This is a genomic window from Brachybacterium timonense, assembly GCF_900258505.1.
GTDB lineage: Bacteria > Actinomycetota > Actinomycetes > Actinomycetales > Dermabacteraceae > Brachybacterium > Brachybacterium timonense.
The window spans coordinates 173015-230685 of record NZ_LT984895.1; the positions used below are offsets into that span (position 1 = coordinate 173015).

The window sequence follows — 57671 nt, forward strand, 5'->3', positions numbered from 1 at the left end:
TCCGGCACGGTGCCGTCCGGGGTGTCGATGTCCCGCAGGTTGATGGCGATGATGCCGCCGGTGCGGTTGGAGTCGAAGGCCGTCATCGCGGTCTTCTTCACCAGACCGGAGGCGGTGGCGATCACCAGGTATTCGGCGTCCTCATACGTGGACAGCGTCAGCACGGAAGCGATGTGCTCATCGGGCTGAAAGGCGAGCAGGTTCGCCACATGCTGGCCCTTCGCGTCTCGCGGCGCCTCGGGCAGCTCGTAGCCCTTGATGCGGTAGACCCGGCCCTGGTTGGTGAAGAACAGCAGCCACTGGTGCGTGGTGGTGGTGAAGAAGTGCTCCACCACGTCGTCCGCCCGCAGGGAGGCGCCGCGCACGCCCTTGCCGCCGCGTTTCTGCGCCCGGTACTGGTCGGTGCGGGTGCGCTTGGCGTACCCGCCGCGGGTGATGGTGACCACCACATCCTCTTCGGGAATGAGGTCCTCCATCGACATGTCGGAGTCGAAGGGCAGGATCTGGGTACGGCGCTCGTCGCCGTACTTATCCACCAGTTCAGCGAGCTCCTCGGAGACGATCTGCCGCTGCCGCTCGGGCGAGGCGAGGATCGCGGTGTACTCCTCGATGAGGGCCTGCAGCCGGTCGTGCTCCTCAATGATCTTCTGCCGCTCCAGAGCGGCCAGGCGCCGCAGCTGCATCGCCAGGATGGCGTTGGCTTGGATCTCGTCGATCTCCAGCAACTCCATCAGGCCGTCGCGGGCGCGGTCAGCGTCCGGGGAGCGACGGATCAGCGCAATCACCTCGTCCAGGGCATCGAGTGCCTTGAGGTAGCCGCGGTAGATGTGGATCTGCTCTTCAGCCTTACGTAGGCGGAAGCGGGTACGGCGCACGATCACGTCGATCTGGTGCTTCGTCCACTCACGCACGAAGGAGTCGATCGACAGGGTGCGCGGCACACCGCCGGCGAGCGCCAGCATGTTCGCGGAGAAGTTCTCCTGCAGCTGGGTGTGCTTGTAGAGGTTGTTCAGCACCACCTTCGCGACGGCGTCACGCTTGAGGGTGAGAACGAGGCGCTGGCCGGTCTTGCCCGAGGTCTCGTCGGTGATGTCCGCGATGCCCTGAATCTTGCCGAGCTTGACCAGTTCCGCGATCTTTCGAGCCAGGGTGTCGGGGTTGACCTGGTAGGGCAGTTCGGTGACCACGAGCGCCATGCGCCCGCCTACCTCTTCGGTGGAGACGACAGCGCGCTGGGTGATGGAGCCGCGGCCGGTGCGGTACGCCTCCTCGATGCCCTTGGTGCCCACGATCGTGGCACCCGTGGGGAAGTCGGGGCCTTTGATGCGTGTCAGGCAGGCCTCGAGCAGCTCCTCCTTGGTGGCCTCTGGGTTGGTCAACAGCCACTGCACCGCATCAGCCACTTCGCGCAGGTTATGCGGCGGGATATTGGTAGCCATGCCGACGGCGATGCCTGCCGACCCATTCACAAGCAGGTTCGGGAAGCGTGCAGGCAGGATCGTCGGCTCGTCGACGGTGCCGTCATAGTTGTCCTGCATGTCGACGGTTTCCTGGTCGATGTCGCGCACGAGCTCCATCGCCAGGGGTGCCATCTTGCACTCGGTGTAGCGCGGGGCGGCAGCACCGTCGTCGCCCGCGGAACCGAAGTTGCCCTGCCCCAGGATCAGCGGGTACCGCATCGCCCAGGGCTGCACCAGACGCACCATGGCGTCGTAGATCGCGCTGTCGCCGTGCGGGTGGTAGTTGCCCATCACGTCGCCGACGACCTTCGCGCACTTAGAGAAGGACCGTTCGGGGCGGTAGCCGCCGTCGTACATCGCGTAGACGATGCGGCGGTGCACGGGCTTGAGGCCGTCGCGCACATCCGGGAGGGCGCGTCCCACGATCACGCTCATGGCGTAGTCGAGGTAGGACTTCTGCATCTCCTGGTTGAGATCCACCTGGGTGATGCGATCCCCGTCGTCACCGTCGAGCGGATCCACCAGGGTGATAGTGCGGTCGGCCGCTTCGGAGGCGGAGACTTCGGTGGTTCCGGAGGCGCCCGGGCTCACCGGGGCGCCCGGCCGGATCTGCTCGCCGGCGCCCTCCCCCGTGGTGCTGGCCTCGCCCACACCGTCCGCGCCCGTGGGGTTCGCGTCGTCAGGGTCGGTGGGGCCGACGGGGGTAGTGGGATCGTGCGGATCGCTGTTCATGGGGGCCTTTCGTCGGGGGCCTGATGGTGGCGGCCGTGCGGGGCGCGCTCGGGGCGCTGCACCCGACGGCGGGGATCAGATATCGAGGAAGCGGACGTCCTTGGCGTTCTCCTGAATGAAGCGGCGTCGCGCGTCGACGTCGTCGCCCATGAGCACGGAGAAGATCGCGTCGGCGTCGGCGGCCTCATCCACAGTGACCTGCTTGAGGGTCCGGGTGGCGCTGTCCATGGTGGTGGACTGCAGTTCCTTCCAGTCCATCTCACCCAAGCCCTTGTAGCGCTGGATGCCGTTGTCCTTGGGGATCCGCTTGCCGGCGGCCCGACCAGCGTCGAGACGCTCATTGCGTTCCTCGTCGCTGAACACGTACTCATGCGGTGCGTTGGACCACTTCAGGCGGTACAGCGGGGGCATGGCGATGAACACGTGGCCCAGTTCGATGAGGGGGCGCATGTAACGGAACAGCAGCGTGAGCAGCAGTGTGCAGATGTGCTGACCGTCCACATCGGCGTCCGCCATGAGGATGATCTTGTGGTAGCGCAGCTTCGTGGCGTCGAAATCCTCGCCGATGCCGGTGCCGAAGGCGGTGATCAGGGAACGGATCTCCTGGTTATCCAGGGCGCGATCAAGCCGAGCCTTCTCGACGTTCAGGATCTTGCCGCGAATCGGCAGGATCGCCTGCGTACGGGGATCACGACCGGAGACGGCGGAGCCACCAGCGGAGTCACCCTCCACGATGAAGATCTCTGACTCGGCGGGATTGCGGCTCGAGCAGTCACGCAGCTTGCCGGGCATGCCGCCCGCCTCGAGCGGGGACTTGCGGCGCGTGGCGTCGCGGGCCTTGCGGGCAGCTTCACGGGCAGCGGCCGCCGACTGCGCCTTGGTGACGATGCCCTTCGCCTCAGCCGGGTGGGACTCGAACCAGTCACCAAGCTGGTCAGTCATCACCTTGGAGACGAAGGTGCGGGCGATGGTGTTACCAAGCTTGGTCTTGGTCTGGCCCTCGAACTGGGGTTCGCCGAGCTTCACGGACACAACGGCGGTCAGGCCTTCACGGATGTCCTCACCGGTGAGGTTCGGGTCCTTGTCCTTGAGCAGGCCCTGCGCCTTCGCGTAGCGGTTCACCACACCGGTGAGCGCGGAGCGGAAACCTTCTTCGTGGGTGCCGCCCTCGTGGGTGTTCACCGTGTTGGCGTAGGTGTGCACGGACTCGGAGTAGGCGCCGGTCCACTGCATGGCGATCTCCACGGAGATCTCCTGGGTGGTGTCCTCCGATTCGAAGTCGATGATCTCCGGGTGCACGACCTCGGCACGTTTGGCGCCGTTGATGAACTCGACGTAGTCCTTCAGACCGCGCTCATAACGGTAGGTCCAGGTCTTGGCTCCGGACTTGTTCTCGGTGCCCTCGCCCTCGGCGGTCTCCTTGGCCTTCTCGGCTTCGAGTTCGACATCGACGAGGTCCGGGTCCTCCTCGGTCTCCTGGGGGCGCTCATCGGTGAAGGTCAGGCGCAGTCCCTTGTTGAGGAACGCCATCTGCTGGAAACGCTTGCGCAACACCTCGGAGTCGAAGGTGACGGTGTCGAACATCTCCGCGTCCGGCCAGAAGCGAATGGTGGTACCGGTTTCGGTGGTCTCCTCACCCTTGTCGAGGGGGGCTTCCGGCACGCCGCGCACGTATGCCTGGCGCCAGACGTGGCCCTGGCGTCGGATCTCGACCTCCATGCGGGAGGACAGCGCGTTCACCACGGAGGAGCCCACACCGTGCAGGCCACCGGAAACGGAGTACCCGCCGCCACCGAACTTGCCGCCAGCATGCAGCACGGTGAGAACGAGCTCCACGGCCGGTTTCTTCTCCGTGGGGTGCATGTCCACGGGGATGCCGCGGGCATGGTCGACCACCTGCACGCCGCCGTCGGGCAGCAGCGTGATCTCGATCGAGTCCCCGTGCCCGGCCAGGGCTTCATCCACCGAGTTATCAACGATCTCCCACACAAGGTGGTGCAGGCCGCGCTCACCGGTAGAGCCGATGTACATGCCTGGCCGTTTGCGCACGGCCTCAAGGCCCTCGAGGACGGTGATGTCCGAGGCGTCGTAGTGGGCCGGCAGCTTCTCGGCGATGTCGTCGGCAGGAGCGTCCGACTGCTCAGGCTGTTCGGTGGGGGGAATGTCGCTCACGGGGTGCGCTCCTCGATCCTGTCGGTCAACCTTCCCAAGTTTACCGCGTCGAAGGCCGAGAACAGGGCAAGGGCCCGCCAGCGGGCCGTAAACGGGGCTGTGACGCTATCGACCCCCGTTCCGGGTGGACCCCCACGGACCAGGGTCCGATGCGCCACAGGCGCCTCGAGCGATCCTCACCCGTGCGGCGGTCACGGCATGGCGTACGGCTCCTCCCGCGCCGTATGCAGCCAGACGATCAGATCCATCGACTCGACACCACCATCTTCGCGCCGATGCACCTGGACCCCGGCCGTGTCGACATGCATGGTGTCGGACCGATGTGGAACTCACGATTCAGAGCACGTCACTAAAAAACTTGCTCGAAAATATAGAACAAATCATCTCGTGGGTGATAGCACAAAAGAATGTAATCCTGCCCCCGCCGCACGGGTTCTTGACATGAGAGCTCGTCGAATATGTCCTCTGCGAGCGGCGCTCCGGATGCGCGAGCAATGTCTGCGGGATCGGGCGAACCGCTAGCCGGGACACCTTCGGTGTACTGAACCGGATCCCATGTGCCACCGCGAGATGTCTGAGGTATCGAGACGACGTACAGATCGTCGCGTCCACCCTGGAGGTCAACTTCCGAACTCCAATAGTCTTCGACTTCCGCGTCGGCCGGAATGTCCATTTCCCATACAGACCGTACGCGATCGAGGTCTGGCTCTGGATCACTATCAACGTCGCATCCCGCAAGGACGAGAGAAGCGGGAATCAGGCAGAAGCCGACAGCAGTGATAACAATGCGTTTCGACAACATATTCTCTGCTTTCCGCATGTCCACTGTCGGACCATTTCGGGGCTCATGCATCGACCCAGTATTCACCCGTAGGTATCACGCACCCCGCGCCAAGTGACCGTGCGGCGCCCCTTCTTCCAGGAGCACTGGGCGGCTGCCGGTCCGGTGACGGTCAGCTCGCTGATCACATGCGCGCCCACATGCTCTTCGATGCGGGAGATGAGCTGCGGGGTGAGCATCCGCAGCTGCGCGGCCCACGCGGACGACGAGGCGCTCACCACGAGAACGCCCGCATCCAGTGAGATAGGGCGGCAGTGCTCAGCAACCGACGGGCCGACGATCTCATCCCATTCCTCCAGTACGCGTCCGGCATTCATGCCCTCGGTCCAGCCCAGATCCCCGAGCACCCGGCGCATCACACCGGCGATGGACTGCGGATCGCGAGGGTCGGGTCGTGCACCGGAGAACCCGGGGGCGGACAGGGACCGGTCACGCAGGTCATGAGCCCGCTGCTGAGTCTTCGCGGAGATCGGGAAGAGCCCGCGGTCCCGTGCCGCGGCACGGGAGCGGTTCACGGTGCGGCGGGCCAGTTCGAACGGGTCATCAGCGCGCGGTAGCTCGGGAGGATCAGGCGGATCCTGGGACGCGTCGTCGTCCGCCTGTACGGCGTCGACATGTATGGCGCCGTCGGTCGAATCCGAGGCCGGGCCCATCTGAGTTCTGGCATGTCCGGGGCCTGTCTGTGACGCGGCTGCGGTATCCGCACACTGGTCCTGCTCGGCTGACTGTGCCTCCGCATCGGTGCGGCTCCAGGTGGACAGCTGGTACGGGTTCGCCACAGCTCGCCGAGGTGCGCTCACCATGAGCTGCTCTCCGAAATGCCGTCCTTCCGGGGCACTGCCTCACCGAGGGTGACATCCACCAGACGGATCTCGCCATGCAGGGACGCGGGGATGTCGGAGTCGTTCGCCGTGGTGATGAGCACCTGGGTGGCCGGGGCAATGATTCGGCCGAGTCGTTCGCGGCGATGCACGTCGAGCTCGCTGAAGACATCATCGAGGATGAGGATCGGTTCGCCGTCGCCCAGATCTCCCTCCTCCAGGCGCAACAGGTCGTACGAGCCAAGACGCAAAGCAAGCGCGAGCGACCAGGATTCGCCGTGGCTCGCATATCCCTTGGCGGGGAAGTCGTGCAGGCGGATCTCCATGTCATCGCGGTGCGGACCCACGAGGGTGACACCGCGGTCGATCTCGTCGTCGTGGCGCTGCTCAAGCAACGTGAGCAGAGCATCGTGAAGCTCGTGGACGCTGGGCAGCGATCCCTCGGGGGCGTTCAGGTGATCGAGCACAGCGGAGCGGTACACGATGTCCGCTGGTGAGGATACGGCGCCACGGTCGGCCGGTGGCAGATCCAGAGCGTCGTCGGCCCCCTCATCGGTAGCGACCCGCAGATAGGAGTAGCCCACATGGGGACGCAACCGGTTGACCAGGTGAATCCGGGCACGCAGAAGCTCCGCCCCGAAGCGAGCAAGCTGCTGATCCCACACCACCAGGGTGGATCGGGCCGAATCCTCGGGGTCGAGTCCACCCACAGACCGGCCGTGACCGCCGCGACGCATGGAGCGCATCTGCTTGAGCAGGTTCGAGCGCTGCTTGAGGACGCGGTCGTAGTCGGCCTTCACCGATGCGAAGCGGGGCGCGATCAGGAACAGCAGTTCGTCCAGGAAGCGGCGTCGACCTTCCGGATCAGCCTTGACCAGGCCCAGGTCCTCGGGCGCAAAGAGCACGGCGCGGACGTGGCCGAGCAGATCGCGCAGACGCGGCAGGTTCTGGCCCTGCACCCGGGCGCGGTTGGAGCGGCCCGGGGTGATCTCGAGATCGACCTGCAGGGGGCGCCCGGCTCGCTGGAACCCAGCACGGATCACGGCGGTCGAACTGCCTCGGTGCACGAGCGCGGCATCATGCGGAACGCGATGGCTCGAGAGCGTGGCGAGGTACCAGAGCGCTTCGACGATGTTGGTTTTGCCCTGACCGTTGCGGCCCACGAACACGGTGATGCCCGGCTCGAGGGCAAGGCTGAGCTGCTGGTATGAGCGGTAGTCGACCAGATCGAGGGTGGTCAGCTGCACGGAGGGGTCACCCCCGCCGTTCAGATCCGCATCGGCATGATCAGGTATTTGTACGAGCCGTCCGGGGTGCCCTCCAGGGAATCCTGGCCGCTCATCACCGACGGCTTGATCGAGTCGGTGAAGGTCAGGCGAGCGAACTCGGTGCCCAGTGCACCCAGGCCGTCGAGCAGGAAGCCGGAGTTGAAGCCGACCACCAGGTCCTCACCCTCCAGCTGTGCTTCGAGCACCTCGCTGGCCTGAGCGTCGTCGCCGGCGCCGGCCTCGAGAGCGACCTGCCCCTCGGTGAAGGACAGGCGCACCGGGGTGTTGCGTTCGGCCACGAGGGAGACGCGCTTGACGGCTTCGATCAGGGGGGCCGTGGCGATCACGGCGGTGATCGGGGAGGAGTCCGGGAAGAGTCGACGCACAGGCGGGTAGTCACCGTCGACCAGGGTCGAGGTGGTCCGTCGGCCCCCGGACTCGAAGCCGACGAGCTTGGCGGCGGAGTCGTCGGCCAATGCGATGTCCACGCTGCCGCCGGTGGCCAGCGAGCGGGCGACCTCGTGCAGGGTGCGGGCACGCACGAGAGCGGTGAGCTCGGCGCCGGGGCTCGCAGGGTTCCAGCTCAGCTCGCGCATCGCCAGTCGGTAGCGGTCGGTCGCCATGAGCGTGACCTTCTCGCCCTCGATCTCGACCTTCACCCCGGTGAGCAGCGGGAGGGTGTCATCCTTCGAGGCTGCGACCGTGACTTGGGAAATCGCTTCGGAGAAGACGTCGGCCGGAACAGAGCCAGCAACCGGTGGCATCGATGGCAGCTGCGGGTATTCCTCAACAGGCAGGGTGGCCAGGGCGAAGCGGGCACTGCCGCAGCGCAGCTGCAGCTTGGTGCCTTCGAGCGCAACGGAGACGTCTTTGTTCGGCAGGGCACGGACGATGTCGGAGAGCATGCGGCCCTGGACCAGCACCTCACCGCCTTCATCGACCTCAGCATCGAGGGTGATCTGCGCGCTGACCTCGTAATCGAAGGTCGACAGCTGCAGCTCTCCGCTGGTGTCCGCCACGATGCGCACACCCTGGAGGATTGGCATCGCGGGGCGCACTGGAAGTGTGCGAGTGGCCCAGGTGACGGCGTCACCCAGGGCGCCGCGATCAAGGTGGAACTTCACCGGAGCCTCTCCTTCACGTGCTCATGCATCGGAACGGATCACAGCGTATCGGCTTTCCAGCATCCGGGCGATACGTCGAGGGGCCCGCTCATCCCCTCCGTGATCCGTTTGTGCTCTGGGCATGGTCTGCCGCTGCGCCGACGCACGCTCAGACCCCGGCCGCCCTCCACAACCCATGAGCTAGAAGAACAGACTTCCTCTTCTTCACAGCGGTGGACACAGTGGAGAACTGTCATCGTCCCTGGTCGCATCGCATGACCACCACGTGCACGCCTCGTGTATGACACGGCGTGCACTGTCCACGGACTGTGGGTGAGACCGTGTGCCACTGACGATTCGTGTCATTCGGCCATGCACATCGACTCCAGGGCCGATGCCATTGCGTCCCCATTCTCCACAGAGTTATCCACAATGGGGATGATCAGGCCCGTGAGCTGGAGTTCTTGATGCGCGCTGTGAGCTCTGTGACTTGATTGAAGATCGCGCGACGCTCCTTCATGAGCTCACTGATCTTCTTGTTGGCGTGCATCACGGTGGTGTGGTCGCGACCCCCGAACTCCTCCCCGATACGGATCAGGGGCATGTCCGTCAGCTCGCGGCACAGGTACATGGCGATCTGTCGGGCGGAGACAAGACGCCGTGAGCGTCCGGTGCCGGTGATTTCGTCGACGTTGAGTCCGAAGTACGTCGCAGTCTGGGCGATGATCGTGCTCGCGGTGATCTGGGCACCGTCATCATGGGCCAGCAGATCCTTCAGCACCGTCTGAGCGAGTGAGACATCCATCGGCTGCCGCGACAGCGAGTGCAGCGCCTGCACACGGATCAGCGCGCCTTCGAGCTCTCGGATGTTCGTGGAGATGTGGCTGGCGATGTACTCCAGCACCTCGCGCGGCACCTCGCCGGTGTTCTCCTGCGCCACCTTCTTGCGCAGAATCGCGATGCGGGTCTCGAGATCCGGCGGCTGCACGTCTGTCATGAGCCCCATCTCGAAGCGAGATCGCATGCGGTCCTCGAACCCGCCCAGTTCCTTGGGTGGCAGATCGGAGGTGATGACGATCTGCTTGTCGGAGTTGTACAGCGTGTTGAACGTATGGAAGAACGCTTCCATCGTCTCTGGGGCGCGCTGCAGGAACTGGATGTCGTCGATCAACAGGATGTCGATGTCCCGGTAGCGGCGCTGGAACTCTTGGGCCTTGCCGAACTGACCGGACTGCACCGAGTTGATGAAGTCGTTTGTGAACTCCTCCGAGTTCACGTAGCGCACGACGATGTCGGGGTAGAGCGTCTGCGCGTAGTGCCCGACGGCATGCAGCAGATGAGTCTTGCCCAGTCCGGAGCCGCCGTAGATGAACAGCGGGTTGTATGCCTTGGCGGGGGTTTCCGCTACGGCCGACGCAGCGGCCTGAGCGAAGCGGTTGGAGGAACCGATCACGAACGTGTCGAAGGTGTACTTCGCATTCAGACGGGAATCTGTGCCGAGCGTGGACTCCCCGTCCTCACTCGAAGGGGCGGGGCGAGGAGCGGGCGTGGGTGACGGCGCTGAGAAGCCGCGCAGGGAGTCCTCCGTCTCGGGAACGGGCAGCTGCGGAGAGGGTTCCTCATCGGCCGACGGTCCGACGCCGAGCGGGCGGAACTGCTCTGGCAGGTCACGGGTGCGCGGGCTCGGTGCTGCGGAGTCCGCGTTTCGTGGGAGGGATCCTCGCGCTGCGGTGGTCCCCGTCGAACCATCCGGAGTGTGGACAGACGGGCCATGGTCATCCACAAGATCATCCACATTGTGTGCACGGCCGATCCCCGATGCCGAGGTCACAGGTGCAGAAGGCGATTCGTCCTCGAGCAGTGACTCATCCACCGTGACCGCCAAGCGCATCTCCGTCCCGGTGGCTTCGCTCAGAGCCTGCGTCAGCTGAGCGGCAATCCGGTGCTCAAACAGGTCTTTCGTCGAGGTTGACGGGGCTGCGAGCAGTGCGGTGTCCGCGACGACGGCCATCAGTCGAGAGAGCATGAGCAGCGCCATCACACGCTGCGAGACGGTGTCGTCGCGCCGCAGGATCTGCAGGGTGCGGGACCAGATGACGTCGGGCTCGACGGCTTCTTCCATGGATCTTCGTGCTCTCGGCCGGGGACGGGAGGAGTTGTCCACGTAGTTTTCCACATTATGTCCGGGGATGCGGGGCCTCGCGGGGCACGGCTACACGGTGTGACTCCAACACACAGCCAGACCACACAGCCAGACCACACAGCCAGGCCCTGTACGCCGAGCACGTCAGCGTGCGTCGGGTGAGAATCCGACCACACCAGCCACTGAGCCGCTCACGATCCGTTGACCGCACGCAGGGGCACTCCTAGGATCGACCAGTCAGCCAGTGCGCCCTCTCCCGGGCTCTCACTGTCGGAACTGCATGGCCGGTCGCGGCATGCAGATCCGGCCGGGCCGTCGCTGTCGCGGCGCAGCAAGGGGATCGGGAGGGACGCCGATCGGAACGGCGTGCGCCGTGCGCCGCCCCGCAGCAGCGGGAGCGCCCGATCTCACCGGCGACGAGAAGCCACCGTGAGGGGCACACCCGTGCCCACGACCGAGGAGAACCGATGACCAAGCGCACGTTCCAGCCGAACAACCGCCGCCGCGCCAAGAAGCACGGCTTCCGCGCCCGCATGCGTACCCGTGCCGGCCGCGCCATCATCAACGCTCGCCGTTCCAAGGGCCGCGCCGAACTGTCGGCCTGAGGCTCGAGCCTCGCGGTGCTGCGGCCGTGACCTGGTCGCGCCACCGGCTCCGGTCGAGTGACGACTTTCGCGTCGTCACCCGCCGCGGAACCCGAGCCGCCCGATCCCACGTGGTGGTGCATCTGGCTGTCCTCCCGGACGGCCCGGCCGCACCGCGCGTGGGATTCGTCGTGTCCAAACGAATCGGCAATGCCGTCGTGCGCAACCTCGTGACCCGCCGGCTACGGGAGATCATCCGCCCCCAGCTGGCAGAACTGCCCGAGGGCACGAGCATTGTCATCAGGGCTCTGCCCGGCATCGCTGACGCACCCTTCGCGACGTTGCGCGCGCAGGTGTATGACGCCGTGGACGCCGCTGTGCGGAAGTACGCAGCGCGGCACACACGAGGGCTCGGCGCATGAGACGACGACGGACACCCGGTGGGAGCCGGGCGCCGCGCACAGGGCACATGATCTCCCGGATGCCGCGACGCTTGCTGCAGCTGCCCGTGCGGGCCTACCAAGTGGGCATCTCGCCCTACACGCCGCCGGCGTGCCGCTTCTACCCAGTGTGTTCGCAGTACGGGATCGATGCCATCCGAGTGCACGGCGCAGTGAAGGGCCTGCTGCTGACCAGTTGGCGGATCCTTCGCTGCAACCCGTTCACCCGTGGAGGCCCGGACCCGGTTCCGGCCCCCGGCATGTGGTCCAATCCTCGCCGGCTCAGGAAGCCGGCCCCGTAGGGCCTACCCTTGACCCCAGACCCGACCGTGAGCCGCCGAACGGCATGAACGACATGCCCTGCCCGGCGGCAGGAAGACCAGGCCGATGCAGATTCTCTACCCCATCGAGTGGGCTGTCGCGTGGATCATGGTGCAGTTCCATGCGCTGCTGTCGCTATTCATGGACCCAGACTCCGGCTGGACCTGGGTGTTGTCGATCGTCGGCCTCACCGCCGTGATCCGAACGCTGATCATTCCGCTGTTCGTGCGACAGATCAAAGCGTCCCGCGCCATGCAGGTGGTCTCCCCGCAAATCCAGGCGATCCAGAAGAAGTACAAGGGCAAGACCGACCCAGCCTCCCGCCAGGCAATGGCAGAAGAAACCATGGCGGTCTACAAGGAAGCCGGCTCCAGCCCGTTCTCCTCGTGCCTGCCTGTTCTGCTGCAGATGCCGATCTTCTTCGCGCTGTTCCGCGTGCTGTTCTACAAGCTGCCCGAAGCCGCGCAGGGCACTGGGTTCGGCCCGCTCACCTCGGAACTGGCCAACTCCGCCTACACCGGCACCTTCTTCGGTTCCGTGACCATCGCGGACAGCTTCCTGAAGTCCAGTGACGGCAGCATCACCCCGAAGATCATCGCCGGCATCATTATCGCCGCCATGTGCTTCGTCACCTTCATCACCCAGAAGGAACTGACGATGCGGAACATGCCGAAGGCCGCCCTTGAGGGGCCCATGGCATCGACGCAGAAAATGATGCTGTACATGCTCCCGTTCATCTACGTGATCACGGGACCGGGCATGCCGATCGGTGTGCTCGTCTACTGGCTCACCACCAACGTGTGGACCTTCGTGCAGCAGTACATCGTCATCCGCGCCACCCCCACACCGGGTTCGGCAGCGGAGAAGCAGCGTCATGAGCGCATCAACGCCAAGCGCGCCAAGAAGGGCCTGGAACCGCTGGACTTCACCCCGAAGAAGTCCGCTGTCGAGATCGAGCAGGAGGCCGCCTCCGCGCCGATCCGCGTCCAGCCCGTCGGCAAGAAGCGCTCCAGCGGCAAGAAGCTCACCGACGAAGAGAAGCTCCAGCGCGCCCGCGAGGCGCGTGCCCGCGCCCGTGAGGAGCGTCGCGCGAAGCTCGAAGCCGAAGGCAAGCTCCCCGACTCCAGCGGCTCCACCGGTTCCGCGCTGCGTCCCAAGGGCGGAGCGAAGTCCAAGGGCTCCAAGCGCCGCCGTTGATCCCCGCTGGCGCATCGATGCGTCCGGCCCCTGTCAGCATCCCAGGAGAACTCATGACCAACACGACTGAGCACACCCCCGATCCGGCCGCCGTCGACGGTGATACCGACACCGTGGTCGAGGACGATCACCTCCACCGCCTCGAGGAGGAGGGCGACATCGCCGCCGACTACCTCGAGGAGCTGCTGGATATTGCCGATCTGGACGGTGACATCGACATCGATGTGGACGGCGATCGCGCCAGTGTCGAGATCCGCGGTGCGGACCAGCTCTCCCGCCTGAACGAGCCCAAGGGTGAACTGCTGGACGCCCTGCAGGAGCTTGCCCGCCTCGCCGTGCAGACCCGTACGGGCAACCGGTCCCGTCTCATGCTCGACATCGGTGGCTTCCGTGCCAAGCACAAGGATGACCTCGAGGCACTCGGGCAGAAGGCCGTCGACGAGGCACGCGAAACCGGCGCTCCGGTGGCGCTGCGCCCCATGAACCCCTTCGAACGCAAGGTGGTTCACGACGTCGCCAAGCGTGCTGGCCTTGTTTCGGAGTCCGACGGCGATGGCCGAGGCCGTCACGTCGTGATCTACCCGGCGTCCTGAGCCCGTCGTGACCACGCTGCCTGAAGAGCTCGCGCCGCTGGCCACCCGGCTGTTCGGCGATCGCCTCCCGCTCGCCGAGCGCTTCACGGGTCTGCTTGCTGAGCATGGCCAGGAGCGCGGTCTCATCGGTCCGCGCGAGGTGGACCGTCTGTGGGAGCGCCACGTGCTCAACTGCGCCCTGATGGTCGACTCGATCGACCCGTCGGTGTGCACCCTGGCGGACGTCGGCTCTGGTGCGGGCTTGCCGGGCGTGATCATCGCGATTGCTCGGCCGCAGCTTCACGTGACGCTCGTGGAGACGATGCAGCGGCGCTGCGCCTGGCTTGATGAAGTCAATGCTGAGCTGGGTCTGGACTATGAGGTGGTGCGGGCGCGCGCCGAGGAGCTTCACGGGGAGCGCACCTTTGACGCTGTCACTGCTCGCGCTGTCGCAGCACTCGACAAGCTCGCGAAGTGGACTCTTCCACTGGTGGCCGACGGCGGTGAGCTGCTGGCCATGAAGGGAAGCTCCGCCGCACAGGAGATCGAGAAAGCGCAGCCGGTGCTGCGCCGCCTCGGCGGGGTTGATCCGAGGATCGAGCAGCACGGGCACGGCGAGGTGGAGGTTCCCACTACAGTGGTCAGGGTGCGCAAGCAGACGCCGGCGAGGAAGGGAGAGCGACGTGGCCGCTGAGCGCGACGACTCCGGATCAACCGACTCCTACGCCGACACCCCGCTCATGCGAGAGCTGACCCGGGATCATGCCCGTCGGCGGAAGCTCGAGGGGCTCACCTTCGAGGCACCTGAGCAGACCCGCATCATCACGGTCGCGAACCAGAAGGGCGGCGTTGGGAAGACCTCCACCACCGTCAACCTGGGTGCCGCGCTCGCCATGGGCGGGCTGCGTGTTCTAGTGGTGGATGTGGATCCGCAGGGCAATGCCTCCACAGCGCTCGGCCTCGAGCATCATGCAGAGGTCCCCAGCATGTACGAGGTGCTGGTCGAATCCCAGCCTATGAGCGAGGTCATTCAGCCCGCCTCTGAGTTGGAGAACCTGCTGTGCGCCCCGGCCACAATCAATCTGTCGGGCGCAGAGATTGAACTGGTGTCGATGGTCGCGCGCGAAGGGCGCCTCCGTGGAGCGATCCGGGACCTGCTCACCGAACGTGACCAGAAGGGCTTGGAACGGCTGGACTACGTGCTGATCGACTGCCCGCCGTCGCTCGGCCTGCTCACCGTGAACGCCCTGGTGGCCGCCCGTGAAGTCCTCATTCCGATCCAGGCCGAGTACTACGCTCTCGAGGGCCTGACCCTGCTGCTGAACAACATCGATCTGATTCGCCAGCATCTGAACCCTGACCTGGTGGTCTCCTCGATTCTGCTGACGATGTACGACGCCCGCACACGGCTCGCTGCCCAGGTAGCACAGGATGTGCGTGACCACTTCCCGCAGCAGACGCTGGACGTGACCATTCCCCGCTCGGTGCGGATCTCCGAAGCCCCCAGCTACGGCCAGACCGTGCTCACCTACGACCCCGGCTCCTCCGGTGCACTCGCATACCGGGCGGCCGCCCACGAACTGACCGTCCGACAGGTTCCCTGACCGGACGGATGACCACCGAAACGGTGCGTGCGCCGTCGCCCGCACCGACCCTCTCTCGCCTACGGGCGTGCACGACCGTTCTTCGGAAGGATGCTGGAGATGACGCAGAAGCGCGGACTCGGACGCGGCCTGGGGGCCCTCATTCCCGGCGCGGGCGCCCCCGCGGGAAGCGAGCAGGAGCTGCGCACCCGCACCCATCCGCGCACTGAGCCGGAACCGGGTGAGAAGGGATCCAGCGCCCGGCCGGTGGATATGTTCTTCTCGGGCGATCCGGTGGAGCACGACGAATCGGACGCCAGTGGCCGGCAGCGCCGATCGCGCCCGGATCTGGCCGGTGACATGGCCCGCGCCGCGGCAGCCCGGCGTGGCCGGGGGCGAGCCAGCACCTCCACTGCGTCGTCGTCGGCGACCAGCGACGACGCGAAGGCCAGCGCTGACGCAGAACCGTCCACGCCCACGAAGGCGTCATCGACAGCGTCATCGGCGAAGAAGTCCTCGTCCACGAGCTCCACCGCCTCGAAGCGCTCCTCCTCGAAGGGAACACGTTCGTCGAAGGACGCGTCCGCTTCCACCCGCGCGACGTCGACGAAGCGAGCCTCATCCAAGGCTACGGAGCCGAAGGAAACCACCTCGTCGAAGGACACGTCCGCTTCCCGGAGGTCGTCATCGTCGAAGCGGGGATCGTCTCAGGGTGCTTCCGCGTCGCGCGGGACCTCGGCATCGTCGGGCGCCGCGTCGCCGAGAGACTCATCTGCGTCGGCATCGTCGGAGGCAACCCCGACGGATTCACCGGTGGTGGATGTGGAACGTGTGGAGCCGACGCCCGTCACTGCCTCGAGGACGCCCGCGGTCGCGGAAGAATCAGCCGCGGCACGCGAGGACGTCTCGACCTTGGACGCCCCGACAGATGACGCCTCGCAGCTGCACGAGCAGGAGAGCAGTGGTCTCGTGCAGGTGCCGGGGGCGGAGTTCGCGGAGATCCCGATCCAGGAGATTCGAGAGAACCCGCGCAACCCCCGCACCATGTTCGATGATGACGAACTCGATGAGCTCGCCTTCTCCCTGCGGGAAGTCGGTGTGCTCCAGCCCGTGGTGGTTCGACCGATCACCGCGACCGCCAACGGGGAATCTTTCGAACTCGTCATGGGTGAGCGTCGCTGGCGAGCAGCGCAGCGTGCTGGTCTGCGCAGCATTCCGGCGATCATTCGTGAAACCAGCGACGATGACCTTCTCCGTGATGCCCTCCTGGAGAACCTGCACCGTTCGCAGCTGAACCCCCTTGAAGAAGCCGCCGCCTACCAGCAGCTGCTGGATGACTTCGGGTGCACGCAGGATGAGCTGGCCGACAGGATCGGCCGCTCACGGCCGCAGATCACCAACACCCTGCGTCTGATGCGCTTGCCCGCGCTCGTACAGAGGCGCCTGGCCAGCGGCGCGTTGACGGCTGGTCACGCACGTGCGCTCCTTGCGCTCGACGACGTGACGCTTATGGAGGAGCTCGCCCAGCGCATTGTGGCGGAAGGGCTTTCTGTTCGGGCGGTGGAGCGACTCGTCTCCCGCGGCACCCAGCCCGCGACATCCCGTACACCGCGGCGAAGCACCTATGACCCGCACGTCGTTGACATCACGAGCCGACTATCCAAGAGCCTCGAGGCTCCGGTCCGCATCGATGTGGGCAAGCGCAAGGGACGCATCACGCTCGAATTCACGTCGATTGAGGACCTGGAGCGTTTGGTCGAGCGCATCGGTCTAGATCTGGATGACCTGACCGGCGTGTCCGACCCAGCGGACTGACGAGGGCCGACGGGACGGATGCCAGTTGAGCACGGACATGAGGGCCCGTGATCCACGCTGGCGTGGACCATTAACGCTGACAGAGCCACTGAGCGATGGCTGTCCTCCTGTTCGACCTTCTCCCGGTCAATGGCCATCTGATGAACGCTGATGCGGGCCACCGAGCGACGGCTGGCTTCTGGCGACACCGTTGCCACAGTGGATTTGACTGCGATCGCCGCGGTCGAGTGTGTGGCAAGCGCAGTGGACCGAATCGACCTTCCCCGGTGCTGACGCCGGGCCCGGACGTGTCCCGATGCATGCCATCGTCGGGGTGCTCTCCGTGGTGGTTGTCGACCTCGGCCGGCTTCCTCTCCGTCCGCAGACCCGATGTCGCGATCATGGCAATCGTGTGCGCTACCGGCTTGTCGCCTGCACGTGTCGCGATGGATAGGGAGCAGCGGTATGGACGTCCCGGGTACCTAGATCGACGGTCCGAGAACCCCGGCGCGAACGACGGTGATGTCTCGGGCGCTTCCGCTGGGCATAAACGTGGGCGTGGTTCCGCGCCATCCTCACTGAGACCACATACTAGACAATAGGCTAGAAAAAGTGACGGATAGCACCACTTTGCGAGATGGGGAGTTCCCGGTGAGGAGCTCAACGTGGGCCAGTCGGTAGTGCGGCGCTGACCAGTACCGCAGTGCCACGAGGATGCGACGGCCTGGCCGGAGACGTGCCCCGATATCTGAGAGCCGGCGTTGACACCATTATGAGCAGCACCATCGCGGGCTGAGATGGGCATAAAGCGAGTTGTCGTGCCGTGGTGTTCCTGTTACACGTGAAACATCCGTGCGCTACCGCTACGCACGGTTAGAGCCATCCGCGACAACGCCCGCGCGATCGGCAGCCCGCGTCACGCACTCGCACGACGTTTCACATGAAACACGGGGAACGCCGCCCCGACACGTTCGATTCTTCCAGTCTGAATCATCGCGGTGCTCGGCCCTCGTCTCTCCGTGGCGGCTTATGTCGAGACGGGTTGCACGTGAAACGCGGGTTCAGGATGGGCGGGGAGGAGCTCCTACCGGGGTGAGATCGGGTATATCCCCGTACCCCGCCAACCGGTTGGCTGGATGTGTGCAGAGAGGTGTCGGCACAGGCCGGGATTTCTACCGTGCTGTTGCCTCGGTCAAAAAGTGAGTATGTGCGTGCGTCATGGAAACCCAGTCCCCTCAATCGGAGCCAGGTGTTGCACCCGGAGACGCCAGCGGGATCAGCTGAAGGGGACGGCATGCCGCACAGCTACCTTGCCCTAACGCTACTGTGATGGCCCGATTGCGGGTCAGGCTGCGCCTACACGCTTTCGATCGAGTGATGTTGCGAATCACGGCTTCGGTCGTTTCACGTGGAACGGCTTGGCGATAAGGGGAGGGCTCAGGCTGTGGTCACGCCCGGAAGCTTTGCGCTTGTTCTCGATCCGAGTAACGGATACGGAGACTCCGAGCCCCACAGGTAGACGCTCGCTCGCGGACAGCATACCCGCGAGGGCACTGCCATCGGCGGATGATAGCGAAGCGACGTGCGGCAGGCCTTATCACGCGGGTCGGTACTCGAGTAGTACGACGACGTGGCGAGAAGGTGAGTGAGTATGAACCTCCCACATTGCTCGGCTGCGGTGTTTCACGTGCAACGCGGGGTGCGTGGTCGCGCTGCGCTGGGCAGGATCGAAAAGGACTGAATGCGTACACGAAGCAGCGTCGCTGTGCGATCCAAGGACATCGACGTACTCATCTCCCCAAGCAATCAGCCCAATAGCTACGAACCCCCGGCGGTGAGCTTGCGGTCAGTGCGTATGAAACAAGCATCCGACCCGAGGTACGCGCACCTCCCGGGATGTGGTTGTATAGCGGACGCGTTGCACGTGAAACCTTGAGCCCGTTCGTCACGACCATCGCGTCCTATGCACACGCGGCGAAGGCAGCGGAGGCTCACGGTGGTGGGAAGCCATAGCGCAGTGCACACGACACATTCCCGCTCCAAGGACACGGCGTCGCTTTTCGCCAGAGTGGGGAGAGTGGTACTCGCTCTCCCGGGCGTATATGCCATGTGCCAGTCGTACCCAACGCTGCGTCACCACGGAGCGCCGCCTCGCGTGTCACATGAGGTTTCCCGTGAAACAGAGAAGCAGAAGCACAGGCCCCCGACCCCGGGTACTGACGTGGTCCCGGGGCTCTGTCGCTCCCTGTGCAGTAAAGGGTGCGGCGACACCATCGTGGTGCATGGTAACGACGTACATCCTCCCCTTGTCTGATTGGTCCGGCTCGCCGGATCCTCGATGCCGGCTGTACAGCAGCAAAGAATCGTCGACGGCAGTTTCGTCGATGAGCGCCCAAGGCGGCAGGTGAGTTCTGCCCCTCGTTACACGTGCAACACCTACGGCAGTTGTTCGCTATTGGGCGGGTACCTCAACGAAGACCCAGTGCGGGGGTAAGCTCTGCCCGCGTTACACGTGAAACACCTACGGTTGTTGTCCGCTCTTTCTGCCGATGTCGACCTGCCTGCAGCGAAGGTGTTGCACGTGAAACCCCGCCGCACTCCTTTGGCAGAGTGGAGTCGTCAGGTGTTGTGGGCGCCTACTCGGAATCGACCGGAGAATCGTCGGCAGTTGCCGCTCCTGCCATGCCCGCTAGACACCGGGAGCGACAGGGATTCAGTAGAGGCCGGGGCATGAATGTGGGGTGAACAGAGGCTTGCGATCGTGGACATCGTGACGGCGAAGGTCTGATCGCGGACCAGTTGTTCCGGTGCATCAGGCTGAGCTCTCCCATCCCGGCGGCCTGGGAGGTGACCGTCATGATCGGCATACCCAGTCGAGGAGACGGAGCACAGTCCCCCAGTGGAGCTCGTACCAGCTAGCGAATTCGCCAGGGACTTCGTCCGTGTTCTCTGCGAAGAGGAGCGAGACGCACAGGCAATCACGTACCGCATGGGTCATGATTCACGGGAAACGTCGAACGCCGGATCGGGTACACGTGACCGATGGGAAGAATCTGATGTGAGTCCGGGGGTGCGTGATCGTCGGCAGCACGTGCGGGTAGACCGTCGGCATCAGGGTTCACGGGAAACGTGCTCCAGTGGAGTGCACAGTGTGGGTAAGTCTGTGGACACGTGCAACCGTGAGGTTGCCTGACTGCAGGGAACGTGGGGATTGTCGCTCTGGGAACCATGGGTGCGGTACTGACCGCGTGACCAGCAGATATGACTATCGCTGCAGGTCAGAGCCATTTGTACGATGCGCGTGGCGCCATGTAGCTTGCGCGCCCTGTCCACAGTCGATTGTGGATAACGTTGTGGATGGAGTGCGCTTTATGCGTGCACAACATTGTGGATACACGGTGCACAGTTTCATGTTCGCACGTCACTGCGGAGCGTCTCACCGATTTGACACAGTGGATGCCTCGCCGGGATCGAGGTGAGGCTGCCAGAGATCATGTTCGAGCTCGTACTTCGGCCGCGCCCCCACCCGTCGGTCTGTGATGGTCCATTCCAAGCTTGCTGGAAGTTCACCACAGATGCCGCGCAGCACCTCGGCTGCATGATGAAACGTGGGAGTCGTAGGCGTCGTGGTGGCATCCCCATGGGCACCCGCATGCGGGGACTCATCGCCAGTTGAGGTCACAGCGCCTGCCCTCCCCGCATACGTGACTGCCTTGACGACGAGCCATGTCGGTACCTCGGTCACGCCAAGAGCAGCGAGAGCATCCGCGCCGAGGTCGTCGAGAAGCGCGCTACGGACCAACGGCGCATCGGCACTGTGCCGGCGCTGCAGTTCGGCGAGCACCGTACGAGATGGCCGCGCCGGGGCGCTCCACGGCGGTGCCGCGAGTAGTAGCCACACAGGAGCAGAGCCAGAGCCGTCGGCGTGAAACTCTGACGGGTTGTGGGAGGGGCCAACCGGTGTGGGTGACTGCCCGGCGAGGGCCGATGATTCGTCCGCAACCGGAGCCGGAGTTCCAGGCGCAGTCTCAACCGGGTGATCCGAGGGAACACCCCGCTGGTCAGGCGACACGACAAATCTCGCTCATGGTGCTGTGCTGCCGCGATGCCGTCGGGCTCTGCCGTGTGGCGGGGCCGATCAGCGTTTCGGGCTGCCGGGGACCCACCACCTCATGCACGGTCCGCAGCACTGGCATCGGCGTCGGACGCTGCATCCTGGGCCGATTCTTCGGTGGTGATACCCGCGCGCTGATCCGCGAGCCAGCGTTCCGCATCGAGCGCCGCCTGGCACCCGCTCCCGGCAGCAGTGATGGCCTGACGGTACGTGTGGTCCACCACGTCACCGGCGGCGAAGATGCCAGGCACAGATGTGTACGTGGAGCGCCCCCGCGTCAGGATGTAGCCCTGATCATCACAATCGAGAGCTCCGCGGAAAAGCTCGGAACGCGGCACATGCCCGATCGCCTCGAACACGGCGGACGTCGGCAACTCTCGCTGTTCGCCCGTGACCGTGTCGCGCAGCGTCACGGACTCCACCTTCTCCTCGCCGTTGATGCTCACGACCTCGGCGTTCCACGCGAAGTCGAGCTTCGGATCCGCTTCTGCCCGTCGGGCCATGATCCTCGAGGCTCGCAGCTGGTCGCGGCGATGCACCAGGGTCACGCCGGTGGCGTAACGCGTCAGGAAGGTGGCTTCCTCCACGGCGGAATCCCCGCCGCCCACCACCACGATCGGCTCATCCTTGAAGAAGAACCCGTCGCAGGTAGCGCACCAGGACACGCCCTTGCCGGACAGACGCTCCTCTCCCTCCACGCCGAGCTTCCGATACGCCGAGCCGGTGGCGATGATGAGCGCTCGCGCCCGATGCACAGTGCCGTCCTCAAGCGTGACAGTCTTCAGCTCGCCCTCGAGGTCCACTGTCACGGCGTCCTCAAACAGCACCTCGGCGCCGAAACGTTCTGCCTGCTCCTGCATGGTGGTCATCAGGTCAGGGCCCTGGATCCCGGCCGCGAATCCGGGGAAGTTCTCCACCTCGGTGGTGGTCATGAGAGCGCCGCCCGCATCCAGTGCACCAGCGATCACCAGTGGTGCCATCTCGGCGCGGGCCGCGTAGATCGCGGCGGTGTATCCGGCGGGGCCCGAACCAATGATCACGATGTCGTGGATCGGGGCGTCCACGGCGGACGCTGCTTCGGGTGCGGGCTGGTCAGCGGCCGACGGTGCTGAGCCGAGGATGTTCAGGGCCTGAATCGGCTGAGACATGGGATTCCTTCCATGAGGCGAAGCGGTGAGTGGGGTGGGGCAGAGAAGAGCTTGCGTGGAGCAAAGCTGAGGTTGGCTGAGGCAGCGACGAGGCAGCGTGGTGCAGAGCCGAGGTTGGGCGGGTCGGGAAGAGGTAGCGCGGCACTGGCCAGAGGGTGCACTGTCCAGACCAGCGCCCTGCCCGGTCGAGGGAACGGCAGCAGGAGAAGGCGCACGGGCCATGAGGCATGATCACACAGATCACACGCCGCCGATCATCACCGATCCGGACCACAGGCGTGTCCGCGCGGCGGGCGCGGCGCCGTCGGCGCCGCACTGGTCCGTCACCACTGTGGCGGACACTGCACCCCCGGAGGCACGCAGGTTCTCGCGGCTGATCGGCCCGTGTACGAGCAGCCAGCCCGGCGTCTGGTCGGGACCCCACGCCACCTCCTCCATGATGAGCACCGGATCTGTGATGCCCTGCTCGTCCACGCAGGTCACCGCGTTGAAGTTGGCCATCGGCGCCACAGCTCCACTGTCCACGAGCCGCTGCACTTCAGGTCCAAGCGTTGTCTCCGTGACAACAGATTGACCCGAGGAGTTCTTCCCGATGCTCGCGCCGTCGCCAATAGTGGTGGATCTGAGATTCTGTCGTGTCTGCGTAGAGGCTTGCAAAGAGTAGGACAGAAGAATGCCCAGCAGAACTGCCATGAGCACGGCAAGCCCCGCGACCGGCCATGGAACGCCCACGAGGTCGGCAGCGCGGGAAAGGCGCGGCACACGATGCCACCAGGCAGCCGTTTCCTGGGCTCCTGATCGCTGTGAACCTGACCGTTCCACGGAGCGGCGCTCTGCTCTCACGCGGTGCTCACTCGACCCGGATCTCCGCGATACGGGCGCGGAACCGACCGCTCTCGCGGGAGTCCGGCGGCAACTCCGTGACGACGATCTCTAATCCGCTTGCCTCGACGGGAGCATCGGGCGCCAGTCGAACCTCGCCGTCACCTGCGAACTGGCCGGTGGCGATCGGTTCCCCCGGGTTGCCGTCAGCGTCCAGCGGACGAAGCTCCATCGCCCCGCCGGTGTTCCGCGCGGTCGTGACTGTGACAGCGGTCAGAGTGGACGGTTCGGCGAAGGTCACCCGCACGGAGACCGTCTCTTTGAGCCCGCCGAAGTTCGCGTTCTTGTAGTGCTTGGTGGACCAGAATGTGCCGGGGTCACCATCGGTTATCCGCGGAGCTTGGTCCGCGTTATCGGGTCCTTTCGAGGAACCGCTGTCGATGACCTCGACGTTCTCGATCGCCGGCGCTGGGGCCGACGGCTTCTCCTCTGGCTCGTCTTTCGCCGGTGGTTCCTCTTCGCCGCCATCCGAGGCTGCAGGAGGTGGCGTCTGCGAGGCGGGCGCTGTCGTGCCTAGGGGGTTCATGATCCGCTCGCGCAGCCCCGAGGTGATCGAGGACAGCGCGAACACCAGCGCGATGATCACCAGCAATGCGGCACCGAGAAGGATCCAGTGCGATTGGCGATCGCGGGCCTCCGGCTGCTGCGGCCCCATGGTGAAGGAACTGTCGGAATCACCGGAGTCGGTGGCGATCGACACAACATCCCGTAGGAGCGCGCCGCGAGTCCAGGTTGCCTCACCGCTGCGGGGAACCGGTTCGGAGCGGCCCGGAACCACGATCGGGCCGCTGGGGCCGGTGACCGGCTCGTTGCGGCCGCGCACGATCACGGGACCAGAGCCCGCGTTCTCTTGACTGCCACTGGCCCCCGCAGACCCTTGGTGCGTCGATGCTTCGTTATCGGGTCGTTGCCCGTGGGACTCGGGTGCAGGTTCGCCGCCGGGGACTGCCTCATTGGACGGGGCAGCTGCAGCCGCGCTGGCGCCGGCCACCCCGGCACCAGCGACATCAGCAGCAGGAGATGCTCCACCGGTACCAGCGACGCCATCGTTGCCGGAGGCGGACGCAGAGCCACCCGCTGAGTCAGCATCGGCCGCAGCTGGCGCGGGCGCGGTGGTGTGCGGCGGGGAGATGTCGAGGTGACCGGGGAACGCCGCGGTCGAACGTTTCTGTGTCAGGTGCAGGTCGGAGACCAGTGCTTGGGCATCCTGACCGTTCTGCTCCTGCACAGCCGCGCGCTGTGACTCATCGTGGCTGGCGACCTGTGCAGGCGCACTCTCCTGCTCGCGAGCTGGATCCCGGTCATCGGCAGCGTCGACGGCGGTTCCGTCCTCAGCTGTCGGGCCACCTGTCGGGTCACTCGGAGTGACCGGCATCGCCGCCGTGGCCTCAAGGTCGTCGGCATCATGCATGCGTTCATGGGCGCCGGGTGCTGGTGCGGTATGGGCGCCGCCGTTCATGGCGGCCGCACTCCCCGCAACGCCCAACGCGGCCGCCGCAGCCATCGGAGTGGCCGTGTCCGGGGCCAGGGGCGCGGTGGCTTCCGGGTCGCTGGACGGAGTCGTCTTCGACCCCGGTTCTGCTTCTGACCCCGGCTCTGCGTCCGATCCGGCGCGTGGCTCCGTCTGTGGCGTAGGCGCCGACTCCGGCGTGCGTTCCGCATCGGATCGCGACTCCGGATCGCGGTTCGGCCGATGGTGGGTCGATGCCTCATACGGGTCGTATGCCTCGAGCGTGACAGGGATGGACTGCCAGGGCTCAAGTTCAGTGATGAGCTCGCGAGTGGTCTCGGGGATGTTGTCGGTGCGCTCATTGAGCACGAGGTCGCACAGTTCGTCGAGATCCTGCGGTACCGGTCGCGGCGCTACCGTGGATGCGGCGGGCACATCCCCGCTGGCGTCAGGGCGAGGAGGCTTGCCGGTGAGAGATCGGTACAGCAACGCGGCGAGCGCGGCTGTGTCCTGGAACGACGCGACAGAGCCGGAGCGGTCCAGATCCGGATGGGAGGCTGCCTCCACTCCGACTCCGAGCACGTGCACCGCACCGCTGGTGATATCGACGAACACCCGGTTGGAGTCGAGGAACTGGTGGCGCACCCCCCGTCGTCGTGCAGCCTCCAGGCCCTGTGCCGCCTCCCCGATGATGGAGCGAGCTGTCTCCGGCCGCAGCGAACCGTCGGACAGCAATGCGGCCAGTGGCGGGGCCGGAGGCATCGGATACTCGACGACGGTCGTCGGCTCGTCACCGTGATCGGCGTGTTCAGTGGCGCCAGTGTCATCACTGAACACGGCCACGTCACGCACGGGCAGTAGTCGCGCGTCCTCCACGAGGTATGCGCGACGGGCGGCATCCGCCGTTTCCAGGGCGGCCGCACTGTGCACGATGAACAGCACCACCTTCTCACCTGTGGTCACCGAGCGCGCCCGATGCCAGGCGGCACCCTCCGCCACAGCGGACAGGGGGATGCGGCCCTCCAGGGTCCATCGCTCCTGGATCGCCGCGTCATGCGGGGTCGTGTTCACCGAGTCTCCTCCGTTGACCGTCGCGTCACCGGGTTCCTGAGGACGCGAGGATTCCACCATGCTACGAGGCGCTCCGCAGAGTGTCGGAGCGCGCAGGGCGTGTGCGGCCCAGCCGACGGCGGATGGTACGCATCATGTCCTGGAGCTCGTCGACTCGTGCTAGCCAGCCGACAGCGATGAACACAACGGTCATGACAGTGGCCACCAGCACGCCCAATACCACTGCCACCATGCGGTGATGCCAGAAGGCATCCCCGATCAGTCGTACAAGCCCAGCGCCCACAGCCCAGCTCAGAATGCCCGCACCGATGAGTTTCATGAGGACGACGACAGTGGTGCGAGAGCTCGTACGGTTCGCCCCGAGCGATGTGGCGCGTCGATTCAGGATCCACAGCCCTGTCACCCAGGCCAGCAGGTTCCCCATCGAGGAGATTGTGGCGGCGGTGGCAGCAGCCCAGCGAGGATCAACCACCGCGAGGATGATCGGCATGGCCACCACACCCACAGCTGTGTTCGGAATCTGCAGGATGAATGGCGTGCGCGCATCCTCGTACGCGTAGAAAACCCTTTTGACCAGGTACAGCGCGGCGAATGGTAGGAGTCCCAGCATGTAGCCGACCAGGACCCAGCTGTTCGCCTCCGCGGCTGTGCGTCCGGTACCGCCGCCGATCACCCACATGATCGGGCCAGCCAGCGCGATGAACACTGCCGTGCACAGCACCATCGGGACGGCGAGCAGGCGATTCGTCTGGGCGTATCCAGCCAGTGCCTTGCTGTGTTCGCCGTCGGCGGCATTGCGGGAGATCGACGGGAACACCGCAGTGACCAACGACACCGCGATGATGCCCTGCGGCAGCATGAACGCGAGATAGGCCCACTCGATCGAAAGCAGGGCCGGATAGTGCGCCGCCTCCTGCGGTTGATCGCGCAGCTGTTCGGCCATCTGTACAGCTCCACCCGTGGCCCATCGGGTGGCCCACACGCCCACCTGACCGAGCGCGAGAACGCCCAGGGTCCACAACCCCATCCGGCTGAGCTTGCCGAGTCCCAGACCGCGTAGACCCCAGGCAGGGCGCAGACGGAGACCAAGCATCCGCACGAAGATGAGCAGGAACAGCACCTGTGCCGCGGAGCCACCCACGTTGATGGCCGCCATCGCCATCACCATCACCGGTGTCCACTGCGAGGGGTCGCCCACCGTGCCCCACAGGCCCAGGAAGATCCCGGCACCCACGATCGCAACCAGATTGTTCAGCACGGGCGCCCACTGGTACGGGCCGAAGGAGTTGTGGGCGTTCAGCAGCTGTCCGCACATCACGTAGAGCGCGGAGAAGAAGATCTGCGGCATCATCCACAGGCCCAGCTGCACGGCCAGCGCGAACGTCTCTGCTGGCAGCACCCCGCTGGTGAGAATGATCAGCAGCGGCACCGCCACCATGCACAGCGCGGTGATCGCGAGCGACGCCGTGGCCACGAGCGTCATCAGCTTCGAAATGTAGTCCCGGCCGCGATCTGGGCGCTTGATCGCCCGCACGATGGCTGGCACCAGGATCGCATTCAGTGTGCCGCCGCCCACAAGGATCCACACGGTGTTTGGCAGCGTGTTCGCGGCGCTGAACGCATTGGCAGCGCTCGACGCGGAGCCCGCCAGGATGGCGCCGAACAGGAACGTGCGGACGAACCCGAGCATCCGGGAGATGATCGATCCGGCCGCCATCAGGGCGCTGGCGCGCAGCAGCCCGGACCTGCCCGCGGGTGCGGAACGAGGCAGGCCGGCACGGCGGTGCCGTGGAACGTGCTGCACGCGCAGCTGGGACGTCACTCGGTCTCCTCGTCAGGACGGGCTCGCGCAGAGCGCGTAGCAGGGGCGGTGTCGGAGTGGTCGCCTGACGGCTCATCTCCGCTCGGGGGTGGCGCTGGAGGGGCCGACGGTGCCGCGGATCCCGCATCTGGGTACGAGGCGGGCAGAGATCTGCCGGTGCGGGCGAGCTCAACAGGGTCCTCGGGCGTGAGCACACCGGGGGCACGAGCGCGTGACCCGGTGCGCCGCGCCCGCAGCACGCCGACGATCACAAGCACCGTCATCAGTACCACGAGCACCATGGTGGTCCAGTTCTCCCACGCCGGGTTCACCGTCAAGGGGGCGGATACCGGGCCGTTGAGGTGACGACCGCTTGGTGTGGTGACCTCCACCTCGAGTGTGACCATCCCATTGGCGACAGCCTCGACGGGAACGGTCACCTCAGCCTGACCGCGTGCTGGGATCGTCACCTGCTTCGGCTCGGAGATACGCACGAGCGGCCTGTCAGTACGGAGCCGAGGACGCACCGTGATCGCGGTGTCCAGTCCGTTGTTGAGCGTGATCGGCACTCCGGAGGAGTCCGAGACCAGGTTGTAGCCCGATGCCGGTTCCACCGTGACCATCGAGAGCATCCGGTCCAGCTCCTGCTGCGCCTCACGCAGCATTGTGGCGGCCCGATCCGGATCGTCGGTGTACCGCTGCGAGAGAGCGGCCAGCGTGTGGACGCTCGGCGCATCCAGCTCCGCGTCGTCCTCCATTCCCTCCGCTAATGCTGTGGTGCGCGATTGGGCGGATGCGGCATCGCGGAGGAGAGAGTGCTGCGGGTGCGGCTGCGGAACGGGGCGACGGAGGCGCTCCGCCTCCCCGTCGGCCGACGGTTGGGTGGGCGTCACATCCTCGGCGGTGACCTCGCCCACGGCGTACAGGCCGCGGGACGTGTCAGAGGTGGTCTGCGCGAACGGACCGTCGGCGGCATCCAGGAGATCAGCTGTTCGGGCGGATCGGATCCAGGGCGCCTGGTCGAAGGCGTCCATGGTCGTCGACATGGCATCCGCATTCAGGTTCGGGCCCAGGCTCGGTGCGATGAGGAGGTGCCGTGGTGCCTCGACGTCCTGTCCGGCGATGGTCGCGGTGTCGGCCAGCAGAAGCTGCCGGACCTGTTCAGGATCGGAATCCGTAGACAGCGCCGCGAACGCGGTCGACAAACCCGGGTCAGGTGCGAGCAGTGCGGTTGCGCCGCCGGGCCTGCTCAGCCGACCCACGGAACTGCGGGTCGCGAAGGTGTCGGTCGTGGAGCCTACGGATGCCGGCGGGAGGATGACAGCATCGGGTGCTGCGCCCTGAGCGGCCTGCACCGCCTGCGCCGACGCCGCGGGGCCGGGAATGCTCAGAGCGCTCGCGCGAGGTGTGATCCCGGATGCCTTCCACGCACGGTCGCCCGCATCGGCGACGGCCGTGCGGAGCTCTGCGAACTGTGGATCCGCCAGAGCGACCGTATCTGCATCCAGGTACGGGCGCGCCAGGACAGTCCGGTCCCCGACGCCCCCGCGCAGCGCGTCCGCGAACTCCTGCATGGCGGGTGCCGGCGCGTAGTCCGGCACAGTGTCCGACGACGGTGAGGCACTGGGGGTGGGCGGTGGATTCTCGTCGGAGTGTGTGCTGATCGCAGGCGGGTCCACAAGGGAGGGGTCCAGCCACCAGTCCAGGCGCGGATCCAGGGCAGCGGTGCGCAGGTTACCCAGGTAGCCGGATGCCGTAGACGCTGCCGCTTCCTGTCCATCAAGGCTGGTCACGCCCGGTTCCGGGTCAGCCACCGGCAGAAGCACGGATTGGCTGATCACCTGATCTGCACCCCGTGGACGCCACACCACGAAGGTGCGCAGAGCCTCGACCGGTCCATCCGCAGTGGTGAGGGTGAGCGAGAGGCGTCGGGCGCCCCAGTAGTACGGCTCAGTCGAATACCCGAGGGAACGCGCCGATGCGCGCACGCTCAGCCGCGCGCTCTTCCCGGGAGCGATGACACCCTGCGGCGCGCTCGTGGCGATCGGGGCTCCCTGCGTGTCCGGGTCGGTGTCACCCTGCCACGAGCGCAGGGCGTCACGCTCGGTGACACGAGAGGTGCGGGTGCGCAGCTCGAGAGCGGGCTCGCGCATCGGTGTCGACGAGGTGTTCGTCACCTCCACCACGGCTTCAAGCGTGCCATTCTCATCCAGCGAGGTCGGCGTGAGCGAGACGAGATCCAGACTCGAATCATCCGCAGCGGCAGGTGCGGCGGGCGAGACCAGGGCATCGGCCGCGGGCAGCGCAGGCGCTAGCGGTACGGGCGCCAGCAGCAGCACGGTGAGCAGAGCCGTCAGCGCCGCAACCGGTAGGCGCATGGGCGACGAGGGCGACGGCATGGTGCCACTGTATGTGGCGACTACCGTAGAGGGGCTGAGGACCCGGCGGGTGCGATGCGCCCGACACCGCCGCCGGTTCCCATTCACCATCCGACTCCGCGTTCGACGCGGACTAATCGACAGGACTACGCGTGACCGACTCCGCCGCTGACTCGCTGGCGCTCCCTCTGGCCGTAGCCCGTACGCGCGCGGCCTCCATGTTCGCTGCACTGCCCGAGGAGATCCACGAACTGGGCAGACGTTTCGAACAGGCCGGGCATGAGCTCGCCCTCGTCGGCGGCCCTGTGCGCGATGCCGTGCTGGGACGATCCAGCGCGGACCTGGACTTCACCACCTCCGCGCGCCCCGAGCAGACCGAACAGATCCTGCGTGGCTGGACGCACGACGGCGCGATCTGGGACATGGGCCGCGAGTTCGGCACCCTGGGCGGGGTGCGCAACGGCGTGAAGGTGGAGATCACCACCTACCGCACCGACTCCTACGACCCCGACAGTCGCCGCCCCCAAGTCGCTTTCGGCGACACGCTCGACGGTGACCTGTCCCGCCGCGACTTCACCGTCAACGCGATGGCGGTGCGACTGCCCTCACTGGAGCTCGTGGACCCCTTCGATGGGCTTGGCGATCTGTCGCGCCACCTCCTGCGCACCCCCGTGGCCCCTGAGCAGTCCTTCGACGATGACCCGCTGCGCATGATGCGGGCCGTCCGATTCGTCTCCCAGCTCGGATTCGACATCGAACCTGCGACAGCCGCCGCCATTGGCGAGCTCGCCCCGCGGATCGCCATCGTGTCAGCGGAGCGAGTGCGGGAAGAGCTATCCCGGCTGCTCCTCGGCGCGCAGCCGCGTCGCGCTCTGGAACAGATGACCGACCTGGGCCTTGCCGAGCAGGTGCTGCCTGAACTGCCCGCCATGCGTCTGACCATCGATGAGCACCACCGGCACAAAGACGTGTACGAGCACTCCCTCACCGTGCTCGAGCAGGCCATCGACCTGGAGAGCCCGGCCGGATCCGGCGGCCCCTGTGAGCGGCCCGACCTGGTGCTTCGCCTGGCCGCGCTGATGCATGACGTGGGCAAGCCCGCCACCCGCCGCTACGAGGACGGTGGCGTGGTCACCTTCCGTTTCCACGAGACCGTGGGAGCGCGAATGACGGCGAAGCGTCTGAAAGCCCTGACCTTCGATAAGGACACCACCAAGAAGGTCGCGCGGCTGGTCGAACTGCATCTACGGTTCCACGGTTATGCCGACGACCCCTGGACCGACTCCGCCGTGCGCCGCTACGTCACCGACGCCGGTGATCTGCTGCAGCATCTGCACCGTCTTACCCGCGCCGACGTGACCACTGGCAACCGGCGTAAGGCCCGTCGGCTCGCGGAGGCCTACGACGAGCTCGAGGAGCGCATTGATGCGCTCGCCGCCCAGGAGGAGATTGACCGGATCCGACCCGACCTGGACGGCAACCGGATCATGGAACTGCTGCAGATCCCGCCGGGCCGTGCCGTGGGCGAGGCCTACCGTTTCCTGCTGGACCTGCGCATGGAGCACGGACCGCTTGGTGAGGAGCGGGCCGAGGCAGAGCTGCGTCGCTGGTGGCAGGAACGCGAGGGCTGACAAGCCGACGCACGGGCGCGCGTGCGGGGGCCACAGCGGGCGAGATCACCGTGCAGGAGTCGTGAACACTGTGTGAGGGTCGCCGCCGCGTCTTCCGCGACGCCTGGAGCCATGCGCATACTGGTGAGCTGGGCATCGTAGGATCGCCCGTCGTCAACGGCCGGCAGCCCCCAGGATGGGAGCGACCGGCCCGACGTCTTCATCCGTCAGGAGCAGCAGCAGTGAGTGATTCCACAGGCTCGTCGCGCCCGAACCGATCCTCAGGAGCGGGTGCGCGTCGCGCTGCCGGTGCACGTCGTGCCGCGGGTGTGCGGAGATCGGCCGATTCGGGCCGTCGGCGCGCCTCCGAGACGAAGCACCGCAGCCGAACCACGAAGAAGGCCGGCGCTGGTGCGACGACGGGCGCGGCAGCAGGCCGCACGGGAGCCGCGCGCGGCGCGGCTGCGAAGGGCCGCACTCCCGCGAAGGGCCGCAAGCCTGCGCCGACGAACTTCTTGAACTATCCCCGCGCAGGCGCCCGCAACCCGTGGCGCTGGTGGCCCTCCTGGCGGATGATCATCGCCGCCGCCGCACTGATGGTGATCGCCGGGGTTGGCGCTGCCGTGTGGTTGTACAACACCACCGAGGTGCCGGAGGAGGCCGCCGTGGCCACCGCCCAGACCTCCCGTGTGTACTTCGCCGACGGCAAGACCGAGATGGGGGCCTTCAGCGAGTTCGACCGCACCATCGTGGAATCTGACCAGATCAGCCAGCACGTCAAAGACGCGGTGGTAGCCAGCGAGGACTCGTCGTTCTATGAGAATCGCGGCGTGTCCCCGCGCGGCATCATCCGCGCGCTGATCAACAACCTCTCCGGCGGCGCGCGTCAGGGCGGATCCACCATCACCCAGCAGTACGTCGAGCGCTACCACACCGGTACCACCACCTCCTACCTGGGGAAGGTGAAGGAGATGGTGATGGCGCTGAAGATCGACCAGGAGCTGTCCAAGGACGAGATCCTCACCCGCTACCTGAACACCATCTACTTCGGCCGTGGGGCGTACGGCATCCAGGAGGCCTCCCAGGCGTACTTCGGAAAAGATGCCGCGGACCTCAATGAGTCGGAGGCGGCGCTGCTGGTGGCGGTGATCCCCGGACCGTCGGCCTATGACCCGGCGAAGAACCCGGAGAAAGCCGCGACGCTGTGGAGCCGCGTGATCGAGCGACAGGTCAATGAGACGCAGACGCTGACCGCGCAGGAGGCCGACGCGCTCGACTTCCCGGAGACCATTGAGCCGAAGAAGACCAATCTGTACGGCGGCACGAACGGGTACCTGCTCAAGGCCGTTCACGACGAGCTGTTGAAGAACGGTCTGACCGAAGACCAGATCAACACCGGCGGCTACACGATCGTCTCCACGATCGATCCGGCGATCCAGAACAACACGGTCGAGACGATCAATGCGCTGGGCAAGCGACCTGAACGCAACCGTGTCGGCACGGTGACGCTGGACCCGGCCACGGGTGCGATCCGCGCCATGTATGGGGGCCCTGATTACGTCAGCCAGTCCTACAACGACGCCACCGAGTCGCGGATGCAGGCCGGGTCGATCTTCAAGACGTTCACGCTGATCGCTCTGCTGGAGGACGGCTATCCGCTGAGCTCGCGATGGGACGGGAATTCTCCCGCGTCGTTCCGCGGCGGGTGGACGGTGAAGAACTTCAACGACACCTCGTACGGTCGTGTCTCGCTCGAGAAGGCCACCGCGAGTTCCATCAACACCGCTTATGCCGAGGCGAACCTTGAGATCGGTCCATCGCGAACCCGTGAGACCGCGGTCAAGCTGGGCCTGCCGGAGAAAACTCCGGGCCTGGATGATGAGGCTCCCAATGTGCTCGGCACGGCGTCGCCGACGGTGCTGGAGATGGCCGAGGTGTATCAGTCGATCGCGACCAAGGGCGTTCACCGCCCCGCGTACATCGTGCAGAAGGTGACGCAGGGCAAGGACACCGTTGCCTACGAGCACAAGAACGCGGAGAAGCGCGTCCTCGATGAGGAAGTCGCGATCAACGCCACCGTGGCACTGCAGGGGCCGCCGTCAACCGGCTCCGCCCGCGACCTGAAGAAGATCATGGATGGGCGGCCTGTGGCCGGGAAGACCGGTACATCGGAGTCGTTCCGCTCCGCATGGTTCGTGGGGTTCACGCCGCAGCTTGTCACGGCCGTGGGAATGTTCCAGCCGACGGCCGACGGGAAGGGCGAGGAGCCGCTGACGCCGTTCGGCGGAGAGGACTACATCACCGGCAGTACCTTCCCCACCGAGATCTGGGGCAACATCATGGCTCGTTCCCTGGAGGGGCAGGAGGAGCTGGACTTCCCCGAGAAGGTGCGACTGGACAACCAGCGTCGGGTCAGCACGCCGAAGTCGAGCGAGGATTCGCAGAAGCGCCCGTCGCGGCCGACGACTGAACCGCCGGCCGACACGGATGCACCAACCGAGGAACCGTCTGAGGACACCCCCAGTGAGCAGGCACCTCCTTCTGAGGAGGCGACGCCCAGTGAATCAGCTCCGAGCAAGGCTCCGTCGCAGACCCCGAAGGAGCCGACGCAGAAGCCGAGCAAGAAGCCGAGCAAGAAACCGGAACAGGGCGACGGCGACAGCGCGGGCGGCCAGAACGGCGGACCCGGAGGGGAGAAGAAGAAACCCACCCAGCCGCCGACCGAGGCGCCGCAGGGCGGCGGTACCGGCAGGAAGGGCTCTGACGCCGCGCCGAGGACGAACGGATAGCCCCCGTGTGATCCGGGGCGCATGCGCTGCGGTGCTCTGGTCCACGCCGGTGCTGGCGAGTACGCTGAGTCGGTCCGTGCCTGCGCCACCGGCGCCGGGATGGATGGCATGAACCCTCCTGCCGCGGAAGGACCGCGGCCGTGAAGACCACAGGAGGTGGGTACCAGAACATGCGCACGTACGAGATGGTCGTCATCCTCGATCCGTCCGTGGACGAGCGGACTGTGAGCAGCACTTTCGAGAAGCTGATCCAGGTTGTCCCCAAGGAGGGCGGCAACGTCGACAACGTGGACGTCTGGGGCAAGCGGAAGTTCGCCTACGAGATCGACAAGAAGTCCGAGGGCATCTACATCGTCCTCACCTTCACCGCGAAGCCGGAGACCGCTCAGGAGCTGGATCGCCAGCTGGGCCTGAACGAGTCCGTGATGCGCACCAAGCTGATGCGCATCGACGAGAAGTGATCCGGAACGGCATCTGAGCGATCGATCGTCAGCAATGGAACCGTTCGTCGGTGTCCACTGACATGATCAGACGCGAACGTCCGACGGGCCGCCCGTCGGGCCCCTGAGCTAAGGAGCACTCATGGCGAACGACACCGTCATCACCGTGGTCGGGAACCTCACCGCCGATCCCGAGCTGCGTTTCACGCAGTCCGGCGTGGCAGTGGCGTCCTTCACCATCGCCTCAACTCCCCGCACCTTCGACCGCCAGTCCGGCGAGTGGAAGGACGGAGAAGCCCTCTTCCTGCGCTGCTCAATCTGGCGCGACGCTGCGGAGAACGTGGCCGAGTCGCTGGAGAAGGGCACCCGCGTGGTGGCCCAGGGCCGCCTCAAGCAGCGGTCCTTCCAGGACCGTGAGGGCCAGAACCGCACCGTGATCGAGATGGACGTTGACGAGATCGGTCCCTCGCTGCGGTACGCCACGGCCAAGCCCACCAAGGTCCAGCGTGGCGGCGGAGGCGGCTTCGGCGGTCAGCGCGGCGGCCAGAACCAGGGTGGCTTCGGCAACCAGGGTGGCCAGGGCGGTTACGGCGGTGGCCAGGGCGGCTACGGTGCGGCTCCGCAGGGAGCGAGCGCCGACCCGTGGGCCGGCGGCGGCCAGCAGAACGCCTACGACGATCCGCCGTTCTGATCGACGGATCACCGGTATGACCGCCTGGGCTGCAGAGCCCGTCGGCCATGCTTGCGGCACCCCGTGCCGCACACCATGCAGAACCACCCCCATCCCGGGTGCATGCCCGGGCTCCCGTAGAAAGAAGGAGCACCACGATGGCCAAGCCTGTTCTTCGCAAGCCGAAGAAGAAGCAGAACCCGCTGAAGGCCGCGGGACTGGAGACGGTCGACTACAAGGACGCCGCTCTCCTGCGCAAGTTCATCTCTGACCGCGGCAAGATCCGTGCGCGTCGCGTCACCGGCGTGAGCGTCCAGGAGCAGCGGAAGATCGCGAAGGCCGTGAAGAACGCCCGTGAGATCGCCCTGCTGCCGTACTCGACCTCCGGTCGCTGAGCGAGGAAGGGACAGAGTTCATCATGACCACGAAGCTCATCCTCACGCATGAGGTCTCCCGTCTGGGTGCCGCCGGCGACGTCGTCGACGTCAAGGACGGCTACGCTCGTAACTACCTGCTGCCGCGCGGTCTGGCGACCCCGTGGACCAGCGGTGCACAGCGTCAGATTGACCAGATCCGCGCCGCCCGCGGTAAGCGTGCGATCGCGAACCTCGAGGACGCGCAGGCCCTGAAGGCCGCGCTCGAGGCGAAGCCGATCGTTGTGTCGGAGCGCGCCGGTGAGAACGGCCGTCTGTTCGGCGCCGTGACCTCCAAGGAGGTCGCCGATGCCGTGGCAGAGCAGTTCGACAAGCAGATCGACCGCCGCTCCGTCGAGTTCCCCACCGCCATCAAGGCGCTCGGTGAGCACAAGGCGACCGTGCGCCTGCACGAGGACGTCTTCGCGACCCTGCTGATCCAGGTTGTCGCCGCGAAGGGTTCGGCCAGGGCCTGACGCTCTTCACCACAGCACGAAGCCCCCGTCCCGGTCCACCGGGACGGGGGCTTCCGTGTTGCGGGAAACCTATAATGAGTCCATGTTCCCGTGGAATCGGACGTCCCAGGAAATCCAGGCTCTACGCACACAGGTGCGCGCCCTGCGGGCAGTCGCAGAGGAGCTCGCTGCCCGCGCAGGGGTCAGTCAGTCTGAGCTGGAGCGCATGCTGGCAACCGCAACCCCCGGCATCACCGACGAGGTCGAGGACCATCTGCGGGCAGGCCGGAGGATCAGTGCCATCAAGGCGTACCGGGAAAGCACCGGTGCTGGTCTCAAGGAGGCCAAGGACGCCGTCGAGGACTACGAGCGGCAGCAGCTCGGCCGGAGTTGACAGGCCCGTCGCGTATCCACCCCTTGATCTGACTGCACGCTCCTGACCAGGAGCAACCCAGGTGATGGGGACTGGTCCCCATCCGCAGGCATTGCCAGACTGGTGCCCAGAACTGCTAGCGTCACCGGCACATGCCATCGAGGAGCCGCGGGACGGCTCGAGAGGGGGACCGCCGTGGGAACCGCACGCATGCACGGCGCACAGCGCCGACGGAGTCTGTTCGTGGCCGCGGCCGCGCTCAGCGTGACGCTCGCCGGATGCGGTGCGCTCGGTGGAGCCGACGACCGGGCTGCCGACGAACCGGCGCAGGAGCAGCCGGCTGTTGCGGAGCCGGACACGTCGGATGGCGGCGCCGATCAGGCGGATCAGGATGATTCGGGCACTAACGATCCGGGCGGCTCGGACCAAGGCGGTACGAGTGGCTCCGGTGATGAAGACTCCACCGATGAGGGCGAGGACCAGGCAGGATCCGGTGGCAGCGATCTCGAACCGCTGAGCTACGACGGTTATGGCCCGGGAACGGTGGCTCTGGTGGAGTTCGCCTCGGGCGAGGGGGAGACGGTCACGGGTGACCAGCTCACGGAGCTGCTCGCTGCCGAGATCACGGATGGTGACATCAACTGCACGGACGATCTCGAGATCGGATCCGAGAAGACCGTCACGTGTTCCACGTCCACTGAGGAGACCGAGTTCTCCGTTGTCGCGGTGAATGTTGACGAGGCCTCGTCGTCCCTCCTCGCGTCCACGGGTCCGCTTCCGCAGACCATGCTGCAGGAGGCCCATTCCGAGCAGGCTCGTACGTTCGTTGTACCCGATTCGGGGGATGCCGAGAAGGGCGCGCGCGACGCTGACATGGTGGAGCGGGTCAACCAGAGCTTCCCGAATGCAGGTGGCGCGCCCGAGTACGAGGTGCTTGAGTGCCGTGGCGGCATCGGTCCTTTGCCCGCAGGTGACGAGTACGAGTACACCGCGGCGAGCTGTTCCGGCACCATCCAGGGCACGAACTCGGCGGTGTTCCGCGTGGCGAGCGCAACCGATATGGATGAGACTCCGGTGCTGGTGGTCACAGCCGCTTTCCGCGGTTGATAGGCCCATCATCCCGGGGGTGATGGGCCGCTGCGGCGACTGGCATATGCCGGGGGAACTCTCCATCCATCACCCCCGGGGGTGAGAGTTGCTCGCCCCCGGTGGGGATCTCTGATGCAGGATCCGTGAGTATCTCGCCGACCCCTCTGTGCGCAAGGTCGCACTGTTCTGAGTTGGGCAGGCGGTGCGAGGCGCGGTAGGCTTGCGGAGCCTTCGATCTCGGTGATCAATCCCGGTGTCGAAAGCATGCGCGAGTGGCGGAATAGGCAGACGCGCACGGTTCAGGTCCGTGTGCCCGTGAGGGCGTGGGGGTTCAACTCCCCCCTCGCGCACCCGAGGATTCAGCCCCTCACCTACGGTGATACCGGTCAGGTGAGGGGCTGAACCATGTCAGGGGTCGCGACGGCAGGGAATCGTTGCCGGGCGTAGCGAGGCGTTCAGGGCAGGCACTCGCGGCGGCCCGCCATGATTCACACGCGGGCCCCGCCCTGTGTCCTTGTAGCTATGCGACTGATCCGTCGGCCTTTACTCAGAGGAACTCGTACGGGTCGAAGGCGTCGATGTCGATGATTCGCACGCGCGGCAGCGCCTTCATGAACGCACCGGCATCGTGCTCGAGGTCGAACATCTCAATGCCGGGCACCGCCCGCAGCTCGGTGGCGAAGAACTCCTGGAACCCCACCAGCGCGACGCGACGCGTCGGATCTTCCGCCAGGGCCCGCATCTGCGGCGCGAAGTCCGCGTCGTGGCTGACGAGCATGACGTCGTCAGCGCGTTCGATCAGAGCTTCGGCGGTGCGCTGGATCGCGATGTCGACCACCTTGCCGCTTCCGCGCAGCGGGATCGGCCGATAGTCCATCGCCAGCAACGCCTGCACGAACCCCACCGGCAAGGAGTCCTCGACGGCCAGGAAGAACAGGCCCTTCGTCGGCTGCTGCCAGCGGCTCTGCGCCATCTCCAGCAGCTTGGGCCACCGTGGCCGCTCCTCCGGATGGGGCTTACGACCCAGCACTGACCCGCCCAGGGTGGCGTCGATGTTCTCCCCGTCGACCAGCAGGTACGTGGTGCGTTCACTCATGCCATGACCCTACTGCGGTCCTACGATGGCGACATGTTCCCGCGCCGATCCGCCGTGCCCCGATCTGCCCGTGATGCTGCAAGGACCCGATGCCCATCTGCCCGAGCCGCCGTGGGCGTGGCAGGAGCTGGAGCGGTTGCGGGTGCAGCAGCGCTGACGATCGCCCATGTCGCGGCGCGAGCCATCAGCGGTCCGTTCCACCCCGCTCTTGCGTTCGACTTCACGCCCTTCGAGGTGCGGGTCCCTCAGCATGAGCTGGCTCTCACAGCGGCCGACGGGTCTCGTCTTGCCGCCTGGTGGATGCCGTCGCCTGGAGCGACACGCACTGTGATCCTGTGCCATGGGCACCGTGGGTCACGTGCCCAGTTGCTCGGCATCGGTCCCGGACTCATGCGTCACGGGATGAACGCGCTGCTGCTGGGCTTTCGCGGGTCGGCCGGCTGTGGCGATGGTCCGCAGTCGCTGGCGTGGTACGAGCAGCAGGACCTGCGCGCCGCGATCGACTATGTGCATCGCGAACGCCCCGATGATGAGATCAGCGTGGTCGGCTACTCCATGGGTGCGGCGGTTGCCCTGATGGTCGCCGCAACCGACGAGCGCGTTGCCACGGTGGTGGCGGACTCGTCCTTCGCGGACATGCGTGGAGTGATCACCGCGGCTGCTGCCTCGCATGCACGAGGTCTTCCGGTGGGTCCATTGGTTTCGCTCACCGATGCGGTGACGCAGCGGCGCTACGGTTACGCCTTCGACCAGGTGCGGCCGGTGGACGTCGTGGACCGAATACCACCGCGGCCGTTGCTGCTGATCCACGGCGATCGGGACAGCGTGGTTCCCGTCAGCCACCTGCACGATCTCGCTGCAGCCGCCCCGCAGGCCGAGGTGTGGGAGCTCCCGGGCGTGGACCACTGCGGCGCCTATTTCACCGATCGCGAGGGGTACATCGCGCGCGTCGCCGATTTCCTGCAGTGCTGACGTACAGGCGCGCCCCGCCCGGTCCTGTGAGGGAGCCGAACGGGGCGAGCGTGCCGGGCATGGAGTGCTTACTTCAGCGCACCATCTGTGATGCCCGCGATGAACTGCTTCGCGCCGAGGGCGAAGACGATCAGCAGAGGCACCACCGCGATCAGCGCGCTCATCATGAGCATGCCGTAGTCCTGGCCGTGCGCCGTCTGCAGCTGCGACAGCACCACCTGCAGCGTGAGCCGGTCGGGGTTATTCAGCACGATCAACGGCCACATGAAGTCATTCCACGCGCCGATGAACGAGAAGATCCCCAGGAAGGCCAGAGCCGGTCGGGCCGACGGCAGTGCCACGTGCCAGTACTGGCGGAAGAAACCGCAGCCGTCGAGGGTTGCGGCCTCCAGCAGCTCAGTCTGTACCGAGTTCTGGAAGTACTGACGCAGCCAGAAGATGCCGAAGGCACCGGCCAACGACGGCACGATCACGGCCTGCAGCTCACCCACCCAGCCCAGTTTCGTCATCAGCAGGAACTGCGGGATGGTGGCCAGCTGGGCGGGCAGCATGAACGTGGCCATCACGATGGTGAACAGCACGTTCTTGCCAGGGAAGTCGAACTTCGCGAAGGCGAATGCTGCCAGCGAGTCGATCAGCAGCACCAGGACCATCACGGACGTGGCCACGAAGAACGTGTTCCCCATCGCGGCGAACACGTTGACCGTGTCCATGACGGTCCGGAAGTTCTCCATGAACCGGTCGCCGGGAAGCAGCGGTGGCGGGAACTCGTAGATCGCTGCTGAGCGGTGGGTCGACAGGATGAACATCCAGTAGAACGGGAACGCGGAGATAAGCGCCCCGATGATCAGCAGCAGATGACGGATAACCCGGGGGATGCGGTGCCGCAGGGGCGTGCGATGACGTTCGCCCTGCAGGACAACGCTCTTTCGTGAGGTGGCGTGGGTGGTGGTCATCGCTTCCGCTCCCTCATAACGCCCCAGTTGATGATCGAGAAGAGGATCACGAAGAACATCACGCCCCAGGCGATCGTCGCGCCGTAGCCGTAGCGGTTCTCCTGGAAGGCCACTGAATAGAAGTACAGCACCATGGTCAGACCCGAGTTCCCGACGCCGCCGGCGCTGGATGCGCCACCGCCGTGGGACGAGGTCATCACCTGAGACTCGGTGAAGCTCTGCAGCGACCCGATCGTGGACATCACGGTGATGAACAAGATGATCGGGCGCAGCAGCGGCAGGGTGATGGAGAAGAACGTGCGGAAGGGCCCCGCCCCGTCGATCTGCGCAGCTTCGTACACCTGCTTATCGATGGCCTGCAGACCCGCCAGGATGATCAGGGCGTTGTAGCCCACGAAGCTCCAGGTGGACAGCGATGCGATGGCCACCTTGATGCCCCACTCGGATTGCAGCCAGCGCACCGAGTCCAGTCCCACGACGTTCAGCAGCGCGTTCGCGATGCCGAAGTTCGAGGAGAAGATCGATCCGAACAGGATGCCCATCGCGACCAGCGACGTGATGTTCGGGACCAGGTAGGCCACCCGATAGGTGGTGGAAAAGCGCACCGTGCTGTTCAGCATGAGCGCCACGATCGTGGCCAAGGTAAGGCACGGGATCGTGGACATCGCCCACAGGATGAGCGTGTTCGTGAAGGACTTCCAGAACAGCGGATCCTCGATGAGGTACCGGAAGTTCTCCAGGCCGATGATCTGGAAATCACCGATGCCACGCCAGTTCGTGAACGCCAAGAACATGGTGAACGCGATCGGCATGAGGCTGAAGACGCCGAACAGGATGAAGTAGGGCGCGAGCGCCGCATAGGGGCGGAGGGCGCGACGGCCCGACAGCCGGATCAGCCCCGGCTCGACTCGGCGGCGACCGCCGCCCCGCGCTGCCGCTGAGGCGGCGGGGGCGGCAGTCCCGTGTTGCTGACCGACTGCGGACATCGTCAGGCCACCGTGATGCCGTTCTGCTTCGCCAGTCGCTCAGCCTCCTTGACGGCGTCGCTCCAGGCCTGCTCGGGATCCTTGCCGCTGGCCTCGACCAGCTCGAGTTCGGCGGCAAACGGGGCGGAGATGGTGCCGTCCATCGGATCCTCGAAGATTGGGCGGACATGCTCACCGGCGGTGGCGAAGACCTCACCGGCCCTCTGATTGCCCAGGAACTCGACCTCACCGGTGACGCGATCATCTTTCTGCGCCTCGAGATTCGCGGGGAAGTTCCCGGAGTGGACGAACTCCACAGCCTGGTTCTCCCCGTTGAGGATCTGCAGGATGATCTTGAAGGCCTCTTCGTGGTTCTCACCCTTGGCGGGGATGCCCAGGAAGGAGCCGCCCTGGTTGGTGGCGTCGCCGGGGTGGGTGGCAACGTGCCACTTGCCGGAGGTGTCCGGGGCGTCCACCATGAGGTCCGCCAGATGCCAGGAGGCGCCCGGATCCGCAGGCAGTTTGCCGGCGGAGACGGCGGCAGCAGAGTCGGGCGTCTGGGACTGCAGGGCGGCGTTGATACCGGCCTTCTGCATCTTCACGACGGTGTCCCAGGCGTTGCGGACATGCTCGCCCGAGCCGATGAAGTTCTTGTCCTCGTCGATGAAGCCCTGCCCGGACTGGCGCTGAATGATGCCGAAAACGCCCGCGAGGTTGCGGACCATGAAGATCTCGGGGTCACCGGCCTGGAGCTTCTTGCCGTACTCGATGTAGGCGTCCCAGGTGGTCAGCTCCTTGCTCACCTCGTCGGGGTCCGCTGGCAGGCCATGCTGCTCGAAGGTGTCGAAGCGGTAGAAGAGCGCGGTGGGGCCGATGTCGATCGGGATGCCCAGCTGCTTGCCGTCAGTGGTGGTGGCTTGGTCCCACTTCCAGTCGACGTACTTGCTCTTGTGGTCGGCAGCCCCCAGGTCGTTGAGGTCCACGAAGAACTCGGGGACGGTGGCGAAATGCGCGATGTCCTCGCCCTTGATGCCGGTCAGGGCGGGCAGGCCGGAGCCAGCCTGGAGGGTGGTCTGCAGCTTCTGCTTGAAGTCGCCACCCTGGATCACCTGGCTGAAGTTGGCATCAGGGAATGCCTTCTTGACGTCCTCGACGATCGCGTCGTCGAAGCCTTCGGGCCAGTACCACAGGGCGAGGCCCTTGCCACCGCCACCTGAGCCGCCGGAGTTTCCGGAGCCGGTCGAGCAGGCGGAGAGGAATGCCAGGGAACCGGCGACAGCGCCGAGCCCGAGGGCAGACCGACGGGACAGTGTGTATTTCATGGGGGTTCCTCCGGGGTGTGGAGTGAGTGGGGGCGAAGGATCAGTCAGAGGTGGACGGTGAGGGGGCCTGGGCCAGTGCGGAGAGCGGCTCTGCGCAGACCAGACCGTGCGTGCGTGCAAGCGTGGCGAGCTGGGGAAGCGTGGGGGTGCGGCCCGGGCCGTGGACGGCGGCGGCTCGCCCGGTCGCGGCCAGGGCGGCGGCCTCAAGCGCATCGCGCAAGTCAAGACCGTGGCCCAGCAGGGTGATCAGGGCGGCACCGAAGGTGTCTCCCGCGCCGGTTGGATCCACGGGGCCCAGGTCCTGTGCCGGCAGTGTGATCTCGGTGCCCGCGGCGGCATCGATACCGATCAGACCGTCTCCGCCACAGGTCACAACAGTCAGGGGAACGATCGTGGAGAGTTCCCGAGCTGCCTGTAGCGGGGTGTCTGTGCGGGTATAAGCCATAGCCTCCACGGCATTAGGTAGGAAGCCGTAGCAGCAGGAGAGATGGCGCAGGACAGCCCGGTCCCACTGCTCAGTTGGATCCCAGCCGACGTCGGCGAAGATCCGGGATCCTGCGTTATGGGCGCGTTCCAGCCAGGGCATATCCGCCAGGCCGATGTGTACGGCGATAGCGCGTGCCGGCAGCGTGTCGAGATCGGGCTGAATCTGTTCATGGGGGGCGGTCCCGCCGGTAACCAGCGCGCGCTCGCCGTCATAGGCCAGGGCTGCGGTGATCTGCAGGTCGTGATCGGGTGCGGCGATCAGTCCGCGGGTATCCACGCCGCGCGCGGTCAGAATCGTGGCGGCGAGGTCGGCAGCTGGCCCCGTGCCTGTGTGTGCGCTCACGCCCGCGCGGGCACCCAGTGCGGCTGCGGCGAGGGCGAAGTTGGCGATGCCGCCGGGCACCAGGTCAACGCGGCCGGTGAAAATCTCCTGGCCCAGTGCAGGGGCAGAGGGCAGGGGGCCGTACAGCACGTCGAGGAACAGTTCGCCGACGGCCAGGAGATCCAGCGCGCCCGTGGGCAGCGGGGTGCTCTGCCGAGTGGCGGCGGTGTCCATGGATCCTCCGATCCCGCGAGGCGCGCGTGCGGTGCGGCGATGCGTGCAGCACTCAGTGTGCGCGGATGATCGTAAAAGGTCAAGAATGGATGTTGTGGGAGGGAAATCGAGTCCGCGGGCGGGGATTGAGGACTCGTTTCCCATTAGGATGATCGCCAATGATCGTGAATGTTGCTTCGTGCTGGGGAGGCGGACTAGGCTGGTGACGTGATCCGTGCCGCACGCTTCCGCGCCGTCGAGCAATTGCTCGCCGAACGGTCCGTCGTGTCCACGCAGCAGTTGGCCGATGAGCTCGGCGTCTCACTCGTCACCGTTCGCCGGGACCTCGACACCCTCGCCTCCCAGGGCCGGATCGAGCGTGTTTTCGGCGGTGCCCGGCTGCCGGCAGGTGCGACCGTGGGCCGCGCCGACGCCGTCGGCCCCGATTCGCTGGGCGCCCGCGACACGGAGCGGCCAGATGAACCGTTCGCCCAGGTCCTCGAGCGCAATCAGGAGGCCAAGCGCCAGATCGCGGCCCGTGCCGCACAGCTCGTGGCCGACGGCGAAACCGTGTTCATCGACATTGGCACCACCGCCTACGAACTTGCACGCGCTCTGCAGCGTCGTCACCTCACCGTCGTGACCGCATCGCTCGGCGTGGTGGACCTGCTCGGGGAGGATGACGGCATCGACCTCGTTCTCTTGGGCGGCGAGTACAACAGCGAATACCGCTGCACCCACGGCAGCCACGTGGCCGACTCGCTCAGCGCACTGCAGATTGACCGCGCCTTCCTGGGCTGCGCCGGCGTGAGCGACCGCGGGTTGATCCGCGATACCGACACACGCCAGGCCGCCGTCAAGCAGGCCACCTTGCGCGTGGCCGGCTCCACCGCACTGCTGGCCGCAGCCGACAAGTTCCCCGGCACTGGCGCCTTCACCGCCGGCAGCCTCGCACACGTCGATCACCTGGTCACCGACCTCGACGCATCCTCGATCCACGCTCACTTGGGCTCCGCAGTGGAGTCCTCATCCACGGAGGTGCTCCACACATGAAGCTCGCACTGCTGGGCGGCGGCGGATTCCGCGTACCCCTCGTGTACCGGACCCTGCTGCGTGACCGCTCGGAAGGCCGCATCACGCAGCTGCGCCTGCATGACGAGGATCCGCGGCGTCTGGCCGCGATGCAGAAGGTCCTCGCCGCCATGGCCGACGGAGATCCCGAAGCACCCGAGGTCGTGCTGTGCGAGACGCTCGAAGATGCGGCACGCAGCGCCGACTTCGTGTTCTCCGCGATCCGCGTGGGCGGCACTGCCGGTCGTGCCCGCGATGAACAGATCGCCCACCGCCTGGGCGTGCTGGGCCAGGAGACCACCGGTTTCGGCGGCATCAGCTACGCGCTGCGCGGCATCCCCGTGGCCCTCGACCTGGCCACGCGGCTGCGCGACGCCAACCCCGACGCCTGGCTGATCAACTTCACCAACCCCGCCGGCATGATCACCGAGGCCACCTCCGCCATCCTGGGCGATCGCGTGATCGGCATCTGCGACTCCCCGATCGGGCTGGCCCGCCGCGCCCTGACGGCACTGGAGTCCGACGGGCTGGTGCCCGCAGGCACCACTGCGGATGTGGGCACCGGCAGCGGAGACGTCCGCCTGGACTATGCAGGCCTGAACCACCTGGGCTGGCTGCGCGGCATCGACGTGGACGGCACCGATGTGCTGCCCCAGCTGCTGGCCCGGCCGGACCTGCTCGAGCGCTTCGAAGAGGGCCGTCTCTTCGGCGCCCCCTGGCTGCAGACCCTGGGCTGCGTGCCCAATGAGTACCTGCACTACTACTACTACGCGCGCGAGACCGTAGCCGCCGACGACGCTGCGGAAGCCACCCGAGGCGTGTTCCTCGAGCAGCAGCAGCGCGACTTCTATGTCCGCGCTGGCGAGATGGAGCCGAGCCAGGCCGCCGAGCTGTGGGAGCAGACCCGCCGCAGCCGCGAGGAGACCTACATGGCCACCAACCGCGATGCCGCGGGCGGTATGGACCGTGACGAGGAGGACCTTGAATCCGGTGGCTACGACAAGGTGGCCCTCGCGATCATGCACGCCATCGCCCATGATCGCCCCGCCCAGCTGATCCTGAACGTCGCGAACCGCTCCGGCGGGGGAGAGCGGTCCATCGCCGCCCTGCCCGATGACGCTGTCGTGGAGGTGCCCTGCATGGTCGATGCCTCCGGCCCGCACCGCCTGCCCGTCTCCGATGTGCCCGACCATGGCCGTGGCCTGATCACCACGGTCAAGCACGTCGAGCGCACCACGATCCGTGCCGCGGTCGAGGGGTCACGCGATCTCGCGATCGAAGCGCTTGCGCTGCACCCGCTGATCGACGGCGTCGGCGTGGCCCGTCAGCTGCTGGACGCCACCATTCAGGAGTTCCCGGAGCTCGCCTACCTGCGCTGAGAAGGAGCGTCGTGCATCTCGACGAAGCCCGCATCCTCGCCCGCATCGACCGTCTGCAGCGAGAGCGGATCGCTCCGGAGGCCTTCCGCGAGCTCGCCGCGCTCACGGTGTCCGCGTGGCAGGTGCCCGGTGATGGTGAACCCGTGCCGGTTGCCGACGCGCTCGCGGCCGAGCACACGCCGGTGACGCTTCCGCAACGCTGGGGCCGGGCCTGGTCCACCTGGTGGTTCCGCCTCGAGGGCATGATGCCGGAGGGGTCCGGGTGCGGTCCCGTGCTGCTGGAAGCAGACCTCGGATTCGTCGACGACTGGCCAGGTAATCAGTGCGAGGGCATGCTGTATGCCGCCGACGGCACCGCGCTGAAGGCCATCAACTCCCGTAACCGCCGCTACCGCCTGCAGGCCGAAGCTGGCGAGGACCTGCGTTTTCACCTCGAGGCGGCTGCCAACCCAGACATGATGGCCGGCGGGACCACCCCCACCGAGCTGGGCGACCGACTCACCGCCGGACCCGAACCTGTCTACGAACTGCGCACCGCCCGGATCGTTGAACGGGACGACGAGGTGTGGGGTCTGTGGCACGACATCGACGTGCTGCGCGGCCTCGCCCCCGAGCTACCAGCCGATTCGACCCGTCGGGCCCGCATTCTGGTGGGTCTCGACGACGCCGCCGACGCCCTGGACCTGCGCGATGTGCCGGGAACAGCCGCATCCGCGCGCGCCGTGCTCGCACCACTGCTGGCGGCGCCCGCAGATGCCTCCGCACAGCAGATCACCGCGATCGGGCATGCGCACATCGACTCCGCCTGGCTGTGGCCGGTGCGGGAGACGATCCGGAAGGTGGCCCGCACCTTCGCGAACGTCGACGTACTGATGGAGGAGTACCCCGAGTTCACGTTCACCGCCACAAGCGCTCAGCAGTACGCGTGGCTGAAGGCGTCCCGGCCCGATGTGTACGAGCGGGTGCGCCAGCGCATCGCGGAGGGTCGCTGGCATCCCTCCGGCGGCATGTGGGTGGAATCCGATGCCACGATGCCCGGCGGTGAGGCGATGATCCGCCAGTTCACCCAGGGCATCCGTTTCTTCCGTGACGAGTTCGGTGTGCGCTCACGCACCCTGTGGTTGCCGGACTCCTTCGGGTACTCGGCTGCGCTGCCGCAGATCGCTGTGCAACTGGGGCTGGAGTACTTCCTCACCCAGAAGATCTCCTGGTCGAAGACGAACCGCTACCCGCACACCACATTCTGGTGGGAAGGGATCGACGGCAGTCGACTGCTAGCCCACTATCCGCCCGTGGACTGCTACGACTCCATGCTCACCGCCGATGAGATCGCGACAGCGGAGCGCGGCCACCGCGACAAGGCCCGCACCGGCCACCAGGTGATCCCCTACGGCTATGGCGATGGCGGCGGCGGACCCACCGCCACCATGGTCGAACGTGCACGCCGACGCCGCGACCTCGAAGGCTCCGCACACATCACGCCCGGCGACCCCGACGGGTTCTTCGACGCCGCCCGCGAGGACTACGGTGCGCTCGCCCCGACGTACCGCGGCGAGCTGTACCTCGAGTTCCACCGCGGGATCTTCACCTCACAGCTGGAGATGAAACAGGGCAACCGTGCCTGTGAGCATGCCCTGCGCACCGTCGAGCTGGTATGGGCGATGGTCACGGCCCGTGGACGGGGCACGCTGGACCAGGAGCGGCTGGACCGTCTGTGGCAGCGCACCCTGCTGCTGCAGTTCCACGACATCCTGCCCGGCTCCTCGATCGCCTGGGTCCATCGCGAGGCGCGTGATGACCATGCCGCGATCCTCGCGGCCTGCGACGAGCTCGCCGAGGAGGGCCTGCAGCTGCTAGGGGATTCGACGACTCGCGGCGTGCTGAACCCGGCCGGCCATGACCGGATCGCGGTGGTCACGGTCGAGGGCGAGCCCCGCCCTGTGCAGGTGCCCGGCTCCTTCCTGGGCGCCCTGCCTGCTCAGCAGCCCGAGGGCCTTACTCCCGTGCACAGCGGCACCGACGGCGATCAGATCGTGCTCGACAACGGCCTCGTGCGTGTACACGTGGGCTCGGACGGCACGCTGACGTCGGTGCGTGACCTCCAGCGCGATCGTGAGCTGATCCCCGCCGGGGCCAGCGCCAATCAGCTGCAGATGTTCGAGGATCTGCCCAACGAATTCGACGCCTGGGATGTGGACCGCCACTACCGCGGCAACGCCCGCCCCGACCTGGTGGGCACCCCCACCCGCTGCGAGCTCACCGAGAGCGGGCCGTGGCGCGCCGTGATCACCATCGAGCGGATGCTCGGCGCGTCGCCGACCACCCAGACGATCACCCTCGATGCGGGTTCACGCCGCGTGGACTTCGGAATCGACGTCGACTGGCGCGAGCGCGAGACCCTGCTGAAAGCAGCGTTCCCGCTGGCCATTCATGCCCGCGAGACCCTGGCTGAAACGCAGTTCGGGCACGTGGCCAGGCCGCTGCACGAGAACACCAGCTGGGAGTTCGCCCGCTTCGAAACCGTCATGCACCGCTGGGTGCTTGCCGCCGAACCGGGGTGCGGCGCCGCCCTCATCACCGACTCCACCTACGGCTACGACGCCTTGCCGTGGCCGGGGCAGAACGCCGCTGCCACCTCCGGAACGCTACTGCGGCTGAGCCTGATGCGCGGGCCGAACTGGCCTGATCCGCGTGCGGATCTGTCCCGTCGGCGCCTGAGCTACTCCCTGCTCGTGGATGCGGATCCTGAGGCGGCCACCCGTGCAGGACAGGAGCTGAACCTGCCGCTGCGCCTGCTCGAGCAGGCACCGGCGCAGCCCACGTCCGTGCTGAGCCTGGACGGTCACGGCATCACCCTCGAGGCGGTGCTCCCGGCCCATGACGGCAGTGGCGATCTCGTGGCCCGCCTGTATGAGACGACCGGTGGCACCTCGAACGCCCGACTGCACCTGCACGGCGGGGCGCAGTGGATCCGCGAGGTCGACCCGCTCGAAGAGCAGGTCACCGACCCGCTGATCAACCTGCCTGAGCCGACCCAGACAGCCGTCGAGATGAACCCAGACGCTCCGGCCGCCCCGTCGGCGGCAACACGTGGACCGATCACCGTCGTCGATCTCGAGCTGTGTCCTTTCCAGATTCTCACCCTGCGCTGGCGACCGGAGGTTCCCGCATGAAACTACTGCTGATCGGCCTGGACGGTGTGCGCCTGGACATCGCCGTGCCCGCCGCGATGACGGCCCATCCGGGATTCGCTGAGCCTGACCACCCCGCTGACCCCCGGTTCGCTGCGGGCCCGCGCCCCGAGGATGCACCGGACATGCCTGAGCCGACGGACCAGCCTGCGGCCCCGACCCTGGAGCGGCTGTGGCGGGGCGGCGCGATCCTGCCGGTGTGGATGACCCCACCCACCGATTCGGGTCCCGGCTGGTCCGCTCTGCTCACCGGCACCGGTCACGAGCAGAACAACGTGTGGTGGAACGAATTCGTGGGCCACCGCCTGGCCCGCACACCCGATCTGCTCACCCGTATCTGGGCGGCGAACCCGCAGGCCCGCACGTACGCGGCGGCGTCCTGGGATGCGCTCGTGGATCCGGGTGGCCCGGGTCCTGCGATCCAGCAGCGCCCCGACCAGCAGGTGGGTGGCCAGCACCAGATCTTCCACGCTCCCGACACCACCGACGGTGTCGCCGCGGCCGATCGACGCGTGACCGCTCACGCCACCTGGGTGCTGAACCATGAGGGCCCTGATGCCGCCTTCGTGTACATCGGGGGTGTCGACGAAGCCGGGCATGATCACGGTGCCGCCTCCCCGCACTACCGCGAGGCGATCAGCACGGCCGACGAGCATGTGCGTCGCCTGGTCAAAGCCGTGTCCGAGCGCTACGAGCAGCTCGGTGAGGAATGGCTGATCGCGGTGACCACCGATCACGGGCACAAACCCGAGGGCGGCCACGGTGATGACGAGGTCGACGTGCGCCGTTCCTTCCTGGTGCTGCATCGGGTGGGCCCGGACAGGGCCGACGGATGGGCACGTGACGCCGTGGCAGACCGCGGCCCGCTGCGCGCCGAACAGGTGGCGCCGCTGCTGCTGGACCTGCTGGGCGTGCGCGTCGGCAGCTGGGACCCGGCCCATCCCGTGGGGGAGCGCACCGATATCCCGTCCGTCGGCCCCACCCGGGACCTGCGCTACGAATGGTGATCCCGCGGTGCATCGCGCCGGCCCGGCATGAACCGGGCCATGCACGCGCGGCAAGGCGCCCACATGCCACAGTGGGGGCGTGAGCACCCCACCCCTGCAGCGCACCTATGCGGCAGCCGTCCCTGAGCTGTCCACACCCCACCACGCTGATCGGCCGCCGCAGCCGCAGATCGTGCAGCTGAACGAGCAGCTCGCCCAGGAGCTCGGTCTCGACGTGGACTGGCTGCACAGCCCCGCAGGTATCGCCCTGCTCACCGGGCAGCTCGACGCCGACGGCCGCCCGCTGGATCCCCAGCGGGAGCCGGAACGCTCCTCTGCAGAACCTCGCCCCGTAGAACGCGGCGCCGCAGTGTCAGCAGACGCCACCGACGCTTCCGCATCAGCCACGGCGTTCACCACCGCCCAGGCCTATGCCGGCCACCAGTTCGGGCAGCCCGCACCCGTGCTCGGCGACGGTCGTGCCGTGCTACTGGGAGAGCTCATCGACACCCACGGGCAACGTCAGGACCTGCACCTCAAGGGCTGCGGCCGCACCCCGTTCTCCCGGCCCGGTTCCGATGGGAAAGCACCGCTCGGTCCGATGCTGCGCGAGCTCGTGATCGGCGAGTCCCTGCACGCCCTGCGCGTACCCACCTCCCGCATCCTCGCGGTGCTCACCACCGGTGAGCGGATCCGTCCTCGACGTGGCGTGACCCCCGAGCGCGGGGCACTCGCCGTGCGCGTTGCCGCCAGTCACCTGCGTGTGGGCACCGTGCAGTACGCGGCCTGGCACCACGGGCCCGCAGTGATTCGCGCCGTCGTCGATCAGGCGATCACGCGCCACCACGCGGCTGCAGCCGAAGCTGACGATCCGTCTCTGGCCCTGCTGGACGCGGTCGTGGGCGCTCAGGCTCGACTCGTCGCGACCTGGATGCTGACCGGGTTCGTGCACGGTGTGATGAACACCGACAACATGACCCTGTCCGGGCAGAGCATCGACCACGGCCCCTGCGCCTTCCTCGATGCGCATCGCAGCGACGCGGTGTTCAGCTCGATCGACACCGGTGGCCGGTACGCCTACGGCGCACAGCCGCAGATCGCCCTGTGGAACCTGTCCCGCCTGGCAGAAGCCCTCCTGTCCACGATCGGCCGCCCGGGACTGAATGACCCGGCTACCGCCGCCGACGGCCAGGCCCCGGGCGCACGCCCTCAGCCTTCCCCGGCCGACGGCGAGCCGCCCTCACGTGACAGTGAACCGGACGCCCAGGCGATCGAGCGATCCATCGAACAGGCCACCGCGGTACTGGAGCACTTCGCGCCGCGATACCGGGCGGCCTGGATCCAGGGCATGGCAGCGAAGCTGGGCCTGCCCGACCCGGGCCTCGACCGTGGGGCCGCCGACGCCATCGAGGCGCTTGGCGTCGACCTGCTGCAGATGATGGAGACCCACGGGCTCGACCACACAGCGACCTTCCGTGCGCTCGCTGACCAGGAACAGAACGCGACAGCCGACGACGCGGACGCGACCGATGCCAACCCAGGTAGAACCCATGCTGATCGTGACAGCACGGGCATCACCACCCCAGGCGGCACCTCCGCCCTGCCTGATGTACTGCACGGCTGGCTCGAGCGCCTGCGCGCCCAGCGCGGCACAGGGCCTCAGGCCGACGCAGCACGCGCAGCCATGACCGCGGTGAACCCGGTGTACATCCCGCGTGCTGCGCACCTCGACGCCGCATTGCGCGCCGCCGAGCTGGGTGATCTCGCCCCCGTGGAGCGTCTGCTCGAGGCTGTGCGCTCCCCCTTCAGCCACCGCCCCGACCTGGCCGATCTGGAGCTCCCGCCCCCGGATGCGCCGCCCACCGTCACCTTCTGCGGCACCTGACCACGGGGTTGCCCGAGCGTCAGGGATCCGCGGCGTGAGGGTGTTTACAGGGAGGCTCCTTCTCGGGGATGCCCGAGCGTCGGGGAGCCGCGACCCTCAGTCGGCCTGCGCGCCGACGTGCTCGTCGGGCGTGCCGTTGTGCATGCGCCCACCACGTGCACGTCGCCCGCGCAGTGAGGACAGCACCCCGTGGCGGGGGCTCGCCACCCAGGCCAGCACGAAGCCGGCTGTGGAGACCAGCACCACGGTGCCGCCTGTGGGCAGATCCAGCGCCCAGGACAGGTAGATCCCCACGATCGCTGCAGCCGCACCGCTCGCTGCGGCCAGAGCCATCATCGGCACCACCCGTTCAGTGAGCAGCCGCGCTGTTGCCGCGGGCGTCACCAACAGGGCGAGCACGAGAACGTTGCCGATCGTCTGGATGCTCATCACCACCGCGAGCGTCACCAGCACGCTGAGCATCACGTCGAGCGCCAGCACAGGCAGGCCGATCGCGGCCGCGTAGCCGCGGTCCATGCCCACGGCCACCAGGTCGCGGTGCAGCAGGGCGAGCAACGCCAGGATGCCCGCGGCGAACAAGGCAGAGAGCAGCACGGTGCGGTCGGGGATGCCGGTGATCGAACCGAACAGGAACGACTGCAGCGATCCCGCATACCCGGGGGCTCGGGACATGATCACGATGCCCAGGGCGAATGCCGCCACGAAGAACACCCCGATCACGCTGTCCTCCCGCAGCCGTCGGTGCTGCCCCACCACCGCGATGAGCACAGCCGTGACCACACCGGCCACCACACCGCCCAGCAGCAGCGAGCCCTGCAGCACGAACGCCACAGCGATTCCGGGGAACACCGCATGCGCCACGGCGTCACCGATGAAGGTCATGCCGCGCAGCACGACATGCGTGCCCACCACGCCGCACACCACGGCGCTGACAACGCAGACGAACAGTGCTTTCGGCAGGAACAGCAGGAGTGGATTGGTGAGGTCCTGCAGGAAGTCCAGGGGAGTGAGCATGAGTCCTTCTGGGGATGGAAACGAACGGTGGCCGACGGGGCATGCAGGCGGTGCACCACCTGGGGCGGGCGCCTGCAGCCGGACATGGGGGCGGGCCGGCCGGAGTCGGGGGCGGAGAAGAGGTCAGGCTGCAGCACGCACCATGCGCAGCAGCGGCGAGGCCGGGGAGACGTCGAAGGTGCGCATCCAGATATCGGCCTCGCGCAACGCCTCCGGTGGCCCGTCGGCCACCACTGTGCGGTTCAGAAGCGTGACCCGGTGGGCGATATCGAGGGCGTGCGTGAGGTCGTGCGTGGACATCAGCACGGCAACGCCCTGCGCGGCGAGACGTTCGAACAGCCGGGACAGCAGTTCCTGGGATGGCATATCGAGGCCGGTGAACGGCTCGTCGAGCACGAGCGCGCGCGGCTGCTGTGCGAGCGCCCGAGCGATGAGAACTCGCTGCCGCTGCCCACCGGACATCTCGCCCACGGGGCGATCCTTGAGATCCTCCAGTTCCACTGTCCTCAGCGCCCGGGCCACCGCCCGATAGTGGTCGGCTGACGGGCCACGCCAGCGGCTGATCCCGCGCACGGGCCCGAGCAGCACGACGTCGGCGGCGGTCACGGGAAAATCCCAGTCCATGTCGGTGCGCTGCGGCACGTAGCCGATGCCGCCGCGGCGTTCGACCCGCCCGGCGGTGGTGGACTGCAGGCCCAGCAGGGTGCGCACCAGGGTGGTCTTCCCGGCGCCGTTGGGGCCGAGCAGCGTGTGGATCGTCCCGGCCCGGACGGTGATATCCACGTGGTCGAGCACCTGGCGTCCGCCCAAGGTGACGCAGATGCCGTGGGCTGCCAGCGGTGCCGGCGACTCATCCCGTGGGGTGTCCGGGGACGCCGAGATGGTGGCTGGAGTCCGTTCCTGCACGCTCATGCCTGCGGATCCGAGTCGTCCCAGGCCGCGGCGCGTGCCGAGGCAGATCGGCGACGCTGCACCACGGCCGCGCCACCACCGACCACTGCTGCTGCTGCAGCGATGCCGCCCGCGATCAGAAGCGTGCCGGAGCCGCCTGCGTCCTGGTCATCATCGCCCTCCGCCCCAGCGGACGATGATCCGTCGGCGGCAGCGTTCGCGCCCCCGGCGCCGCCGTCGGAAGCGCCGCCGGGATCCGATGCCCCCTGCGTGCCGGTATCTGCCGCGCCGAGGCGGGCCTGCGGCCCAGTCCCGTCGGCCCAGGTCTCCTCGAGCGCGAGCTGCGGGTCGGTGTCGGTGCCGATGGCGAAACGCAGCGTGGTCGATGCAGCGACGCGCGAGCCGTCCTGGTGCTCACCCTCGATCTCCAGATCGACCAGGTAGACACCGGGTTTCGTGAATACCCAGTTCGCATGCGTGTGGGTGTTCATCTCGACGAACACCTCTTGCGGTTCCGTGACTGCCGGATCCACGAGAACCTCCGGCGGCGCGAAGTTGCCGGGCTGCAGGAACAGGCTCACCTGGCCGGGGCCCTGGGCGCTGTGGAAGCGCAGACGCACGCCGCGCAGATCCTGGGCCACCACCGCCGGATCCTGCGTGTTCCAGCCCAGCCACACCACGCCCGGCACCTCGACCTGCGGTACCGACCAGACACGGTCTCCACCGGCAGCACCGGTGAAGGCGTACTCCTCGCCCTCGGGCAGCTCCAGCGCGCCTTCGTCGACCACCCGCATCACGACATCCTCAGGGCGGCGCCACACAGGCGGGTTCGCGGTGTCATCGCGGGCGCAGGCAGTCCATTCGCCATCCAGCAGCAGCGGACCGAGGTCCACGTGACCGCGTTCGAGCACGGCATGTTCGCCCTCGATGACCTGCTCGTCGGAGCTGACAGTCTGCTCCAGGTTCGGGTCCTCCGGCGGTTCGGTCTCGGCACGCGCTGGGCCAGCTGTCGTGGTCGCTGCGCTGACGGCAGACAGGGTGAGGGCGCCGCCCAGCAGGGTGCGGCGCCGTAGCACGGGAAGGGAGGTGGGGGTCATGCAAGGCTCCTGGGGTTTCGGATCAGAGGCGGTCGTGGCGCCCGGCGGGGGTGCCGCCGAGGCAGCGGGCCAGCGAGTCGGCGTTGGCGCGGATGAGAGTCGCGTAGTCGGTGACGTGACGGGTGAAGGAATCGCCCCAGATCGAGCAGACCTGGACGTCAGCGAGCTGCGCGGCGTCCCGCAGCGAATCAGCGGTGCGGCCAGCGGTGCCCTCGACGAACACGGCTGGCACCTTGAGGTCACGCAGGGTATTGGCGAGGCGCCGACGGTCCGCGATCGACGGCTCTTGGCCGGGTGACGGGGACACGGTTCCAGCGATCTCCATCCCGTAGCGGGACGCGAGATAGCCGTAGGCGTCGTGCGTGGTGACCAGGTCGCGATGCTCCTCGGGGATGGATTCGATTGCCGCCGTCATATACGCGTCGACGCTGTCGAGCTCGCGCAGGTAGTCCGCAGCGCGCTGGGAGTAGCCGGTACGATGCTCGGGATCCAGCTCGATGAGATGATCACGGATCACCTCGACGTAGGCCTGCGCGTTGGTGACGTCCTGCCACAGGTGCGGGTCGATCTCGCCGTGCACGTGGCGGCCGAGCACCGCCTGCGGTAGCTGGTAGACATCCGATCCGGGCTTCGCGATGAAGCGGAAAGCGGGATCGGAGGGCACCGGCAGCAGGCTCCGCGGCGGCACATGGATGACGACCTCGTCCAGGCCCAGCAGCTGCGGCCCGTCGGGCGAGTCCACCCGCAGGGCGAGGCGACCGTCCGCGAAGTCCGCCGTGATGTCGGCGTGACCGGCGTCGATCACGCGTCGGTCCTTCAGCTCCGGAATGGAGTGCGGATCGGTACCGACCGCGAGCACGACCGTGCCGCGCAAGCGTGGACCGGATCCCTCGGCGCGAGAGGCCTCCAGGGTCATCCGCTGCACCCCGGCCTCCGTGAACGCCCAGCTGACGTGTGTGTGGGCATCCTGGGGGAGGAGGGTCTCGTCGGAGTCGTCGGTTCCGTCGGAGGAGTCGAACAGGCTCTGCGGTTGCCCGAAGGTGCCGGTCACGTAGCCGTGCAGGGCGCCTGGCCCTGCCGCGTCGGTCATGCGCAACCGGGTCTGAGCGGCGCGATCCTTGGGCGCCGACGGGTCTTCGATCACGCGTAGCCCGAGCCACACCGACTCCAGGGATCGGTTCTCCACCAGCGGGATGATCTCGGCACCGCGCGTCGAGGCCTCTTCGGCCAGCGCCAGATGGTCGACGCCCGGGGCGAGGTTCGCGTCGATGGTGCGGATCAGAGACTGCTCTTCGAGCATGAGGTAGTTCGACAGCGCGAGATCTGCGTACGCGATGTCCCGAGCCGCTCGGGGAGACGGCTCGAAGGAATGTGGATCCGCGCCGTCGGGGACGAGGCTCGTGACGACGGCGTCGTCACCGGCGACGTTCCGGGCGAGGTCGGCGAGGATCCCGGTTGTCGTGATCACCCGCGGACGGGGATCGCCGCCGGCACCACTGGTGGTGCCGGGCAGGACGATCCCCGCCGCGAGGGCCGCCGCCGCGACGCACGCGATCAGCGCGCGCCGGGCGACGGCACGGTTCCCCCTGACTGTCACGCGATGCGCCGGCGCAGCATGGCCAGACCGCCGCCGAAGGCGATCAAGCTCAGGGCGACCAGGCCGAAGCCTGACGCGTCCGTGCCGGTGCGGGCCATCTGCCCCGCAGCGCCGCCGACGAGCTCGCACGGCTCACCCGCTTCGGTGCGGCCCACGACCTCCTTGACCATCGCCTTGCCGTCCTCGACGAACACCTGGCCGGGCTTCGCCTGGTCTCGGGTGACGGTGATCTTCGACAGGTCCGCCTTCGCAGGGTCGACGGGCTTCGTGGGCTTCGACTCGGCCTGGGACTCGCCCTTCGAGGCCGAGAACCACTTCTGGCCGACGACCTGGCCGAAGTTGCCGCTGGAGAAGACACCGACGTTGCCGGGGCCCTTCACGGAGACCAGCTCCATCGTGAGCTCACCGGTGGTGCCCGAGACGATCGAGTCGTGCATCGAGTTCGCGCCGAGCCACGGCACACCGTTGACCTGCGTGGACCCGATCATCCACACGTCCTGCCCCGCGGGGGCGA

General features: G+C 66.9%; 43 protein-coding genes and 1 tRNA gene (2 of these 44 running past the window's edge). 23 read left to right on the forward strand and 21 right to left on the reverse strand.

Annotated features, from left to right (window positions below; translation table 11 throughout):
- The 6 genes from gyrA to dnaA all read right to left on the reverse strand — a co-directional run.
- Positions 1 to 2192 carry the 5' portion of a DNA gyrase subunit A gene (gyrA, locus tag C8271_RS00780; protein WP_106505705.1) on the reverse strand. 718 nt of this gene lie to the left of the window's left edge, so the window shows 2192 of its 2910 coding nt (coding positions 1–2192); the start codon lies at positions 2190 to 2192; the stop codon falls past the left edge of the window.
- A 75-nt stretch (positions 2193 to 2267) separates the two neighbouring features.
- A complete protein-coding gene (gene gyrB, locus C8271_RS00785) occupies positions 2268 to 4307 on the reverse strand; it encodes a DNA topoisomerase (ATP-hydrolyzing) subunit B (protein WP_245921156.1) in 2040 nt (679 codons plus the stop codon).
- A 921-nt stretch (positions 4308 to 5228) separates the two neighbouring features.
- The gene (locus C8271_RS00790; protein WP_106505707.1) at positions 5229 to 6008 is read right to left on the reverse strand and encodes a DciA family protein; all 780 of its coding nucleotides are present in this window, start codon (positions 6006 to 6008) and stop codon (positions 5229 to 5231) included.
- Positions 6002 to 7273, reverse strand: a complete 1272-nt coding sequence (gene recF / locus C8271_RS00795; RefSeq protein ID WP_106505708.1) for a DNA replication/repair protein RecF — start codon at positions 7271 to 7273, stop codon at positions 6002 to 6004. The genes C8271_RS00790 and recF overlap by 7 nt, the downstream gene beginning before the upstream one ends.
- A 20-nt stretch (positions 7274 to 7293) precedes the next feature.
- On the reverse strand, positions 7294 to 8418 hold the full coding sequence (dnaN, locus tag C8271_RS00800; RefSeq protein WP_106505709.1) for a DNA polymerase III subunit beta: 1125 nt from the start codon (positions 8416 to 8418) through the stop codon (positions 7294 to 7296).
- 421 nt (positions 8419 to 8839) lie between these two features.
- Positions 8840 to 10519, reverse strand: a complete 1680-nt coding sequence (gene dnaA, locus C8271_RS00805) for a chromosomal replication initiator protein DnaA (protein WP_106505710.1) — start codon at positions 10517 to 10519, stop codon at positions 8840 to 8842.
- 488 nt (positions 10520 to 11007) lie between these two features.
- Here dnaA and rpmH point away from each other — a divergent pair, with 488 nt between their 5' ends.
- From rpmH to C8271_RS14395, 8 genes are all read left to right on the forward strand, one after another.
- Positions 11008 to 11145, forward strand: a complete 138-nt coding sequence (gene rpmH / locus C8271_RS00810) for a 50S ribosomal protein L34 (protein ID WP_106505711.1) — start codon at positions 11008 to 11010, stop codon at positions 11143 to 11145.
- Positions 11146 to 11171: 26 nt separating this feature from the next.
- Positions 11172 to 11546 carry a ribonuclease P protein component gene (gene rnpA, locus C8271_RS00815; protein WP_106505712.1) on the forward strand — a complete coding sequence of 125 codons (375 nt, stop codon included), beginning with the start codon at positions 11172 to 11174 and terminating at the stop codon, positions 11544 to 11546.
- A gap of 59 nt (positions 11547 to 11605) precedes the next feature.
- A complete protein-coding gene (gene yidD / locus C8271_RS00820) occupies positions 11606 to 11866 on the forward strand; it encodes a membrane protein insertion efficiency factor YidD (protein ID WP_342751928.1) in 261 nt (86 codons plus the stop codon).
- Positions 11867 to 11951: 85 nt separating this feature from the next.
- Entirely contained in the window at positions 11952 to 13082 is a 1131-nt protein-coding gene (gene yidC, locus C8271_RS00825) for a membrane protein insertase YidC (RefSeq protein ID WP_106505714.1), read from the forward strand.
- A 53-nt stretch (positions 13083 to 13135) separates the two neighbouring features.
- Positions 13136 to 13675, forward strand: a complete 540-nt coding sequence (locus C8271_RS00830; protein WP_106505715.1) for a Jag family protein — start codon at positions 13136 to 13138, stop codon at positions 13673 to 13675.
- Positions 13676 to 13682: 7 nt separating this feature from the next.
- Positions 13683 to 14348 carry a 16S rRNA (guanine(527)-N(7))-methyltransferase RsmG gene (rsmG, locus tag C8271_RS00835; RefSeq protein WP_106505716.1) on the forward strand — a complete coding sequence of 222 codons (666 nt, stop codon included), beginning with the start codon at positions 13683 to 13685 and terminating at the stop codon, positions 14346 to 14348.
- A gap of 46 nt (positions 14349 to 14394) precedes the next feature.
- On the forward strand, positions 14395 to 15258 hold the full coding sequence (locus C8271_RS00840; RefSeq protein ID WP_106507772.1) for a ParA family protein: 864 nt from the start codon (positions 14395 to 14397) through the stop codon (positions 15256 to 15258).
- Positions 15259 to 15357: 99 nt separating this feature from the next.
- Positions 15358 to 17052 carry a ParB/RepB/Spo0J family partition protein gene (locus C8271_RS14395; protein WP_106505717.1) on the forward strand — a complete coding sequence of 565 codons (1695 nt, stop codon included), beginning with the start codon at positions 15358 to 15360 and terminating at the stop codon, positions 17050 to 17052.
- Positions 17053 to 21201: 4149 nt separating this feature from the next.
- Here C8271_RS14395 and trxB read toward each other — a convergent pair.
- The 5 genes from trxB to C8271_RS00875 all read right to left on the reverse strand — a co-directional run bounded on the left by trxB (position 21202) and on the right by C8271_RS00875 (position 29896).
- The gene (gene trxB, locus C8271_RS00855) at positions 21202 to 22293 is read right to left on the reverse strand and encodes a thioredoxin-disulfide reductase (RefSeq protein WP_106505719.1); all 1092 of its coding nucleotides are present in this window, start codon (positions 22291 to 22293) and stop codon (positions 21202 to 21204) included.
- A 240-nt stretch (positions 22294 to 22533) separates the two neighbouring features.
- Entirely contained in the window at positions 22534 to 23055 is a 522-nt protein-coding gene (locus tag C8271_RS00860) for a hypothetical protein (RefSeq protein ID WP_106505720.1), read from the reverse strand.
- A gap of 88 nt (positions 23056 to 23143) precedes the next feature.
- Positions 23144 to 25696, reverse strand: a complete 2553-nt coding sequence (locus tag C8271_RS00865) for a protein kinase family protein (RefSeq protein ID WP_106507773.1) — start codon at positions 25694 to 25696, stop codon at positions 23144 to 23146.
- A 61-nt stretch (positions 25697 to 25757) separates the two neighbouring features.
- Positions 25758 to 27518 carry a murein biosynthesis integral membrane protein MurJ gene (gene murJ / locus C8271_RS00870; RefSeq protein WP_106505721.1) on the reverse strand — a complete coding sequence of 587 codons (1761 nt, stop codon included), beginning with the start codon at positions 27516 to 27518 and terminating at the stop codon, positions 25758 to 25760.
- A complete protein-coding gene (locus C8271_RS00875; RefSeq protein WP_138774496.1) occupies positions 27515 to 29896 on the reverse strand; it encodes a DUF6049 family protein in 2382 nt (793 codons plus the stop codon). Before C8271_RS00875 ends, murJ begins: the two co-directional genes overlap by 4 nt.
- Before the next feature lie 197 nt (positions 29897 to 30093).
- Between C8271_RS00875 and C8271_RS00880 the strand changes: the two genes are divergently transcribed.
- The 9 genes from C8271_RS00880 (at position 30094) to C8271_RS00920 (ending at position 38064) form a co-directional block, all read left to right on the forward strand.
- The gene (locus C8271_RS00880; protein ID WP_106507774.1) at positions 30094 to 31506 is read left to right on the forward strand and encodes a CCA tRNA nucleotidyltransferase; all 1413 of its coding nucleotides are present in this window, start codon (positions 30094 to 30096) and stop codon (positions 31504 to 31506) included.
- A gap of 221 nt (positions 31507 to 31727) precedes the next feature.
- Positions 31728 to 34274 carry a transglycosylase domain-containing protein gene (locus C8271_RS00885; protein ID WP_106505723.1) on the forward strand — a complete coding sequence of 849 codons (2547 nt, stop codon included), beginning with the start codon at positions 31728 to 31730 and terminating at the stop codon, positions 34272 to 34274.
- A 170-nt stretch (positions 34275 to 34444) separates the two neighbouring features.
- Complete coding sequence (rpsF, locus tag C8271_RS00890; RefSeq protein WP_106507775.1) at positions 34445 to 34735, forward strand: 30S ribosomal protein S6; 291 nt, start codon at positions 34445 to 34447, stop codon at positions 34733 to 34735.
- Positions 34736 to 34856: 121 nt separating this feature from the next.
- Complete coding sequence (locus C8271_RS00895) at positions 34857 to 35405, forward strand: single-stranded DNA-binding protein (protein WP_106505724.1); 549 nt, start codon at positions 34857 to 34859, stop codon at positions 35403 to 35405.
- A 137-nt stretch (positions 35406 to 35542) separates the two neighbouring features.
- Positions 35543 to 35779, forward strand: coding sequence for a 30S ribosomal protein S18 (rpsR, locus tag C8271_RS00900; RefSeq protein ID WP_010533203.1), 237 nt, complete (start codon positions 35543 to 35545; stop codon positions 35777 to 35779).
- Between the two features lie 23 nt (positions 35780 to 35802).
- Positions 35803 to 36273 carry a 50S ribosomal protein L9 gene (gene rplI, locus C8271_RS00905; RefSeq protein WP_106505725.1) on the forward strand — a complete coding sequence of 157 codons (471 nt, stop codon included), beginning with the start codon at positions 35803 to 35805 and terminating at the stop codon, positions 36271 to 36273.
- A gap of 82 nt (positions 36274 to 36355) precedes the next feature.
- The gene (locus C8271_RS00910) at positions 36356 to 36646 is read left to right on the forward strand and encodes a ribosomal protein L7/L12 (RefSeq protein ID WP_106505726.1); all 291 of its coding nucleotides are present in this window, start codon (positions 36356 to 36358) and stop codon (positions 36644 to 36646) included.
- A 174-nt stretch (positions 36647 to 36820) separates the two neighbouring features.
- The gene (locus tag C8271_RS00915) at positions 36821 to 37732 is read left to right on the forward strand and encodes a hypothetical protein (protein ID WP_106505727.1); all 912 of its coding nucleotides are present in this window, start codon (positions 36821 to 36823) and stop codon (positions 37730 to 37732) included.
- A 248-nt stretch (positions 37733 to 37980) separates the two neighbouring features.
- Positions 37981 to 38064: transfer RNA gene (locus tag C8271_RS00920), tRNA-Leu, on the forward strand.
- Positions 38065 to 38261: 197 nt separating this feature from the next.
- On the opposite strand, the gene C8271_RS00925 is transcribed toward C8271_RS00920, so the two are convergent.
- Positions 38262 to 38810 carry an NYN domain-containing protein gene (locus tag C8271_RS00925; protein WP_106505728.1) on the reverse strand — a complete coding sequence of 183 codons (549 nt, stop codon included), beginning with the start codon at positions 38808 to 38810 and terminating at the stop codon, positions 38262 to 38264.
- Positions 38811 to 38843: 33 nt separating this feature from the next.
- Between C8271_RS00925 and C8271_RS00930 the strand changes: the two genes are divergently transcribed.
- The gene (locus tag C8271_RS00930) at positions 38844 to 39782 is read left to right on the forward strand and encodes an alpha/beta hydrolase (RefSeq protein ID WP_106507776.1); all 939 of its coding nucleotides are present in this window, start codon (positions 38844 to 38846) and stop codon (positions 39780 to 39782) included.
- 68 nt (positions 39783 to 39850) lie between these two features.
- Here C8271_RS00930 and C8271_RS00935 read toward each other — a convergent pair whose 3' ends face one another.
- Genes C8271_RS00935 through C8271_RS00950 form a run of 4 tightly spaced genes read right to left on the reverse strand, consistent with a single transcriptional unit; the run spans position 39851 to position 44067 of the window.
- A complete protein-coding gene (locus C8271_RS00935; RefSeq protein ID WP_106505729.1) occupies positions 39851 to 40738 on the reverse strand; it encodes a carbohydrate ABC transporter permease in 888 nt (295 codons plus the stop codon).
- Complete coding sequence (locus C8271_RS00940) at positions 40735 to 41724, reverse strand: carbohydrate ABC transporter permease (protein ID WP_106505730.1); 990 nt, start codon at positions 41722 to 41724, stop codon at positions 40735 to 40737. The genes C8271_RS00935 and C8271_RS00940 overlap by 4 nt, the downstream gene beginning before the upstream one ends.
- Positions 41725 to 41726: 2 nt before the next feature.
- Positions 41727 to 43025: an extracellular solute-binding protein gene (locus C8271_RS00945; protein WP_106505731.1), complete on the reverse strand. Its 1299-nt coding sequence runs from the start codon at positions 43023 to 43025 to the stop codon at positions 41727 to 41729.
- A gap of 40 nt (positions 43026 to 43065) precedes the next feature.
- Positions 43066 to 44067: a carbohydrate kinase family protein gene (locus tag C8271_RS00950; RefSeq protein WP_170957751.1), complete on the reverse strand. Its 1002-nt coding sequence runs from the start codon at positions 44065 to 44067 to the stop codon at positions 43066 to 43068.
- A 207-nt stretch (positions 44068 to 44274) separates the two neighbouring features.
- On the opposite strand from C8271_RS00950, the gene C8271_RS00955 reads away from it, so the two are divergent.
- The 5 genes from C8271_RS00955 (at position 44275) to C8271_RS00975 (ending at position 52558) form a co-directional block, all read left to right on the forward strand.
- Positions 44275 to 45099, forward strand: coding sequence for a DeoR/GlpR family DNA-binding transcription regulator (locus tag C8271_RS00955; protein ID WP_106505733.1), 825 nt, complete (start codon positions 44275 to 44277; stop codon positions 45097 to 45099).
- Positions 45096 to 46496 carry a 6-phospho-beta-glucosidase gene (locus tag C8271_RS00960; protein WP_106505734.1) on the forward strand — a complete coding sequence of 467 codons (1401 nt, stop codon included), beginning with the start codon at positions 45096 to 45098 and terminating at the stop codon, positions 46494 to 46496. The genes C8271_RS00955 and C8271_RS00960 overlap by 4 nt, the downstream gene beginning before the upstream one ends.
- Before the next feature lie 11 nt (positions 46497 to 46507).
- Positions 46508 to 49669, forward strand: coding sequence for an alpha-mannosidase (locus C8271_RS00965; RefSeq protein WP_106505735.1), 3162 nt, complete (start codon positions 46508 to 46510; stop codon positions 49667 to 49669).
- Complete coding sequence (locus C8271_RS00970) at positions 49666 to 50694, forward strand: alkaline phosphatase family protein (protein WP_106505736.1); 1029 nt, start codon at positions 49666 to 49668, stop codon at positions 50692 to 50694. Before C8271_RS00965 ends, C8271_RS00970 begins: the two co-directional genes overlap by 4 nt.
- Positions 50695 to 50773: 79 nt before the next feature.
- Complete coding sequence (locus tag C8271_RS00975; RefSeq protein ID WP_170957752.1) at positions 50774 to 52558, forward strand: protein adenylyltransferase SelO; 1785 nt, start codon at positions 50774 to 50776, stop codon at positions 52556 to 52558.
- A gap of 96 nt (positions 52559 to 52654) precedes the next feature.
- Here the strand turns inward: C8271_RS00975 and C8271_RS00980 are convergent, their stop codons facing one another.
- The 5 genes from C8271_RS00980 to C8271_RS01000 all read right to left on the reverse strand — a co-directional run.
- Positions 52655 to 53572, reverse strand: coding sequence for an anchored repeat-type ABC transporter permease subunit (locus C8271_RS00980; protein ID WP_106505737.1), 918 nt, complete (start codon positions 53570 to 53572; stop codon positions 52655 to 52657).
- 123 nt (positions 53573 to 53695) lie between these two features.
- Positions 53696 to 54484 carry an anchored repeat-type ABC transporter ATP-binding subunit gene (locus tag C8271_RS00985; protein WP_106505738.1) on the reverse strand — a complete coding sequence of 263 codons (789 nt, stop codon included), beginning with the start codon at positions 54482 to 54484 and terminating at the stop codon, positions 53696 to 53698.
- The gene (locus C8271_RS00990; protein WP_106505739.1) at positions 54481 to 55560 is read right to left on the reverse strand and encodes a choice-of-anchor M domain-containing protein; all 1080 of its coding nucleotides are present in this window, start codon (positions 55558 to 55560) and stop codon (positions 54481 to 54483) included. The genes C8271_RS00985 and C8271_RS00990 overlap by 4 nt, the downstream gene beginning before the upstream one ends.
- A gap of 22 nt (positions 55561 to 55582) precedes the next feature.
- Positions 55583 to 57028, reverse strand: a complete 1446-nt coding sequence (locus C8271_RS00995; protein WP_212591310.1) for an anchored repeat ABC transporter, substrate-binding protein — start codon at positions 57026 to 57028, stop codon at positions 55583 to 55585.
- A gap of 125 nt (positions 57029 to 57153) precedes the next feature.
- On the reverse strand, positions 57154 to 57671 hold the 3' end of the coding sequence (locus tag C8271_RS01000; RefSeq protein ID WP_106505741.1) for a choice-of-anchor M domain-containing protein. 2812 nt of this gene lie beyond the right edge of the window; the window shows 518 of its 3330 coding nt (coding positions 2813–3330); its start codon lies beyond the right edge, outside the window — the gene reads right to left on this strand; it ends in the stop codon at positions 57154 to 57156.

Excerpts from the sequence above, each read along its gene's own strand:
- C8271_RS00790 (WP_106505707.1), bottom strand. The coding sequence starts at position 6,008 with ATGGTGAGCGCACCTCGGCGAGCTGTGGCGAACCCGTACCAGCTGTCC.
- dnaA (WP_106505710.1), bottom strand. The coding sequence starts at position 10,519 with ATGGAAGAAGCCGTCGAGCCCGACGTCATCTGGTCCCGCACCCTGCAG.
- rpmH (WP_106505711.1), top strand. The coding sequence starts at position 11,008 with ATGACCAAGCGCACGTTCCAGCCGAACAACCGCCGCCGCGCCAAGAAG.
- yidD (WP_342751928.1), top strand. The coding sequence starts at position 11,606 with ATGCCGCGACGCTTGCTGCAGCTGCCCGTGCGGGCCTACCAAGTGGGC.
- yidC (WP_106505714.1), top strand. The coding sequence starts at position 11,952 with ATGCAGATTCTCTACCCCATCGAGTGGGCTGTCGCGTGGATCATGGTG.
- C8271_RS00830 (WP_106505715.1), top strand. The coding sequence starts at position 13,136 with ATGACCAACACGACTGAGCACACCCCCGATCCGGCCGCCGTCGACGGT.
- C8271_RS00840 (WP_106507772.1), top strand. The coding sequence starts at position 14,395 with ATGCGAGAGCTGACCCGGGATCATGCCCGTCGGCGGAAGCTCGAGGGG.
- C8271_RS14395 (WP_106505717.1), top strand. The coding sequence starts at position 15,358 with ATGACGCAGAAGCGCGGACTCGGACGCGGCCTGGGGGCCCTCATTCCC.
- trxB (WP_106505719.1), bottom strand. The coding sequence starts at position 22,293 with ATGTCTCAGCCGATTCAGGCCCTGAACATCCTCGGCTCAGCACCGTCG.
- C8271_RS00875 (WP_138774496.1), bottom strand. The coding sequence starts at position 29,896 with ATGCCGTCGCCCTCGTCGCCCATGCGCCTACCGGTTGCGGCGCTGACG.
- C8271_RS00880 (WP_106507774.1), top strand. The coding sequence starts at position 30,094 with ATGTTCGCTGCACTGCCCGAGGAGATCCACGAACTGGGCAGACGTTTC.
- rpsF (WP_106507775.1), top strand. The coding sequence starts at position 34,445 with ATGCGCACGTACGAGATGGTCGTCATCCTCGATCCGTCCGTGGACGAG.
- C8271_RS00895 (WP_106505724.1), top strand. The coding sequence starts at position 34,857 with ATGGCGAACGACACCGTCATCACCGTGGTCGGGAACCTCACCGCCGAT.
- rpsR (WP_010533203.1), top strand. The coding sequence starts at position 35,543 with ATGGCCAAGCCTGTTCTTCGCAAGCCGAAGAAGAAGCAGAACCCGCTG.
- rplI (WP_106505725.1), top strand. The coding sequence starts at position 35,803 with ATGACCACGAAGCTCATCCTCACGCATGAGGTCTCCCGTCTGGGTGCC.
- C8271_RS00910 (WP_106505726.1), top strand. The coding sequence starts at position 36,356 with ATGTTCCCGTGGAATCGGACGTCCCAGGAAATCCAGGCTCTACGCACA.
- C8271_RS00925 (WP_106505728.1), bottom strand. The coding sequence starts at position 38,810 with ATGAGTGAACGCACCACGTACCTGCTGGTCGACGGGGAGAACATCGAC.
- C8271_RS00930 (WP_106507776.1), top strand. The coding sequence starts at position 38,844 with ATGTTCCCGCGCCGATCCGCCGTGCCCCGATCTGCCCGTGATGCTGCA.
- C8271_RS00935 (WP_106505729.1), bottom strand. The coding sequence starts at position 40,738 with ATGACCACCACCCACGCCACCTCACGAAAGAGCGTTGTCCTGCAGGGC.
- C8271_RS00940 (WP_106505730.1), bottom strand. The coding sequence starts at position 41,724 with ATGTCCGCAGTCGGTCAGCAACACGGGACTGCCGCCCCCGCCGCCTCA.
- C8271_RS00945 (WP_106505731.1), bottom strand. The coding sequence starts at position 43,025 with ATGAAATACACACTGTCCCGTCGGTCTGCCCTCGGGCTCGGCGCTGTC.
- C8271_RS00950 (WP_170957751.1), bottom strand. The coding sequence starts at position 44,067 with ATGGACACCGCCGCCACTCGGCAGAGCACCCCGCTGCCCACGGGCGCG.
- C8271_RS00960 (WP_106505734.1), top strand. The coding sequence starts at position 45,096 with ATGAAGCTCGCACTGCTGGGCGGCGGCGGATTCCGCGTACCCCTCGTG.
- C8271_RS00970 (WP_106505736.1), top strand. The coding sequence starts at position 49,666 with ATGAAACTACTGCTGATCGGCCTGGACGGTGTGCGCCTGGACATCGCC.
- C8271_RS00980 (WP_106505737.1), bottom strand. The coding sequence starts at position 53,572 with ATGCTCACTCCCCTGGACTTCCTGCAGGACCTCACCAATCCACTCCTG.
- C8271_RS00985 (WP_106505738.1), bottom strand. The coding sequence starts at position 54,484 with ATGAGCGTGCAGGAACGGACTCCAGCCACCATCTCGGCGTCCCCGGAC.
- C8271_RS00990 (WP_106505739.1), bottom strand. The coding sequence starts at position 55,560 with ATGACCCCCACCTCCCTTCCCGTGCTACGGCGCCGCACCCTGCTGGGC.